Here is a 57,671-nt window from a genome sequence, read left to right as displayed (position 1 = left end):
GCACCCCTGGTCACCGCCGACGGCGGCACCTACGGAGACGTCCCGAGCGTCAAGTCGGACGACGCCTCGCTATGGGGCAACAACCTTGGCGGCTGACCAGACGACCACACCCCTCGTCGAGGCGGTGGGCGTCAGTAAGAGGTACGGCGAGACCGTCGCACTCGACCGTGCCGGAATCCGGATCATGCCCGGCCGGACCCACGCCCTGGTCGGTCGCAACGGGGCCGGGAAGTCGACCCTGGTCTCGATCCTCACCGGCCTGGCGCCCCCCGACGAGGGCGAGGTACGGTTCGGCGGCGAACCCGCCCCGCGCCTCACCGACCGTGACGCCTGGCGGCAGCGGGTGGCCTGCGTCTACCAGAAGTCCACGATCATCCCCGAGCTGACCGTGGCGGAGAACCTCTACCTGAACCGTCACGACCTGAACAGGTTCGGACTGGTCCGCTGGGACGCGCTGCGGCGCAAGGCGGCCACGCTGCTCGCCACCTGGTCGGTGGACGTCGACGTGCGCCTGCCGGCCGGCGAGCTGGACGTCGAGCAGCGGCAGTTCGTGGAGATCGCCCGCGCGCTCTCCTTCGGCGCCCGCTTCATCATCCTCGACGAACCGACCGCCCAGCTCGACGCCGCGGCCATCGCCCGGTTGTTCACCCGCATCCGCGCCCTGCAGGAACAGGGGGTGACCTTCCTGTTCATCAGCCACCACCTGCAGGAGATCTACGAGATCTGCGACACGGTCACGGTCTTCCGCGACGCCCGGCACATCCTGACCACCGCGGTGGCCGACCTGACGCACACCGACCTGGTGGCGGCGATGGCGGGAGAGGCGACCGGCCTGACCGCGGCGACGCCCAGGGCGGCCGTGCCCGCCGACGCCGGTGTCGCGCTCGACGTGCACGACCTGTCCTACGGCGACACCTACCGGGAGATCGACTTCCAGGTCCGGGCCGGCGAGATCGTCGGCCTGGCGGGCGCGGCAGGCAGCGGCCGGACCGAACTGGCCGAAACCGTCGCCGGGCTGCGCGCGGCCGATTCGGGCACGATCGAGATCGCCGGACGTCGCCCCCGTCCCGGCAGCGTGCCCGACGCGCTCGCCGCGGGCGTCGGCTTCGTCCCCCGCGACCGGCATCACCAAGGGTTCGTCGCGATGATGTCGATCGCAGACAACGCCACCATGACCGTCCCCGAACAGCTCGGCGAGGCCGGTCTGATCAGCGGCAGGCGGCGCGACCGGCTCGCCAGAGTCTTGATCGACAACTTGGCGATCAAGACTCCCGGCCCCGACCTGCCCGTGATGGGCCTGTCTGGTGGCAACCAGCAGAAGGTCGTGATGGCCAGGGCGCTCGCCTCCGACCCCCGGGTGCTCGTGCTGATCACCCCCACCGCGGGGGTGGACGTGAAGTCCAAGGAGTTCCTGCTCGGCAAGGTCGAGGAGACGGCCGAGAAAGGGAGCGGTGTGGTGATCGCCTCCGACGAACTCGACGACCTGCGGCTGTGCGACCGGCTACTGGTGATGTTCCAAGGCCGTCTCGTCGCGGAGATGGCCGCCGGATGGCACGACCACGACGTGGTGGCGGCCATGGAAGGAGTCCGGCTCGATGCCCTCGACGCCTGAGAAAACCCGTACGCCCGCGCCGGAGAGCGTCGCCCCCGAACGGGAACGGCCCCGGCTGCGGCTCGCCAGGTTGCGTGACCTCGCGCTGATCCCCGCGATCATCGTGATCGCCGTTGTCGGCCAGATCGTCCACCCGATCTTCCTTCAGGGCGACAACCTGATCAACATCCTGCAGACCATGTCGGAGATCTCGCTGCTGGTCATGGCGCAGACCCTCGTCCTGGTCGCCGGCAAGATGGACCTCTCGCTGGAGTCGACGTTCGGCCTCGCGCCGGGTGTGGCCGCCTGGCTGACCGTCGCGGTCGGCTCGGGCGCCGGGCTCGGCGTGCTGTCGGGCGCCTGGTCGATCCCGATCACCCTCGCCGTCGGAGTGCTGATCGGCGTGATCAACGCTTTGTTGATCGTGCGGTTCGGGCTGAACGGCTTCATCGTCACCCTTGGCATGCTGATCGTGCTGCGCGGCCTGCTCACCGGTATCTCCGGCGGCCAGACCTTCTTCAATCTGCCGCCGTCGATGCTCTACCTCGGCTCGGCCCTGTGGTTCGGTGTGCCCGCCTCGATCTGGCTGTGCCTGCTGTTGTTCGCCATCGGCATCGTGCTGCTCGGTTTCACCCGTTACGGCCGTGCCCTGTACGCCCTCGGCGGGAACGTGGACGCGGCCAAGGCGGCCGGTATCCGCACCGACCGGGTGCTGTGGACCGCCCTGGTGGGCGCCAGCCTGCTCGCCGCGCTCGGGGGCCTGCTGCTGTCGGGGCGCCTCGCCTCGGTGGCCGCCGCGCAGGGCGACGGCGCCATCTTCACCGTGTTCGCCGCGGCCGTGATCGGCGGCGTGAGCCTCAACGGCGGCAAGGGCACGATGTTCGGTGCCTTCACCGGCATCCTCCTGCTCTACATGATCCAGAACGTCCTCACCCTGGCCGGCGTGCCCGCCCAGTGGATCCAGGCTCTCAACGGAGCCATCATCCTCATCGCCCTCATCCTCTCCCGTCTCACGGGAGGCAAAGTCCAGGACTAGCTCGTCTCAGGTACCTCTTTCCCGTTCCTCCGCCATGGCGCCCTTCCGGGCGCCATACCCCCTGACCGATTGGAACGAAATGTCCGAGCACCCCCTGACACGCAGACGACTGATGCAGATCGGAACGGTCGGAGCAGGCTCCATGCTGTTACCGATACCGTGGACGGCGGCCGCCCAGGCCGCCTCGGCCCCGCCCCCGGCGGTGGTCGCCGCGAACGACATGGCGCTCTGGTACAACCAGAGCGCCGGCACCGACTGGCTCCGCGCACTCCCGATCGGCAACGGCCGCCTGGGTGCGATGGTGTTCGGCAACGTCGACGTCGAGCGTCTGCAGCTCAACGAGGACACCATCTGGGCCGGTGGCCCCTACGACCAGAGCAACACCAGAGGCGCGGCGGCGCTGGCGCAGATCAGGCAGCTGGTCTTCCAGAACCAGTGGAGCCAGGCGCAGACCCTGATCGACCAGAACATGCTCGGCAGCCCCGCGGGGCAGCTCGCCTACCAGCTCGCCGGCAACCTGCGGCTCACCTTCGGCAACACGAGCGGGGTCTCCGAGTACAACCGCTACCTGGACCTGACCACGGCCACCACCATGGTGTCGTACCTGAAGGACGGCATCCGCTACCAACGCGAGACGTTCGCGAGCGCGCCCGACCAGGTCATCGCCGTGCGCCTCACCGCCGACAGGCCCGGCTCGATCACGTTCTCCGCGACGTTCGACAGCCCTCAGCGCACGACGCGCACCAGCCCGGACGGCACGTCCGTGGGGCTCGACGGCGTCTCGGGCAACATGGAGGGCAAGACCGGCGCGGTCCGGTTCCTCGGGCTGGCCCGCGCCGTCGCCGAAGGCGGCACCGTCACCAGCAGCGGCGGCACGCTGCAGGTGACCGGGGCCAACAGCGTGACGGTGCTGATCTCCATCGGCACCAGCTACGTCAACTACCAGAACGTCGGCGGCGACTACCAGGGCATCGCGCGCGGGCACCTCAACGCGGCCGTCACCAGGTCCTACAGCGACCTGCGCAGCCGGCACGTCGCCGACTACCAGCGGCTGTTCTCGCGCACGACGCTCGACCTCGGCCGCACATCGGCGGCCGACCAGCCGACCGACGTGCGGATCTCGCAGCACGCGAACACCAACGACCCGCAGCTGTCGGCCCTGCTGTTCCAGTTCGGCCGATATCTGCTGATCTCATCCTCGCGTCCGGGCACCCAGCCGGCCAACCTGCAGGGCATCTGGAACGACTCGCTGAGCCCGTCGTGGGACTCGAAGTACACCATCAACGCCAACCTGCCGATGAACTACTGGCCGGCCGACAGCACGAACCTGTCGGAGTGCTACGAGCCGGTGTTCAAGATGATCAACGACCTCACGGTCACCGGCGCCCGCACGGCCCGGGTGCAGTACAACGCCGGCGGCTGGGTCACCCACCACAACACCGACGGCTGGCGGGCCACCTCGGTCGTGGACGGCGCGTTCTGGGGCATGTGGCAGACCGGCGGCGCATGGCTGGCCACCATGATCTGGGACCACTACAACTTCACCGGCGACGTCGACTTCCTGCGGGAGTACTACCCGGCCATGAAGGGCGCCGCCCAGTTCTTCCTCGACACCCTCGTGGAGGAGCCGGCCCTCAGGTATCTGGTCACCAACCCGTCGAACTCCCCGGAACTGGCCCACCACTCGGGCGTCAGCGTGTGCGCGGGCCCCACGATGGACAACCAGATCCTGCGGGACCTGTTCGACGGCTGTGCCAAGGCGAGCCAGGTGCTGGGCGTCGACGCCGACTTCCGTACGCGGGTCCTGGCGACCAGGGACCGGCTCCCTCCGATGAAGGTCGGCTCGCGCGGCAACATCCAGGAGTGGCTGTACGACTGGGTCGAGACCGAGCCCAACCACCGGCACGTCTCCCACCTGTACGGCCTGCACCCCAGCAACCAGATCACCAAGCGCGGCACCCCCTCCCTGTACACCGCCGCGCGGCGGACCCTCGAACTGCGCGGTGACGACGGGACCGGCTGGTCGCTCGCCTGGAAGATCAACTACTGGGCGCGGATGGAGGAGGGCAACCGGGCGCAGAACCTGATCCGCCTGCTGGTGACGCCGGCCAGGCTCGCGCCGAACATGTTCGACCTGCACCCGCCGTTCCAGATCGACGGCAACTTCGGCGCCACCTCCGGCATCGCCGAGATGCTGCTGCAGAGCCACAACGGCGAGCTGCACGTGCTGCCGGCACTGCCCTCGGCCTGGCCGAGCGGGAAGGTGCAGGGGCTTCGGGGACGCGGCGGCTACACCGTGGACATCACCTGGGCCTCCGGCCTGGCCGGCGAGATGCTCGTCAAGTTCGACCGCGCCGGCACGGTGAACGTGCGCAGCCAGTCGCTCACCGGGACCTACCAGGTGGTCGACACCACGACCAATGGCGCCGTCACCGTCACCAGCCCGGAGGCCGGCGTCATCAGGCTGACCGGCCAGGCCGGTCGCACCTACCGCGTGACGGCGTCCGGCACGCCGCAGCAGCCGACGGGCTATGTGCGGATCACCAACGGCACCACCGGCCTGGCACTGGACAGCGGCGGCAACGTCGCCTCCGGATCGAACCTCAAGCAGTGGAACGCCTCCGACGGCAGCACCAACCTGCAGTGGCAGCTGGTCGACCTCGGCGGCGGCTGGTACCGCATCGTCAACCGCACCAACGGCATGGTCATCGACAGCTGGGGCAACACCGCCAACGGCGCCAACGCCAGACAGGCCGCCTGGACCGGCAACAACAACCAGCAGTGGCGCCTCAACAGCGTGGGCAACGGCCGCCAGCAGATCATCAACCGCGGCACCAACACCGCCCTCGACGGCATGGGCAACAGCACCGCCGGCTCCACCGTCGCCATGTGGGCCCCCAACAACAGCACCAACAACCAGTGGACCATCACGAACGTGTGAGGTCGCCGACCTGATCACCGTGCGCTTCGCCGCGACCGTCCACCGGTCGCGGCGAAGCCCGCCCCGGTGCGCACCGAAGGGACGGCCGGAACGCCGCCGAGCCCGGAGGGTCGCGACGCGCCCCCGACCGGCCCGGCCGCCGTGACCGGCGCCTTTCCCTGAACTCCTCGTCTGCGGGCCCGGCAGGCAACGGGTAGATCTTTCTGCGTCCTGTGTCAAATGTAACCCTCGGACGGCTACAGTTCCCGCGTGCGTTTCATCCCTTTTGTCATGATTTCTGCCGCTCTCGCGACGATCACCGCCTCCCCGGCACGGGCGATCACGAATGGTTCGCCCGACCTGACCGTTCACCCGCAGGTGGGAGCGATCATCGGCGACATGCCCAACGATGACGGCACATGGTCCTACTGCACCGGCACGCTCATCTCGCCGACCGTCTTCCTCACCGCCGCCCACTGCGCGGAACCGGGGCAGAAGAGCGCCCAGGTCTCCTTCTCCAGCCGCTACCGGCCGGGAGACAAGATCTACACCGGTCGCTACGTCCTCGACTCACGCTACAAAGACGAGTCCGATCTTCATGACATGGCCGTCGTCGTCTTCGACGCGGCGATCCCCGGCATCACGCCCGCCAGGTTGCCCACCGAGGGACTGCTCGACCGCCTCAAGGCCGACAAGACCCTGAAGACGATGAGATTCACCCCGGTCGGGTACGGCGCCATGGCCTCGGTCAAGGTCAAGCACAGGACACGGCTGACCTACACCGACACCCGCTACCAGGCGTCCATCTCCTTCGAGGCCCTCACCCGCGACTGGCTCAAACTGTCACTGGACCCCTCCAAGGGCGACGGCAGCACCTGCTTCGGCGACTCCGGCGGCCCGAACTTCCTGGGGGGACCCACCTCGGACCTGCTCGTGGCCACGACCATCAGCGGGGAGGACGAGGCGTGCAAGAAGATCAACTACGACTATCGCCTGGACACCCCGGCGGCCCGGAGTTTCCTCAAGAGGTTCGTCACGCTCCCCTGAACGGGTGATCGCCCCGGCGCGAAAGCCGCTCCGAACGGACTTTCACCGCAGGACCGGACCCGTACCGCGCGGGACCGGAGCGGCCCCCGCCCGCACCCCGGCCCCGTGACATTCGCGGGCCGATGAGACCCGGTGAGACATCGCCGCCGTCCACCGCGACCCGCTCGGCAGGCAGTTCATGCCGCGACGTCCGATTGCTGAATTATTCATCTTGGCCGGCATGAAAGATGCACGCGCTTTTGATGATTGATGCTCTGGCCGCCCTTGGCCTGCGACCACATAATTGATTTACACCCGGAACAATTATGTCGACGCCAAGGAGAGTGAAAATTGTCGGCCAAGACCATGCTTCTCCTGTCGGCAGGCGTTCGTATTCGCCCACGATCCACGGACGGCTGCTGAGCGCCGACAGCGGCTCGCCCGGCCGCGTGCCATTGAGACGGTTGTGCTCGAAACAGCCACTCGGGTCATCGGTCGTCACGGGAACATGCGGGCTTAAATCGACGCCGAGAATAGCCTAATCCGTGCCAGGAGACAGGAGAAAGAAATCATGGACTCTCAGGTTAAGAAGCCACCACCACTGCTTCTTTTGTGCCTCGCCCAGTTCATGCTGACGCTCGACTTCGCGATCGTGAACGTCGCGCTGCCATGGATCAAGACCGACCTGTCCTTCACCTCCGGCGCCCTGCCCTGGGTCGTCGGAGCGTACGCGCTGTTCTACGGCGGCTTCCTGCTGCTCGGTGGGCGCGTGGGCGACATCATCGGCCGCAAGCGCATGTTCGTGTGGGGCCTCGCGATCTTCACGATCGCCTCCCTGGTGGGCGGTTTCGCGACCTCCTCCATCGTGCTCATCGCCGCCCGTGCCCTGCAGGGCTTCTCGGCCGCGGCGGTGGCTCCGGCCGTGCTGGCGATGATCGGTGCGGGCTTCCCCGAGGGGGAGGCGCGGGCCAAGGCCATGGGCGTGTTCGGCGCCGTGTCCTCGGTGGGCTTCGCCGGTGGCGTGCTCGCCGGCGGTGTGCTGACCGAGATCTTCGGCTGGCGTGCCGTCATGTTCATCAACGTCCCGGTCGGCATCGCGATGGTCGTGCGCGCCGCGATCCGCCTCGACGACGACAGCGTGTCGACGCGCTCCTCGCGCATCGACGTCCCCGGCGCCATCCTGGTGACCGCGAGCATGTGCGCGATCGCCTACGCCCTCACCATCGCCTCCGACGAGGGCTGGGGCAGCGCCGGTGTGCTGACCCCGCTGATCGCGGGAGCCGCGCTGCTCGTCGTGTTCCTCTTCGTGCAGACCCGCGTGTCCGCGCCGCTGGTGCCGCTCTCGATCTTCCGTAACCGCGGGGTGACGGGCGGCAACCTGGTCGCGTTCCTGTCGGGTGGCGTCATGTCCATCTCGACGTTCTTCATCACGCTCTACATGCAGCAGGTCCTGGGCTTCTCGGCCATCCTCACCGGGCTCGCGTTCTTCCCGCAGGCCCTCGTGGTCGTGCTGGCGTCGCTGCCGGTGGCGAAGACGACCGCGCGGATCGGAGCCCGTCCGGTGCTGGTCGTCGGCGCCCTCTTCCTGGTCGTCGGCTCGCTGGTGCTGGCGCTCGCGCCCGCCAACGGCTCGTTCCTGCTGAACGTGCTGCCCGGAGGCGTCCTGCTCGGCGTCGGTGTGACGGTCATGATGATCAGCACCGCGGTGGCGGCCACGTCCGGTGTGGCCGGTGCCCAGATGGGCCTCGCGTCGGGTCTCTACAACTCGAACCGCCAGCTCGGAGTCGGGCTGTGCCTCGGCGTCGCGGTGGCGGTGGCCTCGCTCGTCGGCGGGACGGGACAGGGCATCTCCGTCGACGGGATCCAGACGGCGTTCTGGCTCTCCACCGCGCTCTCCGTGGTGATCGTGATCATCTCCGCGACCGTTCTTCCGGCGGTGCGCAAGCCGGCTCCCGCCGCTCCCGCGGCTTCCGTCCCGGAGGCCAGGTCCGCCTCCGTAGCCGGCGCCTAGTCTTCGGCGGGTCTTCGGCGGATCTTCACAGGGAGAGGGCCGGTCCCGGCGCACGCCGGGACCGGCCCTCTCCCCATGTCCGCTCGGGCTCCCCGCGCGCCTCGCTCCTCGCGTCGGGGCGGAGCACGCTCGGCCCCGGCGGCACTCCCACTCCAGGCCCACTCCAGGCCCACTCCCCTGGCCGAAGCCGGGAGTCCGCGCCCGGCAGCTCCGATCGCGAACGCGCCGGTCGGTCTTTTCCGGTTTCAGACGGCCGCCTCAGCCGCCCAGGTACTCCCCCGCCGCGTCGAGGAGCCAGGCCGCGAGGTAGGCCGCGAAGGACGAGCGTACGAATATGTGGAACTCGTCGTCCCCGCGCGCGGCGAGGACGACCTGGGCTCGGGCGAGCATGGTCTGGGCGCAGCGCCCGGGGCCGAACACGCGAGGGTGCAGGTCGAGGGCGCAGCCGTGGGAGAGCAGGTCACGGGCCCTGGGACCGGCCACGAGCAGTACGGTCCGCTGGGCGGAGACGTCGGTGACGGCGGCGTGACCGGTTCCGGCCGCGGCTCGCAGCCGGGTCTCCAGACCCGTGTCGCCCGCGGGCCCGACGACGAGCCACTCGTCGGGACCGAGCCACAACACCAGGGTGTCGCTCCCGGCCGTACCGGACGGCGGCACATCGTGTCCGACGCTCGCGAAGGTGCCCGGCTCGACGGGGAGCGGGACGCCGAGGGCGGCGAGGGCGCCGGCGACGCCGGTCGCGGTGCCGCTCCCCGGCTCCACCCGCAGGTCGATCTGGGTGAGGAACGGCAGCTCCGCGATGCGGAGGTCCTGGCTCGACACCGGTTCCAGCCGGGCGAGCGGGCTCAACCGCCCGGTCGGTGGCTCAGCCATCGCGGCGCGCTCCCTCGGGGTCGTAGAGGACGTGGTGGGTGACGGTGACGGGCAGCAGCTCCCCTGCGACGGGCACGTACAGCCGCTCGCCGACGCGTTCGCGCCCGCCGCTGACGAGGGCGAGGGCGAAGGTCCTGCCGAGCGCGGCGCTGCGGTAGCTGGAGGTGACGTGGCCGAGCGTGGGGACCGGCGGCTCGGGCAGCCGGTCGAAGGCCACCAGGTGGGAGCCCTCGGGCAGCAGGAGGTCCGGGTCGAGCGGCAGCAGGCCGACCAGGTGCTTGCGGTCGGGCCTGGCGGTGTCGGCGCGGGAGAAGGAACGCTTCCCGAGGAAGTCGGCCTTCTTCTTGGACACCACCCACTCCATGCCGAGGTCGGCGGGGGTGACCGTGCCGTCGGTGTCCTGCCCCACGATGGGGTAGCCCTTCTCGGCCCGCAGCACGTGCATCGTCTCGGTCCCGTACGGGGTGACCGCCCCGGTGGCCTGGAGCGCCTCCCACAGGGCGAGCCCGTCCCAGGCGCTGACGTTGATCTCGTACGCCAGCTCACCGGAGAAGCTGATCCGGCACACCCGCGCGTCCATGCCCGCCACCCGGCCGTCACGCCACGTCATGAACGGGAAGCTCGCGTTGTCCACGGCGAGGTCGGGGGCGAGTGCTGCGAGCACCTCGCGGGAGCGCGGCCCGGCGAGCGCGACCGTCGCCCACTGCTCGGTGACCGAGGTGCAGTAGACCCGCAGCGACGGCCATTCCGTCTGCAGCCACTCCTCCATCCAGTCGAGGACGGCCGCGGCGTTGCCGGTGGTGGTCGTCACCAGGAAACGGTTCTCGGCCAGGCGGATCACCGTACCGTCGTCGAAGACCATCCCGTCGGGGCGGCACATCACGCCGTAGCGGATCGAGCCGACCTTGAGGGTGCTCATCAGGTTGGTGTAGAGCCGGTCGAGCAGCTGCGCGGCGTCCGGCCCCTGAATGTCGATCTTGCCGAGTGTGGAGGCGTCCATCGCTCCGGCCGCCTCCCGCACGGCCCGGCACTCGCGCAGGACGGCGGCCTCCATGTCCTCGCCCTCGCGTGGGTAGTACCAGGGCCGCTTCCACTGGCCGACGTTCTCGAACGGCGCTTCGTGGGCCACGTGCCACTCGTGCAGCGCGGTGACCCGGACGGGATCGTGCAGCGCTCCCCTGTCGCGCCCGGCGAGGGTCGCGAAGGAGACGGGCACGTAGGGCGCGCGGAAGGTGGTGGTGCCCAGCTCCGAGACGTCCACGCCAAGGAGGTGGGCGACGACACCGCTGGTGAGCACCCCTGAGGTCTTTCCCTGGTCGTGCGCGGTTCCCGCGGTGGTGTAACGCTTGACGTGCTCGACCGAACGGAGCCCGGCCCCGGTGGCGCGCATGATGTCGGCGACGGTGACGTCGCGCTGCAGGTCGACGAAGTGGGTCCGGTAGTCGTCGGCGGGGACGAGCCACACGTGCTCGGGAAGGGCTCCGCCCAGTGTCTCCTCGGCTGTCTCCCGGAGGTTCGAGACCGCCTCCGTGTCCCGCGCTCCCCCGGCCCCCGCGGCCTCCGTCGCCTCCCGGGCGGACGCGTGGGGGACGGTCGGGAGGGCACCGAAACCGGCCGCCTCGGCGGCCCGCGCTCCGGCGGCGGCGCCGTCCTCCAGGCAGGAGGCGAGGGTGCGGAGCCCTCGGGCGGCCCCGGCCACCTCGACGGCCTGACGGCAGGTTCCGGGGACGAAGGAGCCGAGCGCCTCGTCGTAGCGAAGTGTCCCCGACGCCTGGCTGAACAGGTGGACGGCGGGGTTCCATCCGCCCGAGACGAGCAACAGGTCGGCTTCGATCTCGCGTCCGCCGGAGGTGTCCGCCTCGGACGCGTTCGTCCCGGAAGCGGACGCCTCTGGGGCGACACCTCCGGGCGCGGCGGACCCGGACGCGGTGATCCCAGAGGTGACGGCCTCTGACGTGTTCGTCCCGGCAGCGGCTCCGGAAGGCGTGCCGGCCTCGGCGGGTCTTTTCGAGACGGTCACGGAGGTGACGCCGTGTTCGCCGTTCACACGGGTGACGACGTGACCGGTGAGCACCTCGGCACCTCCGAGGCCCCCGGCGAGGTCCCCCGCGTCCGTGCCGTCCACGTCGTCCGGACCGCTCAAATCATCCGGGCCGCCCCGCCCCGCCACCCCGCCGGGGCCGTTCCGGCTCGGGTCGGCGGCGGGGCGCGTGTCCACGACGGCGGCGATCTCGACGCCCGCGGCGGCCAGGTCGCGGGCCGCGGCGTAGGCGCTGTCCCCGGTGGTGAAGACCACCGCGCGGCGGCCGGGCAGGACCCCGTACCGGTTGACGTAGGCGCGCGCCGAACCGGCGAGCATCACACCCGGCAGGTCGTTGCCCGCGAAGGCGATCGAACGCTCGTGCGCGCCCGTGGCGAGCACGACGCGGCGGGCCCGGACGCGCCAGACGCGCGTCCGGGAGGAGGCGTTCTCCCCCCTGCGTTCCACGGCGACCAGGTAGTTGTCGTCGTAGTAGCCGAACACGCTGGTACGGGTGAGCACCCGCACCTCGGGACGGGCCTCCAGCTCGGCCAGCGCGGTGGCGGCCCAGGTCGCGCCCGGGAGGCCGTCGACGTTCTCACCGGTGTCGGGCAGGCTTCCACCCGGCGAGGGACGGTCGTCGGCGAGGATCACCCGGGCGCCCGAGGTGGCCGCCGCGGCCGCCGCCGCGAGGCCCGCCGGCCCCGCGCCGACCACCAGGACGTCGCAGTGCGCGTACACGCCGTCGTGGCGCGCCGGGTCGGGTTCGGCGGCGAGCCTGCCCCTGCCCGGCAGGCCGGTGGCCACCAGTCCCGCGTACAGCTCGACGACGGTGGCCTGGAGCATCGGCTCGGGGAAGGGGTGCTCGATCTGGACGACGGCGTTGGGCTCCTCGGTCCAGGCGGCGAAGATCCCGCGAGGGCGGCCGAGCGCGACGCTCGTCGCGACCGTACGGACGCCGTTGGCGAGCAACGCGGCGGCGAGCGTGTCGCCCCGGTACCCCTCGTAGTCGCGGCCGTCGAACCGGAACGGCAGTGTCTCCCCGCGATGGCCCGCCCGGCGGAACGGCTGCTCGCTCACCGGCTCACCGGCCCCGGCTCGCCCACCCGGTAGACGGCGTGGAACTCGTTGGTGGCGGTGTCGCGGACCGCGTTGAACCAGCGGCGGCATCCGGCCACGTGGTACCAGCGCTCCGCGAAGGGCCCCTTGGGGTTGTCGCGGAAGAACAGGTATCTCGCCCACTCCTCGTCGGAGAGCGCGGCGGGGTCGTCGGGGTAGACGACGTGGGCCTGCCCGCCGTAGTGGAACTCGGCCTCGTCCCGTGGCCCGCACCACGGACAGGGGATCAGCAGCATCGGTCGGGCTCCTTCAGTGGGCCACCGCGGCGGCGCCGTGCTCGTCCACGAGCGCGCCGGTGGTGAATCGTTCGAGTGTGAAGGCGGCGTTGAGGGGGTGCGGCTCGTCGTGGGCGATCGTGTGCGCGTAGCACCATCCGACGCCCGGGGTGGCCTTGAAGCCGCCGGTCCCCCATCCGCAGTTGACGTAGAGACGGTCGACGGGGGTGAGCCCGACGACGGGCGAGGCGTCGGGGGTGACGTCGACGATCCCTCCCCAGGTGCGCAGCACGTGGGCCCGCGCGAAGACGGGGAACAGCTCGAGCGCCGCCGCCATCTGCCGCTCGATGATGTGGAACGCGCCGCGCTGCCGGTAGGAGTTGTAGGCGTCGATGCCCGCCCCCATGACCAGCTCGCCCTTGTGCGCCTGGCTGACGTAGACGTGCACCGCGTTGGACATGACCACCGTGGGGTGTACGGGCTCCAGCAGCTCCGAGACCAGGGCCTGCAGCGGGTGGCTCTGCACCGGCAGCTCCACCCCCGCCATCCGGCCGACGACCGAGGAGTGTCCCGCCGCGCACATCGCGACCCTGCCCGCGGCGATGCGACCCCTGGTGGTGCGTACGGCCTCCGCGCGCCCGTCCACGACGTCGATGCCGGTGACCTCGCAGTGCTCGATCAGGTCGACGCCCATCGCGGCGGCGGCGCGGGCGAACCCCCACGCCACGTAGTCGTGCTTGGCGATTCCCGCGCGCGGCTGGTATGTGGCGCCGAGGACCGGGTAGCGGGTGCCGGGCGAGACGTCGACGATCGGGCAGACCTCCTTCACCTCCTCGGGGCCGAGCCATTCGGCGTCGACGCCGTTGAGGCGGTTGGCGTTGACCCGGCGGACGCCCTCCCTGACGTCCTGCAGGCTGTGCGCGAGATTGAGCACGCCGCGCTGGCTGAACAGGAGGGGATAGCCGAGGTCCTCCTCCAGCCCTTCCCACAGCTTCAGCGAGTGCTCGTAGATGCCCGCGCTCTCGTCCCACAAGTAGTTGGACCGGATGATGGTGGTGTTGCGGGCCATGTTGCCGCCGGCCAGCCAGCCCTTCTCCAGCACGGCCACGTTCGTGATCCCGTGGTTCCTGGCCAGGTAGTAGGCGGTGGCCAGGCCGTGGCCTCCGCCGCCGACGATCACCACGTCGTAGGAGGGCTTCGGCTCGGGAGCACTCCACAGCCGGTCGGGGTGCTCGGGGAGCTCCTCGGTGCTCATCGTTTTCCTTTCGGCGTGGAGTCCTCCGCCTTCATGCACGGCAAGGAAGTCGACGTCGTCCCTTCTCGGTCCCTCGGGCGAGCCCGCACGCGGGTGGGTTCGGGCCTCGCGGAGTTCACGGGCATCCCCTTCGTTCCCGGTGCCCGGTCAGCCACGCAGGCGCTCCATCGCCGGGTCGTAGAGCGGCTCCTCGGCGACGACGGCGGGCACCCGCTTGTCGAAGTAGCCGATGTGCAGCTCTCTCCCAGGCACGGACAGCTCGGCGGGCAGCCAGGCGTAGGCGATGTTCTTGCCGATCGTGTGGCCGTAGGCGGCGCTGGTGACGTATCCGGCGCGGGACGCGCCGTCGTAGACCGGCTCCTTGCCCATCACGACGGCGGCGGGGTCGTCGACGGTGAGGCAGGTCAGCCTGCGCCGGGGGGTCGTGCCGCGCTCGGCGAGGGCCGCGCGGCCGATGAAGTCGCCCCGGTCGGCCTTGCGCACGGCGAAGCCGAGGCCCGCCTCGTACGGGTCGTGCTCGTAGGTCATGTCGGTGCCGAAGGAGCGGTAGCCCTTCTCCAGCCGCAGGCTGTTGAAGGCGCCGCGGCCCGCCGCGATGATCCCGTGCTCCTGGCCCGCCTCCCAGAGGGTGTCCCACAGCTTCGCGCCCATGTCGGCCGTCGTGTAGAGCTCCCAGCCCAGCTCCCCGATGTAGGAGAGCCGCAGCGCGGTGACGGGCACGGCGCCGACGTACGCCCGCGCGGCACGGAAGTAGCGGAAACCGCCGGGGCCGAAGGCGGGCCCGGCGAGCGGGGCGACGACCTCGCGGGCCAGGGGACCCCAGACGCCGACGCAGCAGGTTCCCGGCGTGATGTCGGTGACGGTGACCGACCCGTCGGCGGGCAGGTGACGGCGCAGCCAGTCGAGGTCGAGGTTGCCGTTGGCGCCGACCTGGAACAGGTCGCGGCCCAGCCGGGCGACGGTGATGTCGCTGCGGATGCCGCCGTCGTGGTCGAGCAGCAGGCAGTACGTGACCGAGCCGACGGACTTGTCGACGTCGCCCGTGGAGATCCGCTGCAGAAAGGCGGCGGCACCGCGGCCCGCGACCTCGATCCGCTTGAGCGCGCTCATGTCGTAAAGGGCGACGGCCTCGCGTGAGACCTGGGCCTCCGCGCCGACGATCGGCGACCAGTGGCGGGCGGCCCACTCGTTGGGGCGGGGGATGTCACGGCCGTCGAGCAGTGGCGCGTTGGCTCCGTACCACTGGGGACGCTCCCAGCCGGCGGCCTCGAGGAAGTAGGCGTCCAGCTCGCGCTGGCGGGTGTGGAAGGGGCTGGTGCGCAGCGGGCGCAGGTTCTCCGCCGGTTGGAGCGGGTGGATGATGTCGTAGACCTCGACGAAGTTCTGGCAGTCGCGGGTGCGGACGTACTCGGGGGCCAGCTGGTGGGCCTCGAACCGGTTGACGTCGCACTCGTGCAGGTCGAAGGAGGAACAGTGACCGTCGGCCAGCCACTCGGCCATGGCACGGCCCACTCCCGCCGAGTGGGTGACCCACACGGCCTCGGCCACCCAGAAGCCCTCCACCTCGCGTGACCGTCCGAGCAGCGGCATGTTGTCGGTGGTGAAGGAGAACAGGCCGTTGATCCCCGCTTCGAGCTCGGCCTTCCCCGTGGCGGGCAGCAGCGCCTTCGTCTCGGCCCAGGCGGGGGCGAAGTCATCGCCGGTGAACGCCAGCACCGAGGGCATGACCTCTGCGTCGGCGATCGGGAGGATCTCCTCGGCGGTGATCGGCATCGGGCGGTGGCCGTAGTAGCCGACGCCGAGCCGGTCGAAGCGCTCCCGGTAGTACAGGTCGGCGTCCTGGTGACGCAGGATCGGCCGGACGGCCTCACCGGCCTGTCCGGCGAGCGCGGGGACGGGACCTGTCCAGGCGAACTGGTGGGCGAGGGGGGTGAGCGGCAGCGTCATGCCGACCATGCCCGCGACCTTGGGCCCCCAGATCCCGGCACAGCAGACCACGAGGTCCGCGGGGATCTCGCCCCGGTCGGTGACGACGGCCGCGACCCGGTCGTCCTCGACGCGGATGTCCAGCACCTCGTGCCGGTCGAGGACGCGAACACCGCGTTCCTGCGCGCGCGCGAGCTGAACCTCGACGGCGCGCACGGCTTTGGCCAGGCCGTCGGTGGGGACGAACAGCCCTCCGAGGATCCTGTCCCGGTCCAGCAGGGAGTGGCGCTCCACGCACTCCTCGGGGGTGAGCACGCTCGCCTCGATCCCCCAAGAGGTCGCCCAGCCGTGGCGCCGGTGCAGCTCGGCGAGCCGCTCTGGCGTGGTGGCCACCTCCAGGCCGCCCACCTGAAGGAAGCAGCCGAGGTCGACGAGCTTCTCGACGGTGTAGCGGGCGAGCTCCGCCATGGTCTTGGAGGGGTTGGTCTGGAAGACCAGGCCCGGCGCGTGGGAGGACGATCCCCCGGTGGCGGGCACGGCGCCCTGGTCGACGACGGTGATGTCGTTCCAGCCCCTGGCCGAGAGCTCGTCGGCGAGGGCCGCCCCGACGACCCCGGCTCCGATGATGACGACGCGTCGGCCCGCCATACCCACCTCCGTCGTTGCGCAGTCCGAAACGAAGTGCGCTTCCCGCAACAGATTGTCCTCCCGTCTCCAACACTGTCAAGGACGGGTGAACGATCGTCCGCGAGGGGGACGGCGGAGCGGTGCTCAGTCCTGGGCGGGCACCGGGTGGATGCCTCCGGCTACCGCTACCTCACCGTCGCGATGAAGAGCCCGTCATCCGGGGCGCGGGCGTGGGTCGCGCTCAACCGCCGGCAGCGCCGGGCGGGCGTGACCTCGCCGGTACCCGCCTGAGAACCGGCGCGGCGGGCGAGTGCCCGGGTTTGACGCCGTTTCCGGGACGAATGATGATCAATGCATGTTCACCCGCGCGGTCCTCGTCATGACAGGGGCATTGGTGCTGACGCTGGTGGGAGGCTGCGGCAACGTCCCGGCCCGCGAACATGTCCCCGCCTTCCCACCTGACGCCGCGGCAACGCGGCCGGCGGTCCCGCCCTCGCTGCCGCCGTCACCACCGCCGACCGCGTTGTCGCCGCCCCCCTCACCGGTGGGTGAACTCGCGAGATCGTCGTTGGCTCCCGCGCCGTCGCGACCGGACCTCGCCTCGTCCCTGGCGGTGGCGATGGCGACCGCCGCTCCCCTGGCCGCGAGCGGGCCGCCGCGCTTCTTCGTCTCCGCGTGGACGCCGATCGCCCGCTTCCCCGAGCGGTCGAAGACCGCGATCCTCACGCCGGTGCCGCCCTCCGTACATGACGCCGGGACCGGGAGGTTCATCGCGGCCGTCCCGCTGCCGCCGGGGGTCGAGTCCTCGTGGAAGCTCGCGGCGGCGGCGCCGGACAACCGGACCTTCCTGCTCTCCGGCACCGGCGGGCGAGAGGGCGATGTGCGGTTCTTTCGGGTGCGTCTCGACGAGGAAGGGCGGCCGGGCACACCCGAGCCGGTGCCGGAGTCCGGCCGGGGCGTGTCCGGGGGGCTGCCGGTGCTCGCCATGAGCCATGACGGGACCAGGTTCGCCTTCGCCGACATGGTGGCCGGGGGGACCATCGTCCGCGTGGTGGAGATCGCCACCGGGGCGCGACGCGACTGGTTCAGCGGGGACATGCGGGTGAGCGGCCTGTCCTGGGCCCCGGACGGCCGGCGAATCGCCGTGGCGGCGCCCAACCGGGGCCTGGGCGTCCTGGACCTCGCCGCCACCGGGTCGGACCTGGTCGCCGCCACCCGTCTCGTCAGGCCGATGAGAGGCCTACCGCCCGTGGAGTCGGTGGCCTACACCCCCGACGGTGGCTCTTTGGTCTACTCGGTCGGCCACGACATCGAGCGCGTTCCCGCCGACGGCGGGGATGCGGTGGTACTCGCCCGGCTGTCGCTTCCGAAGAGCACGTCACTCACCGTCCGGTTCGCGCTCGACGGGACCGGCCGGCACTTGCTCCATACGCACGACCGGCGACTCCACCGCGTCGACCTGCGCGACGGCTCCACCGACTCGGTGCCGATCGGGACAGGCGACCTGCCGCCCGGCGGCCAGACACCCGACGCCGCCTGGTAGGGGGCCGACTCATCGCCGTGAGGGTGGAGGCGACCTCAGGTGATGGTCGCGCGGGAGCGACGGGGATCGCCGGACGGGTTGTTCCTCGCCGCCAAGGGCGGCTACAACGTGGAGAGCCACAACCACAACGACGTCGGGCCGTTCATCGTCGCGCTGGACGCCCGGCCGGTGCTGGTCGACGTGGGGGTGGGCGAGTACACCGCGCGGTGGCCGCCCCGGCGGCAGCGTGGCCTGGCTGCCCTGGGGCATCGCCCTCGGCGCGGCAACGCTGGCCTACCGCCGACGCCGCCACCAGGGCTCGGACCCGGATCGGCCATCACCGGCGACAGACCGCTCAAGCGATGTGATCGGCATTTGTGGCCGCGCTCATCATGGATGGTGATGGTTCACCGCATAAGGTCGTTGTCGGTGACCCGGCGTTGACCGGCGTCCAACGTGTGGCGGGACGCCTTGGGCAGGCGGGCACGGAGGGTGGCGCAGCGGGCGAGAACCAGGTCACGATTCTTGGCGTCCTTCACCCATGCCGGAAGCCGACTGGCCAGGCTCGCGTTGCGGTTGGGTTCGCGCTCACGGATGAACGCGCGGACATATCGCTCCAGGAAATCCAGGTGCTCGGCGTCATAAGCCCACAGCACGTGATTTCCGCACGGTGTCTGCAGCCACAGATCGAGTCCGGCATAGCAGGTCGCGTCCGCCCGACTCTCGGGCCACCAGCGCGAGGGGAGGCTGGTCACCGTCCGGCAGTCGGTACATCTCACCGGCATCGACGACGGTGGCGGGCTACCTGAGCGTGAGCCGCAGCGGTGGATGTCACGACCACAGCCGGGACACCGTCCGCCGGCGTAGACCGTGATCCGGCCCGACCAGCCGCTTTCGGGCACCTTGTTGGCGTATCCACAGGACAGGCAGGTCACACGACCGCCACTGACCACGGCGCAGTCCGAACAGCGCAGGCAGCGCACCAAGACCCGGGTCGTGCGCAGGTACTGCCAGGGGTCTCCGCGATCGGAGAACCGGCGGGGGTCCGCGCTCATGTCCCTACGATGCCATGACGCGTCGCGGCAGACGAACCGGTTTGTCAGTGTCTGATCTTCGCGTTCGCCGTGTCGGCGGCGACGAGGACGTGCGGCCACAGCAGCGCAACACCGTGGAACGCTGCTTCCAGAAGATCAAAAGACTGATCTTGGCCGATGCTCGCCGCCGAGGCGTGGCCATCCTGCCGTTGGATGTCAACCGCAGTACCGGCTCCCACCAGGCCGAACCCCTCCCTGCGGAGGGCCGACCCCGGCCCAGGTCAGGCAGTGGACGGGCAGCTCAAGTCGCATCCCCGCGACGAGAGAAGGGCCCGCGGGGAGGCCGCGGGCCCTTCTCTTCAATCAGTGGTCAGCCCTTGTAACGAGGGGCCAGGCGGTCGCCCGGCAGGCAGAACTCGCCCGTGAAGAAGGTGCTCTCCGGGACGCAACGCCACATGCTGGGGTTGGTGTAGCTGGGGGCGAGGCGGTCGTCGATCGCCTGCTCCAGCGCGTAGCCGCCGGCCAGCAGCTTCGCCTCCGAGAAGGCGCCGCCGATCAGCGTCACACCGATGGGGTTGCGGCCCGACGAGCTCTGCTGCGCGCCATACCCGGCGGGGATGGTGAGCGCGGGGTAGCCGGCGCGGTCGGCGTAGCCGATCACGTTGCTGCCGCTCGGGACCAGGATCAGGTCATACCCGCTCAGGACGGTGTCCAGGACGGCCTTGTTGGCGGCCTTGCCGGCCTCCAGGTCGGCCGTGTACTTGGCGTTCGTCGCGGGGTCGGACAGGTCGATCGCCTGGGCGGCCAGCAGTTGACCCTGCTGGTACTTCAGACCCTCGACCGGGTTGGCGTTGTTGTAGTCGATGATGCTCCGCAGCGTCGTGCCGGGCTTGGCCGCGCCGAGGTAGGCGTTCAGGTCACGCTTGAACTCGGTGGCGACGACGCTGTCGGTCGCGGCCGGTGTGGCGATCGAGACCTGGGCGACGGTCGCGCCGAGGCCCTGGAGCCTGGTGATCGCCTCCTGGTAGGGGGCGCTCGTGCTGGACACCACGGCGATCTTCTTGCCCGCGAGGGCGTCGGCCTTGAGGTCCTTCGTGTAGTCGACCGGGCTCGCCGGGTCGGCGATCACGTTGAGGATCGTCGCGGCGTCGCCGACGCTGCGGGTGATCGGGCCGGGGGCGTCCTGCGACTTGGCCACAGGGAGCACACCGGTCGTGCTGACCAGGCCGACGGTCGGCTTGAGTCCCACCACACCGGCCGCGTCGGCCGGGGCGAGGAGCTGCGCCGAGTCGAGTGAGGTCTCCATGCCGATCGTGATCGCGGCCAGACCCGAGGCGGTGGCCGCCGCGGCGCCGGCCGACGAACCCGCCGGGGTCTTGTCGGTGTCGTTCGGGAGCAGGACCTGGCCGCCGAGCGAGGAGTAGCCCTTCGGCAGGTTGGCGTCGAAGACGCCGTTCAGCTCGGTGACGTTGGTCTTGCCGAGCACGATCGCGCCGGCGGCCTTCAGCTTCGCCACGAGGGCGGAGTCGTTGGCCGGCTTGAGACCCTGGAGGGCGATCGAGCCGCCCGTGGTCGACAGCGACTTGGCGTCGATGGTGTCGTTGACCAGCACCGGCAGGCCCCAGAGGGCGGGACGCGGCGGGCGCGTGTTGTTCGGGCCGGTGGGCTTGCCGGTGCGGTACTTCCACCGCTCCTGGTCGAGCTTGCGGGCCTCCTTGATCGCGTCGGTGTTGATCTCGCGGACGGCCTGGGTGGCCGGGCCCTCGGCGTTGGTCAGCGCGATGCGGTCGAGGTAGGCGCGGGTGAGCTCCTCGGCCGAGACCTCGTCCTTGTTCAGCTTCTGGATCAGGCTCTGCGCCGTCTCGGTCTCCAGCGAGAAACCGAGCGGCCGGGAGTCGTAGTGGGTCACCTTGAGGACGGCGTCGTAGTCGGGGTTGCAGGCGCCGCGCTCGGCGAACGGCGGAGCCGGGGTCGTCTTCGCGCAGCGGTACATGCTCGGGTTCACAAGGCTGGCCGGCCGGCGCAGCTTGGTGGCCTGCTCGATGACGTAGGCGACGCCGAGCAGGTTGAACTCGCTGTAGGCGTTGCCGTGGACCAGCACGTTCTGGGCGCGCCGATGGGTCGCGGTGTAGCCCATCGGGATCGTGATCGACGGGTAACCGGCCTGCGGGGCGCTCGGCGCGCTGCCCAGAATGGCGATCACCGGGTCGGCCGGCTGCGCCGGGTCCGAGTTGGTGTACGTCACCATGTCGTCGATGGCCTTGTGCCAGGCGGCCTTACGGATCGCGAGGTTCGTCCGGTACGCCTGCTCGTTGGCGCCACCCGGGGTCACGTCCGCCTGCGACGAGTTCAGGTGGTTGACGTTGCCGAACTTGAGCGCCTGGTGAGCTTCGGCCTGGTTGACCTGCACCTCTTCGACCAGCGATTTGATCGGCGCCTGCGGGCCGAGCCGCTCGTAGTAGAAGTCGATGCTCTTGTGCTGCTCATAGCCGCTGGGCAGCGCGGGCAGCGCGGGGATCGTCGCCTGCGGGCGGGGCACCAGGATGGCGCCGGCGGCGGTCAGGGCGTCGTACGCGATCTTGAGCGGACTGCCCTCGGTGAGGGCGCCGTTGTACCCGATCTTCTTGCCGCGCACGAAGCCGAGATCGATGGCCTTGGTGTAGTCGGGCAGCGTCGCGGGGAGCGGCGGGATGATGCCCTTGGCGATGTAGTCGTCGCCGAACATGGCCTTGTACCCAGCGTCGGCCACCGGGTCGGGCCCGGCGATCGAGGCCAGTGTGAGCGCGGCGTCGGAGACCGTGCGGACCATCGGGCCGGCGATGTCCTGCGAGGCCGAGATGGGCGCGATGCCGTAACCGGGCACGAGACCCACGGTCGGCCGCAGACCCACGAGCGACTGCGCGTTCGACGGCGAGATGATGGAACCGGAGGTCTCGGTCCCGATGCCCAGCGTCGACAGCGCCGCGGCCATGGCCGCGCCGGTGCCCGACGACGACCCGGAGGGGTTCTGGTCGGCGTCGATGCCGTTGATGACCTGGCCGCCGTAGTTGCCGAACCCGGAGGGCTGCGAGCCGAAGCTGTTGGCGTACTCCGACAGTCCCACCTTGCCGAGGATCACGACGCCGCGTTCCTTCAGCTTCTTGGTGATGCCGGCGTCGGAGGCCGGGAAGGACCGGCGCAGCGACCAGTTGTTCGCCGTCGTGGGCATGCCCTCGACGTCGATCAAATCCTTGAGCAGGATCGGCAGCCCCATGGCCGGACCGAGTGACTTGCCCTTCTTACGCAGGCGGTCGTACGCCTCGGCCTCCTTCAACGCGTTGGGGTTGAGGTCCGTGACGGCGTTCAGGCCGGGCCCGCGCTTGTTCAGCGCGGTGATCCGGTCGATGTACGCCTTGGTCAGGTCGACCGAGGTCAGCTTGCCGGCGGCCATGAGGGAGATGGCCTCGGCGCCGGTCAACGTCTCAAGATCGAGTTTGACCTTGGCGTTGGCCTGCTGGGGTTGCACGGCTACGAGGGTGAGGGTGAGGGAGAGGGAGAGGGAGATGAGGGAGGCGAGGACCTTGCGCACCATGTGCTCCTTGAGGAACCCGGTAATGCGCGTGACGCTATAGACCAGCCGTTACGGCGATATGTCGTACATATTCCCTAGGAGAAACGTGCCGTACTGACTGGTTTATTACGGTTGTCCGCTACCTGGAACCTTCCATTAGCTGCGGGGAGGATCGTGGTCGAGCAGATCTCCAGCCGGGTTGACTACACCAGCCCCTGGATGACCATCCGCGAGGACGAAGCCGGGACCGAACTCGCGGAGGAGGCCGGACTGCGGGCCAGGAGTATGCGCTTCCTCGCGCGACTGGACGACTCCCACGGTCTGAGCACCCAGTCGATGCGCGTCTTCGTCGCGACGGGGCTGACAGGGGGCGAGCCGACCCACGAGGTCACCGAACAGGACATGCGCCAGAAGTGGGTGTCACGCGCGAATTTCGAGCAGATGATCCTGCGCGTCAAGATCACCGACGCCTCGTCCGTCGCCTCCTAGCCCTTACGCCCCGTTCCGAAGATCAGGAACGGGGCGTTTTTGCTGGTGGGCACTACTGGGTTCGAACCAGTGACATCTCGCTTGTAAGGCGATCGCGCTCAGGAGGTGGGGAGCCAGGCCTTCACCTTGTCGGGGTTGTCGCCGACCCACTTCTCCGCGGCCTCCTCGGCCGTCATCTTGTCCTCGGAGATGTACTTGGCCACGAGGTTCTGGTCCTCGTTCGTCCAGGTGAAGTTCTTGATCAGGTCGTACGCCGGACTGCCGGAGTCGGCGAACTTCTTACTCACGATCTTGTCGAGGTCGTAGAGCGGGTAGTCGCAGGCCACCTTCTCGGCGTCGGCGTCGCAGCCCTCGGTGTACTCGGGCAGCTTGATCTTGACGAGCTTGACCTCCGACAGGAACCACTGCGGCTCGTAGAAGTAGCCGAGCATCGGGGTCTTCTGCTTCTCCGCCTGCCTGAACCCGGTGATGAGCGCCGCCTCGCTGCCCGCGTAGACGACCTTGTAGTCCAGCTTCAGGTTCTTCACCAGGGCGGCGTCGTTGGTCACGAAGGACGGGTCGCCGTCGAGCAACTGCCCCTTGCCCCCCGACTCGGAGGTCTTGAACAGGTCGGCGTACTTGTTGAGGTTCTTCCAGTCGGTGATGTCGGGGTACTTCTCGGCCATCCACGGCGGCACGTACCAGCCGATCACACCCTTGTTACCCGTCGACCCCGCCGAGACGGCGACCTTCTGGTCGTCGATGTACTTCTTCTTCAGGTCGTCGTGGGCCCAGTTCTCCACGATCGCGTCGACCTGGCCGGTGGCGAAGCCCTGCCAGGCGACCTCCTCCTTGAGGTCCTTCTTCGTGACCGAGCAGCCGAGATCCTTCTCCGCCACGTGGGCGATGACCGCCGCGGTCGCCTCGTACCCGACCCACGGGTTGATCGCGATGTTGACCGCGCCGCACGCCTTCCTGCCGTCCGCGCCCGAGGCGGCCGGAGCGGCTCCCGTGTCGCTCTCGCCGACCTTCGCCCCGCCGCACGCGGAGACGAGGAGGCCGGTCGCGACCAGGAGCGCCATCGCCCGCGGTCGCCCGATCCTCGAAACTGTCACCAGGTCCTCCTGATATTGGGTGTCGTGTGCCGTGTTCGTTCCGCCCGGCGGGTGTCCGGCCGCGCCCTGTCTCTCGGCTGTCTCTCGGCTGTCTCGTCTCTTCCCGCTCCTCACCGGACGCCGTGCGCCTCGGCGTCGGCCCGCCGTGCCGCCGCCCTGGTGATGCGCTCCAGCATGATCCCGAGTACGACGATCGCCACGCCCGCGGCGAGCCCCTTGCCCCGCAGCTGCAGCTGGGAGAAGCCCGCCACCACGTCGTAGCCGAGCGCGCCGGCGCCGACGAGGCCGCCGACGACGACCATGGAGAGCACGTAGATGAGCCCCTGGCCGGCGGCGAGGGTGAGCGCGGCGCGCGCCATCGGCAGCTGCACCTTGGTGATGAGCTGCCAGGTACTGGAACCCGCGGCCGTGGCGGCCTCCACCGCGCTCGGCGCCACGCCGCGGATGCCGTCCGCGGTGAGTTTGACCGCCACCGGCGCCGCGTAGACGACCGCGGCGATGATCGCGGTGATCCGGGTGGCGCCGAACAGGCCGAGGATCGGCACCAGGTAGACGAACGGCGGCATGGTCTGCCCCGCGTCGAGGACGGGCCGCACCAGCTGGTCGACGCGGTCGCTGCGTCCCATCCAGACGCCGAAAACCACCCCCAGGCCCATCACCAGGACGGTGGCCACCAGCGTGGAGGCGAGTGTCACCATGCTGTCCTGCCACAGGCCGAGCACGACGAGCAGGGCGACGCAGACCACGGTGACGAGCACGACCCTGACATTCGTCAGGATCGCGGCGAACGCGATCAGCACCGCGCCGACCAGCCACCACGGCGAGTCGGTGAGCAGCGCCTCGAACGGGTTGAGCAGGCCGTAGGAGACCGCGTTCCTGAACGCGCCGGTGTAGACGGCGAGGTTGTCCTGCGCCCACAGGGTGGCCGCGTCGACGCCCTGGCGGACGTACCGTCCGACGTTCGCCTCGCCGGGGAACTCCGCGGCCCACACGTAGACATGGGAGAGGTAGACCAGCACACCGGTGACCGCGAGGACCGCGCCGATCTCCGCGCGGCGGCGGCCCGCCCCACGGGAGAGTCCGGCCCGGTTCCTGGCCTCGACGCGGCGTCCCGCGGCGGAGGTGACCCGGTCGAGCACGATGGCCATCACGACGATCGCCAAACCCGCGTTGAAGGCGCCGCCGACGTCGAGGGTCTCCAGCGCCTTGACGACGGTCTTGCCCAGGCCGGGGGCGTCGATCAGCGCGGCGATGGTGACCATGCACAGCGCGGCCATGATGGTCTGGTTGACGCCGACGACGATGGTCCGCTTGGCCAGCGGGAGCCGTACCTTCCTCAGGGACTGCCAGGCGGTCGCGCCCAGGGAGGTGCTCGCCTCCAGCGTCGCGGGCCGCACCTCGCGGATGCCGTGCGCGGTGATGCGGATCGTGGGCGGGACGGCGTAGATGACGGTCGCCACGGTCGCGCTCGCCGGGCCGATGAGGAAGAACAGGGTGAGCGGCGCGAGGTAGACGAACGTCGGCATCGTCTGCATGAAGTCGAGCAGCGGGGTGACCAGGCGGTTGAACCGGTCGTTCACCCCGGCCCAGACACCGAGCGGGATGCCGATGAGCAGCGAGATCGCGACGGCGGCCAGGGTGAGGGCGAGGGTGTCCATGCTCTCCTCCCACAGCCCCAGCAGGCCGAAGGAGGCGAAGCCGATCGCGGCCAGCAGGGCCACCCGGAGATTGCCCCACAGCAGCGCGACCGCCGTGGCGATCGCGACCACGCCCAGCCAGCCGACGACCGGCAGCGGGCGCCCGAAGGACGGCTGGCTGATCAGCGCCTGGACGAAGGTGACGAACTCATCGAGGAAGAGCCGGATGTAGTTGATGAAGTACAGGAAGAACGGGTTCTCGTTCCTGCTGTTGTCGATGACCTCGCTCGCCTCGTTGACCCGTACGTGCAGCGGGGTCAACTCCGCGCCGCCGAGCTGGAAGGTGTCGCGGCCCTGGAGGAAGACCCAGAGCAGCACCCAGGCCGCGACGACGGCGGCGATCAGGTAGCGGCGGGGCCAGGCGGGCAGGAGCCGCAGGCCACCGGCCGGGGTGGCCCTGACGGCCATCAACCCTGCTCCCCTGACCTGCCCGGCCCGGCGACGGGCTCCGCGGACTCGGTGGAGGCTCTGTCCGGAGACGGCCCGGCTGCTCCGGCGGGTTCGGCGAAGGCTCTGTCCGGAGACGGCCCAGCGGCTCCGGTGAGTTCTGCGAGTGTGGCCGGTTTGGTGGTGGCCCCCTCGGGAGACGGCTCGGCGAGCACGCCGAGGACCTCCTCGGCGGTGACGACCCCCAGCAGCTCACCGCCTTCGACGACCTTGACCGGGCGCGTCGCGCGCAGGACCGTGTGCACGACGTCGCGTACGACGACGTCAGGGCCGACCTCCGGGCCGTCCAGCGGTTCGTCCGGCCGGGGCGGGCGCATGATCCAGCGGGTGGTGAGCACGTTCGAGCGGGGCACGTCGCTGACGAACTCGCGCACGTAGTCGTCCACCGGCGCCCCGACGACCTCGTCCGGGGTGCCCATCTGGACGAGCTCGCCGTCGCGCATGATGAGGATGCGGTCGCCGAGCTTGAGCGCCTCGCTCAGGTCGTGGGTGATGAAGATCATCGTCTTCCCGACCTCGCGGTGCAGGCGGATGACCTCGTTCTGCATGTCCCGCCTGATCAGCGGGTCGAGCGCGGAGAACGGCTCGTCGAAGAAGAGCACGTCCGGGTCCACCGCGAGGGCCCTGGCCAGCCCGACGCGCTGCTGCATGCCGCCCGACAGCTGGTCGGGGTAGGAGTCCTCCGAACCCGACAGGCCGACGAGCTCGACCATCTCCCTGGCCCGCTCGTAGCGGGCCTCCTTCCTCATGCCGCGGATCTCCAGCCCGTAGGCCACGTTGTCCAGCACCCGCCGGTGCGGCAGCAACCCGAAGTTCTGGAAGACCATCGCGAAGCGGTGGCGGCGCAGCTCGCGCAGCCGCCGGTCGCCCGCCTCGCGGATGTCCTCGCCGTCGAACAGCACCTGTCCCGCCGTCGGCTCGACGAGCCGGGTCAGGCAGCGGACGAGGGTGGACTTGCCGGAGCCGGACAGGCCCATCACGACGAAGACCTCCTGGGACCGCACGGTGAAGGAGACGTCGCGGACGGCGGTCACGCAGCCCGTCCTCGCCCTCAGCTCGCTTCGCGAGAGCTCCGCGAACGGGGTCCCGACGATCCGCTCCGGACGCGGGCCGAAGACCTTCCAGAGACCTCGCACGTCGAGGACGGCCCGGTCCTCGCGTCGCGCGGCGGCCTCCGGCCGCACCTGCTGGGTCGGTGACGTCATGGTCGTGACCACCTCACGGGTCGTCTGGGGACGAGGGTCGGTCCGTCAGCCGCGGAACCACCGCTGCGGGCGGGGGCGGACGTTCCGCCGCACGTGCTTGGTCTCCCGATACTCGGCCGGACCCGCCTGGCCCGGCTCGCGGCCTATCCCCGGCCGCCTGAAACCGCCCCGCTCCGCCTGAGGGGCGTAAGGGCGGTGGTCGTTGATCCGGACGGTCCCGCGCCGGAGCCGCCCGTTCACCTTCCACCAGGCCCGCAGCAGCACGAACGGCCGTCCTTCCGTTACCGCATGATCCGCTGCGCATAACGCAGTTGCGTATGACGCATCGGAATGCTTAACGAGGAACAGAATCGTCCTTTTTTGTTCACGCAGTCAAGGGTTTGCGGTCTTCATTCCCGTGCCAGCCCAATCGTGAGGAGACCTCGGCCGCGGCCGCCATCACCTGCTCGGCCACCTCCGGGAGGCGCTCGGGCGGCAGCCGGAAGGTCGGACCGGACACGCTCATCGAGGCGACGACCGCACCCTCGACGTTGAAGATCGGCGCCGCCACCGCGGTCAGGCCGATCTCCAGCTCGTCGACGGCGGTGGCGTAGCCACGCCTGCGGACGGTGTCGAGTTCCTCGCGCAGCAGCCCGGCGTCGGTGACGGTCAGGTCGGTGAACGGGCGCAGCGGCCCGGCGGCGAGCCGCTCGAACCGCTCTTCAGGGGCGTGGGCGAGCAGCACCTTGCCGTTGGACGTCGCGTGCAGCGCCACCCGCCGCCCCGCCCAGTTGTAGGCCTGCAGGGCCGAGGGCCCCGCCATCTGGTCGACGTACAGGGCCTCGTCCCGATCGAGGATCGCCACGTTGACGGTCTCGCCGACCGCCGCCGCGAGCCGCTCGCCGCTCGCACGGCTCTCCCGCACCACGTCGAGCCGCACGGTCGCGGCGCCCGCGAGCCGGACGATCCCCACCCCCAGCCGGTACTTCCCCCGGTCGGCGGTCTGCTCGACGAGCTCGTGCAGCTCCAGCGTCATGACGAGACGGAACGCCGTGGAACGGTGCACCCCCAGCTCCGCGGCGATATCGCTGACGCCGAGGTCACCGTGGCGGGCGAGCAGCCGCAGGACGGACAGCGCGCGGTCGACGGACTGCACCGCAGCGCCATCTCTCTCCAGCTCGTTGCTCATGACACAACTGTAAGCGGATCGCGCACAAGCACGGCCTACGGAAAGCCCTCCATCACCGTCCCGGGAGAAGGCCCCGACGACGGAGGTGGCCTCCGTCCATGCCGGAGACCGCGCGAGACGCGGCGGACGGACGGGCACGGTCAGCGGACGGGCACGGTCGGCGGGGGCAGCCGGCGCACGGCCGACGGGCGCACGGTCAGCGGGTGAACGACCGGCGGGCGCGGTCAGCGAGGGGAGCCGTCGCGGTGCCGGTAGAAGTCGGCGTGCTCGGCGGCGAGCGGGGTGTTGCCCAGGATCAGGTCGGCCGCCTTCTCCGCCACCATCATGACCGGCGCATAGATGTTGCCGTTGGTCACGTACGGCATCACCGAGGCGTCCACCACGCGCAACCCCTCCAGGCCGTGGACCCGCATCGACAGCGGATCCACCACCGACATGGCGTCGACGCCCATCCTGGCGGTGCAGGAGGGGTGCAGCGCGGTCTCGCCGTCCCTCGCCACCCAGTCGAGGATCTCCTCGTCGGTCTCGACCCCGGGGCCCGGCGACAGCTCACCGGCGTTGAACGCGTCCATCGCGGGCTGGTTCAGGATGTCGCGGGCGACCCTGACGGCCTCCACCCACTCGCGCCGGTCCTGCTCGGTGGACAGGTAGTTGAAGCGCAGCGCCGGGTGAACCCGGGGATCGGTGCTCTTGATCTTCACCGAGCCGCGCGAGTCGGAGTACATCGGCCCGATGTGCACCTGGTAGCCGTGCCCGCCGGCGGGCGCGGAGCCGTCGTAGCGGACCGCGATGGGCAGGAAGTGGAACATCAGGTTGGGGTAGTCGACGTCGTCGTTGCTCCGGGTGAAGCCGCCCGCCTCGAAGTGGTTGGTCGCGCCGGGGCCGCTGCGCAGGAAGAGCCACCGCGCGCCGATGAGCGGCCGGTTGCGCCACTTCATCGCGGGCTGCATCGACACCGGCTGCTTGCAGCCGTACTGAATGTAGACCTCCAGGTGGTCCTGGAGGTTCTCGCCGACGCCCGGCAGGTCGTGCACGACGTCGACGCCGAGGGCGTCCAGCTCGGCGGCGTTGCCCACCCCGGAGAGCTGGAGCAGCTGCGGGGAGTTGATCGCGCCGCCGCACAGGATCACCTCGCCCGCGTGGACCGTCCGGCCGTCGTACTCGACGCCGACCGCGCGCCCGCCCTCGAAGAGGATCCGGGTGACGTGCGCCCGCGTCCTGACCTCCAGGTTGGGGCGGTTCATCACGGGGTGCAGGTAGGCGCGGGCGGCCGACAGGCGGCGCCCCCTGCTGATGTTGCGGTCGAAGCGGGCGAAGCCCTCCTGGCGGTAGCCGTTGACGTCGTCGGTCAGCGGGTATCCGGCCTGCTGCACCGCCTCGAAGAAGGCGCCGAACAGCGGGTTGCGCACCGGCCCGCGCTCCAGCACCAGGGGGCCGCCCCTCCCCCGCCAGGAGTCGGCGGGGTCGGCGGCCAGGCAGTTCTCCATGCGCTTGAAGTAGGGCAGGCAGTGGGCGAAGTCCCAGGTCTTCATGCCCTCGTCGGCGCCCCAGCGCTCGTAGTCCATGGGGTTGCCGCGCTGGAAGATCATCCCGTTGATGCTGCTGGAGCCGCCGAGCACCTTGCCCCTGGCGTGGTAGATCCGGCGGCCGTTCATGTGCGGCTCGGGCTCGGAGGTGTACTTCCAGTCGTAGAAGCGGTTCCCGATGGGGAAGGGCAGCGCGGCGGGCATGTGGATGAAGACGTCCCACGGGTAGTCGGGGCGGCCCGCCTCCAGCACCAGCACCCGGTTGGCGGGGTCGGCCGACAGCCGGTTCGCGAGGGCGCTTCCCGCAGAACCGCCCCCGACGATGACGAAGTCGTACATGTCTGCCTCGCCTCGCTCAAGCTGGAGGTAATGTCCAAAATTGTAGCGAATGGCGCAATGGGCTGCACTATTCGCAACGGCGATTGTTCCCGCGATGGCATTCGTTGTCCCCAGCGCCTACAGTCCCTGGCTATGGGCAACGATCCCCTCGGCGGCCGTACCGCCGACAGCAGTGGCGGAGTCCAGTCCGTCGACCGGGCCATCACCATCCTGGAGATCCTCTCCGAGCGCCGCGAGGCCGGGGTGAGCGAGATAGCCCAGGAGATATCGGTCCACAAGTCGACGGCGTTCCGGCTGCTGGGGGCACTGGAGTCGCGCGGCCTGGTCGAGCAGGCCGAGGAGCGGGGAAAGTACCGCCTCAGTTTCGGGATCATCCGCCTCGCGGGCGGGGTCGCCTCCCGGCTCGACCTCACCCAGCAGAGCCGCCCCGTCTGCCGCCGCCTCGCCGAGGAGATCGGCGAGACGGTCAACATCGCCGTCCTGCGCTCCCACTACGCGATCAACCTCGACCAGGTACGCGGCCCGGCGGCGGTCACCACCCACAACTGGGTCGGCGAGCTCACCCCGCTGCACGCCACCTCCAGCGGCAAGATCCTGCTCGCCCACCTCGACGACCTGCACCGGGTCCAGCTGATCACCGCGGGCGGGCTGAAGACGTACACCCCGAACACGATCACCTCGGCCGACGCGCTGGAGAAACAGCTTCTCCAGGCCCGCGAGCGGGGTTACGCCGTCACCGTCGAGGAGTACGAGATCGGCCTGAACGCCGTCGCCGCGCCCATCCGCTCCCACGACGGCGAGATCGTCGCAGCCGTCAGCGCGTCCGGCCCGGCCTACCGCTTCGGTGAGGAGCGGCTGCACGAGCTGGCGCCGGTCGTGATCGCCGGAGCCCTGGACATCAGCCACCGCCTCGGCCACACCGACCGAACCTGAGCGCCACGGTCCTCGCCGCACCGACCCCGGCCTGGTGCGCGGCGACCGGCAGCCCCGCGCCGATCGCGAATCGTGCGCCGTAAGCGCCGCCCTGTGGATCGTGCGCCGTAAACGCCGTCCTCCGGCCCAAAAGCGTTCGCCTCGCGTTCCTTGGGCGGACTAGCGTTGTCCTCCATCACGCGCGGGAGGACGCGCCCTGCCCCGCGCCCACGAGCCGGCGAATTGGAGAAGCCACATGACCGCTCAGCTCGTAGCACTCTGCTTCGACGCGAACGACCCGCTCCGTCTCGCGCGCTTCTGGGCCGGAGTCCTGGGCTGGGAGATGGCCGACGACGCCCGCGACGACATCACCCTCCTGCCGAGCGATGACACCGGATTCCTGATCCGATGTCTGCCGACCCCGGAGAAGAAGACTCGCGAGAATCAGATGCACTTCGATCTGACGAGCACCTCCCTTGAGGACCAGCGGCGCACGGTGGCCAGATCGCTCGAACTCGGCGCGCGGCACATCGACATCGGGCAACGCCCCGAGGAGGGGCATGTGGTGCTCGCCGACCCCGAGGGCAACGAGTTCTGCGTCATCGGGCCGGGCAACAACTTTCTCGCCGACTGCGGATTCGTCGGAGCGCTCGCGTGCGACGGTTCGCAGGAGGTCGGATACTTCTGGAGCGAGGCGCTGGGCTGGCCGCTGGTCTGGGACCAGGACCAGGAGACCGCGATCCGCTCGCCACACGGCGGCCCGAAGATCACGTGGGGCGGCCCCCCGGTGGCGCCGAAGACCGGGAAGAACAGGCTGCACTTCGACCTCGCCCCACCCGCGCACGGTGATCATCAGGCGGAGGTCGAGCGTCTCGTCTCCCTTGGCGCGACCCTGATCGAGAGCGGTCCGCGCGGGACCGGCCGGGTGCTGATGGCCGACCCCGACGGCAACGAGTTCAGCGTGTCGCCCCCGCCGATCACGTGACCGGCCCCGGCGGATCGGCGCCGAGCCGGCCGGGAGACCCAGGTCACGTTCGTCCGATGTCACAGGGAGTCGGGCTGCCTCGTCTCAGGAGGTGTAGCCATCGACGACCACGAAAGGGCACACCATGGACGCGCGACTGAACTATTTCGCCGACCCGACCGCCGGCAAGATCCTCAAGCATTTCATGGCGGCGGGCAAGGCGCTCAAGGATTCACCGCTGCCGGCCGCCACACAGGAGCTGGTGGCGCTTCGCGTGAGCCAGATCAACGGCTGCGCCGTCTGCGTCGACATGCACACCAAGGACGCCGTCGCCGCCGGCGAGAGCTCGGTCCGGCTGAACCTGGTCGCCGCGTGGCGGGAGGCCACGGTCTTCACCGAGGCCGAACGTGCCGCGCTGGAGCTGGCGGAGGAGGGGACCCGGATCGCGGACGCGGCCGGCGGGGTCGGCGACGAGGTGTGGGCGTACGCCGCCAAGCACCACGACAGTGAGCAGCTCACCGCCCTGGTGCTCCTGATCTCCTTCATGAACACGGCGAACCGGCTGAACGTCATCAGCCGGCAGCCGGCCGGCGACTACGAGCCCGGCCGGTTCCACTGAGAGGGCGGGGATCAGGTGTGAGCGAGGTCGAGGAGTTCGAGGAGCTGCGGCCGCTGCTGTTCTCGATCGCCTACCGGATCCTGGGCAGTGTCGGCGAAGCCGAGGACGCGGTGCAGGAGACGTGGCTGCGCTTCGACGGCTCGGCGACCCGGCCAACGTCGGTCAAGGCCTTTCTGTCGGCCACGGTCACCCGGATCTCCATCGACGTACTGCGCTCGGCGCGGGTGCGGCGGGAGGAGTACGTCGGCCCGTGGTTCCCCGAGCCGCTGCTGAGCGATCCGTATCAGGATCCGGCGCGGGCGGCGGAGCTGGCCGACTCGGTGTCGATGGCGGCGTTGCTGCTGCTGGAGAGGCTCAGCCCGCTGGAGCGGGCGGTCTTCGTGCTGCGACAGGTGTTCGGCTTCGGGTTCGACGAGGTCGCCACGGCGGTCGGCCGCTCGGAGGCGGCGTGTCGGCAGTTGCTGGTGCGGGCACGACGCCACATGGAGGCCGGGCGTCCACGTTTCGAGACGGTCCGCGCGGAGCGGGAGGAGCTGGCGTCACGGTTCTTCGACGCCTTCCGCGAAGGTGACGTCGCCGGTCTGCGAGAGCTGCTCGCCGCCGACGTGTCGATGGTCGGCGACGGCGGCGGCAAGGCCCCTCAGCTGGCCAGGGCGGTCATCGGCGCCGAGTCCGTGGCCCGGCTGCTCGCCTCCCTCTCCCTCAAGCTGGTCCGCATCGACGTGACGTTCGAGCCGCACGAGGTCAACGGCGGGCCTGGCGCGATCTTCCACGACCGGGACGGCAAGGTGCTCTACGCCCTGGTGCTCGACGTGCTCGACGGGCGGATCCAGACGATCCGCACGGTGATAAACCCCGACAAACTCGGGCACGTGGGCCCGGTAGCGGATGCCTGGGCGATCACCCGCGAGATAAAACAGGCACGCCGCCCCGAGGAATGATCGCGCCGGGGGGCGGGGTCCTTCGGTCTGAAGGCCCCCGCCCCTCGGTTTGGGTGATCGGTGGCGGGCGGTGCGAACCATCCGCTACCAGCGATGCGGGCCGGCGCTCCGGCCTTCAGGCCGGGGAGCGCGTCAAGAGGCGTAGGTCTCGAACTCCGCGACCTGTGGCGTGGCGGTCGCCCCGGTGATCCTGAAGGTGATCTTGCTCAGCGAGGTGGCGGCGAAGGTGATGGTGCCCGCCCCGCTGCCGGACTTCAGGACGGCGCCGTTGGCGGCGTTGAGTACCTGCCAGGACCCGATGGCGCCCGTGGCGCCCGACGCCTCACGGATGACGATTCTGGAGACCGTCTTGGCGGAACTCCACTTGATCGAGATGTCACCGGTCGACCCGGACGGCGACCAGTAGGTGCTCAGATTGCCGTCGCGCACGTTGCCGTAGCTGGTCCCACCGCCCTTGCTGGAGCCATCGGAATCGGCCCCGATGCTGAGGTTGGTCCCGCCGGACGGAGGGGTCGACGGCGTGACGGTGGGGGTGGGGGTGGGAGTGGGGTTGTTGGTCGGCGGCGGCGTCTGTGGTGAGCAACTGCCGTTCGACACCTTGATTCCCTTGTTGGCGCCGGCCGTCTGACTGACGATGCTCGGCACGCAGCTCGCCCCGTCGAGGGTGTAGGAGTACGGGACGCTGACGGTGGTGTTGGACTGCGGGTTGGGACCCGCGGGGTTGTTGTCGCCGCTGCGGCTGGACCAGGTCACGTTGTCGAAGATGTTGCCCGCGACCTGCCAGTAGCCGGCCTCGCTGGTGTAGAAGGTGCCCAGGACGTCCTTGGAGTTCCTAAAGTAGTTGTTCTCCACCTTCGCGCGGGCCCCGGCCCGGGAGTTGATGCCGGACTCACGGAGGTTCACGTAGGAGTTGTTGTAGATGTGCGCCACGCCGCCACGCAGCAGAGGGGTGCGGGAGTCGATGTTCTCGTACAGGTTGTGGTGGAAGGTGATGAAGCCGTTTGAACGGTCGCTCTCACTGGAGCCGATGAGCCCGCCGCGGCCGGAGTTGCGCAGGGTGCTGTAGGACAGGGTGACGTACTGGGTGTCGTCCTTCATGTCGAAGAGGCCGTCGAAGCCCTCCGACTCCCCGCCTGAGGCCTCCAGGGTGACGTGATCGACCCAGACGTTGCGGACACCGCTCTCCATGCCGATGGCGTCACCGCCGTTGGACGTGGGCGAGCCCGACTTCTTCACGTTCCGGATGGTGACGTTCTGGATGATGATGTTGCGGGCCTCGCGGATGTGGATGCCCAGCTGGTCGAAGACGGCACCGTTGCCGACCCCGATGATCGTGACGTTGCTGATCTGCTTGAGCTCGATCACACCGGCGGCGGTGTTGCAGCTCCCGCCCGACACCTTGGTGGTGTTGCCGTGGTTGATGGTCCCCTCGACCTGGATGGTGATCGGGGTGCTGCTGCTGGCCCGGCCGCACAGGGCCGCGTGGATCGCGGTCCCCGTGGTGGCCCGCACCGTCTGCCCGCCCGCGCCGCCGGTGGTCCCGCCGTTGGCGGTCGCGTAACCGGTGGCGCTGCCGACCGCCGCCGACGCCTGGAACGTCGGCAGAACCACGCCGACCGCGGCCACAGTGGCCGCCGCGGCCAGCGCCGCCTCGAGTCGCAACGCGACTGCTCGTCTCATCTTCGTCTCACTTTCGTCGCTGGGGAGGGGGCCCGCGAATCCATGCAGGTCGAATCCGTGCAGGTCGATACGGAAAGCGCTTTCCCATCGCTTGCACGATAACGTCGGCCGTCAAAAGGCGTCAATGGCGACGGTGAAAGCTGCAACAAAGCTGCACACGCACCTGTGAGCTCCGCGTAACGCGCCACCTCCACCCACCGGCCGAGGACGACCATGAGCTTCCGGGGTCCGACCGGGGATCGCGGCCCCATCCCTCGAACGCCGAAGACCTCTGTCTTTCCGAGGTCGAATGATCCGCACTCCCCGACCGGTCGGGCGCGGTGGTTATGCGACCGGCATCGAGACGCGAATCCCCTGCCACATCCGGCCGCGCAGCGGGAAAGGCCCCGACGCGCACTCCAGAAGTTCGAACCTGACGTAAATCCCGGTTTCGTTCAAGAAAGAAACGGCGATGTTGGGATTGTTCGGGCAGGCATCGGCCCGGACGTCTCCACCAGGAAGGATTTCATCCCGGAAAGGGCCGCCCCTCTCCCTTTCGACTTCTGCGATTCGATGGCGGGATCACGACGAGAGACGGGACTTCCCGACGAGGCGTCGGCTCTTGGCAGGGGCGCCGCTATACCGCGATACCACCCCCAGGTCAACCCACCTCATGCGCGTTCCTCGCGAACCACGGCCATTGGATTGACAGAGATTCGAAAAAGCCGCCGCGTCTCGATTATCGGCGAGCTCACAACGCTTTTATGGTCGATGACAAACCCCTGGCCCGTCGGCCCGAATTTTACGTGCAATAAAAAGTGTCATTAATATTGAAAGTCCGGTCACGGCGGCACACACTCGGCGTTGAGAAGGCCCACCCCCCAGCTTTTGGAGCCTCAATGGACCGAGCCGTAACCGGAATGCACGGGCGCAGAAAAACGACGCTCCGGCGCCTCGTATCCGCCGTCGTCGCGACCCTCGCCGTGGCATTCCTCTGTGTGCCGTCCGCCAGCGCCGTCGCGCTGCCGACACCGAAGGATCTGACCGCCTTCCTCGACCTCGAATGCTTCAAGACCGACCCGTACCAGCCGCCCACCACCACGCTCACGCTGCGGCACCTCAACCCGGTGCTCGGCAACCTGCCCATCGAGACCGTCACCCTCGGCCAGCGTGAGCAGTTGTGCGTCCCGGTCGCCAAGAACAACCAGGCGCCGCCGTCGCCCGCGCTCGACTTCATCAGGTTCATCGACCTGGCCTGCTACAAGATCTCCGGCGTCACCGTGAACACGGGTCTCGTGCTCAGCCACCTCAACCCGCTGTTCCAGGGCCTGCCGCGCACGCAGATCTCCATGACCACCCCGCAGCAGCTGTGCGTACCGGTCATCAAGAACAACGCGGTCCCACCCGCGGAGATCCTGGCGTTCGTCCGCCACATCGACCTCAAGTGCTACGCCATCACCCCCAACACCTCGCTGAACCAGCAGCTGTCCCTGCGCCAGCTCAACCCCGTGCTGACCCCGATCATCCCCACACACGGCGCTCAGATCCTCAACGCCCGCCAGCTGTGCGTCCCGGTGCAGAAGGCCGGCGACAACATCCCGGGCGAAGTGCTCAACATCGTCCGGTGGATCGACCTGGAGAAGTTCGACCTCGCCACCCCCGCCCTGCCCACGGTCTCGCTGACCCTGCGGCACATCAACCCCGTCCTCGCCGGCCTCCCCGCCGAGAAGGCCGTGCTCAGCGGCGCCAGCCAGATCGCCCTGCCCGTCGCCAAGAACGGCAACTTCCCACCGGGCTGACCCCCTGACCCGCAATCCCTGACACGGAGCCCTTCCGCCTGCACCGGTGGAAGGGCTCCCCCGTTACCCGGCCCCCGATAAGGCGGGGCGCGCCGAAGCCGTTCATCGATCCCCCGGGGCGTCGGCGAACGTGGCGCCGATCTCTATCATCCGCTCGACCGCGTAGCCGGGATCGATCAACGCCTCGGGGGTGTGCAGGCCCGGCGCCACGGCTTCGCCGCGCAGGCCGAGCAGTCGTTCGACGCCAAGGGCGACGGCGAGCGCGGTCAGGTCGCGCTGTCCTTCCGGGTGGCGGAGGTGGCGTCTCCTCCTGAGCGGTGCACCCCGGTGATCCTCTCCTTCGAGATCGATCCCGACCACGCTGGAGGCGGGCTCACCTCGGCGCCTGTCCTCGGCGGACACCCCGGCCGCGAACGCGAAGCGGACGTTCGGCGCTCCCGTCGCGAGGGCGAGGCTCGGAACATCGAGGGTGGCCGTGATCTGGCCGGGCAGGACGGCGCCGTCGGCGCCGGAGACCTCCACCCGCGCGTCGGAGCCGTCGACCCAGCTGAAGACGCCGTCGCGGCGGACGAGACCCGCCGAGGTGGCGGCCGTCAGGCGTTCCATGTCCGCCGCCGCCGCGGGCCCGCCGATGTCCGGTTCGTCCAGTACGGCGCCGACCCGGATGGTGTCGATCCGGCCGAACTCCCCGGCGAGGTCCAGCGTCGCGAGGACGACGAGACCGGCGTACCAGTGGCTGGCCAGCAGGACCGGCGCTGCGCCGGCCCGCTGCCCGCCCGCGACGACCTCGGGGGCGATGTCCGTCAGGCCGCTGGAGAGGCTGACGTACGGCAGCCCTCGGTCCTGGGCGTAGCGCAGTCCGTTCAGGTGGCTGTCCCACAGTGCCGCGACGACCGCCGAGTGCTCATGGCCTGCGGGGAGGCCGAGGTCGTCGCGGCGCAGATCGACGGTCACCGCCGTCGCGTCGCCGAGGTCGTCGGCGACACGCCGCGCACGCTCCAGGTCGCGGCCCGCGATCGTGAGCGGCAGCGTCGGGTACCACCGGCGCAGGATGGCCGCGATCCTCGCGCCCGTTTGGCCGGACCCTCCCATGATCAGTATTGATTTCGCGTGCTCCATCGCGTTCTCCTCTCACGTCCTCATTAACCTACATTTTGTAACCTACACTTTGTAGCCTAGACTGGGCGGCAACGCAAGGGAGGACGATGGCCCCGGTATCGACCCGCCTGTCCAAGCAGGCCAGGCGGGAGCAGTTGCTCGACACCGCCCTGACGATCGTGCGCGACCAGGGCGCCGACGGCCTCACCCTGCTCACCCTCGCCGAAGCCGCCGGAGTGAGCAGGCCGATCGTCTACGATCACTTCGGCACCCGCCCCGGCCTGCTGCTCGCGCTCTACCAGCGGCTCGACGAACGCCACAGGACCGCGTCGGAGCAGGCGTTACGGGAGGCCGAGCCCACCCTCCGCGAGACGGCGCGCGTCCTGAGCGACGCGTACTTCGTGTGCTCCACCGACATGCCGGAGTGGAACGCCGTCTCCGCCGCACTGCGGGGAAACCCGCGGATGGAGGCGGTCGAGCGCGAGATGTTCGACAGCTTCACCGACCTGATGGCCTCGGCGTTGCTGCCGTACTCCGGCCTCACCCCGGAGGCCCTTCGGCTGCGCTGCGTCGGCGCGCTGGGCGCGGCCGAGGCGATCGCCGCGGAGCTGAACCGAGGGCGGACCACCGTCTCCGACGCGGTCGCCGCGCTCACCGACCTGATCGTCGGCGGCATCGACACCAGGACCGGCCGATCGGCGACCGACGGTTCATCGCGGTAGTCCACAGCGTGGGCAGGCGAGAGCCCCGCCGAACGGCACGTACGGAAGCGGATTCGCTTCCGCCCTACGGCCAGGCGGCCAACTGGAACCAAACCGACTTGCCGTACGGGTTGAGGGTCCAGCCCCAGTTGTGGGAGAGGTCCTGGACGATGGCGAGACCACGGCCCGAGACCTCCAGGTCGTCGGCCCTCCTCAGGCGCGGGATCGCGATGCAGGCGTCGTAGACGTCCACGGTCAGCAACTCCTTCTCCTTACCGACCGTGACACGGACAGGACTCATGGGAGAAACGTCCGACGAGCCGTAGGCCAGCGCGTTGGTGACGAGTTCCGAGGCGAGGAGTTCGGCGATTTCCGGAATTTCTCCGGTCGCCTTCCAGTCGGTCGCGACATCGCGCACGAACCGGCGGGCGGACGCGACACTCGCCGGTTCGCGTGGTATCCACTTCTCCCCCAGCGGAGAAAGTCCGGGATTCATCGCGTAGCGATATTCGGTCAGCGCCGCACTCGCCTTGATGGCCTCTTCCATGATTTTCTCTCTCCGTCTCGGATTTCGTATGTTCAGCCTGCCAAGACGTGGCTACTCTTGGTAGTCGAACGGTTACCAAGGCGGCGAGCTGGAGTTCGTCGGCCTTTTGTTGAACTCCGACAAGGAGGGCATCATCTCCAATCTCTATACGCCTCAGGCGACCTGGGGCAGAGAGCTGCGCCACCACCGCAAGGCCGCGGGCCTCACCCAGAGCCAGCTCGCCGAACGGATCCACTACAGCGAGTCCCTGATCAGCGGAATCGAGACGGGCCAGATCCCGTCCTGCCCGGATTTCGCCGAACGCTGCGACGAACTCCTCGAAACAGGCGGCCTCCTGTCCCGCCTCCTCGACTGGCGCAAAGGACAGATCTTCCCCTCCTGGTTTGGGGAGTGGAGAGACAAAGAGCAGGAGGCGACCGCGCTACGCGCCTATGAACCGCTCGTCTTTCCCGGCCTACTCCAGACCGAGGCGTACGCTCGGGTCCTGTTGCGCGGAGACGAGACGGCTGTGGAAGCTCGCCTGGGTCGTCAAAGCGTCCTCACCCGGGAGGACCCCCAGCCTCCAACACTCCGCTGCGTGGTGGACGAAGCAGTTCTCCACCGCCCGATCGGCGACCTCAAAGTGATGAAAGAGCAACTGGAGCACCTCATCTCGGCGGTCAGTCCACGACTGAGTGTTCAGGTGATTCCTCAGGGGATGCACTCGGGTTTGATGGGTGGGTTCGCAATTGCCACACTGAAAGGAGGGGACAACGTACTGTATGCGGAGACGGCAGTTCGCGGCATCACGACGAGCGACCCGGAAGACGTCACCATTGCCGTGGAGCGTTTCGAGGCTATCCGGAGCGAAGCGCTACCGATAAGCATGTCTATCGATCTCATCCAGAAAGCGGTGTCGGAAAAATGGACCTGAGCAACGCCACGTGGGTCAAATCAAGCCTCTCAGGAGACAACGGCGGAAACTGCGTCGAGGTCGCGAGGCTCGAAGACACCACCAACCACCCCCACCTGATCGCCCTGCGCGACTCCAAAGACCCCGACGGCCCCAAACTCCTCCTCACCCCCACCACATGGACCACCTTCCTCAACCACCTCAAAACCGACAAACTCACCATCGGCTGAGACCATGCATCAGCCAGCGTCCGCCTCGCGATGGCAGCTCTGGGGATCTCATCCAGAAAGCGATGTGGGAAAAATGGACCTGAGTGACGCCAAGTGGAAAAAGTCAAGCCTTACCGGCAGCAACGGTGGAAACTGCGTCGAGGTCGCGAGGCTCAAGGACACCACCAACCACCCCCACCTGATCGCCGTACGCGACTCCAAAAACCCAGACGGCCCCAAACTCCTCCTCACCCCCACCACATGGACCACCTTCCTCAACCACCTCAAAACCGACAAGCTCACCGTCGACTGAAGGGCCGCTCTCCATCGTCGGAACACCGACCGCCCGGAACAGGCAAGATGATCCCGTAAGGCTCGGAGAGCTGCTCGCCGGACGCCTCTCGCGGGCACCGGGGCAGGAAGAGGTGAAGCTGATGGCTGGGCGGCTGGTTGAGCTGGAAGTGGAAAACTTCCGTAGCTTGCGGAAGGTGTCGTTGCCGCTGGGACCGGTCAACGTGCTGGTGGGGCCCAACGGCGCGGGTAAGACGAACGTGCTGAGAGTGTTCGACTTCTTGGCCGACATCGTCAGGACCGATCTGGGACCCGCGCTGGAGGATCGGGGAGGCTTTGACGAGCTGGTGTTCCGGGGTGGCGACCTGCGGCCAGACCATATTCAGATCGGGTTGAAGGGGCACTGGTCCGTGCCCGAAACCTCCGGATGCCCGCTTGACATGTACCGCTTGAAGATCAACGGTAGCCCTCCGGCGCGCGAGGAGATCTTTCACCTCAGCCGTGCCGGCGGGTGGCGGAACCGGATCGAGGTGACTGCCGGACGAGCCACGAGTTCGCAGTACGGGGCCGACGAGGTGATCTCGGATGATGAATCCGAGTCACGCAGCGCGGTAATGGAGGTCGGAATCCAGCCGTTCAGCACCGGCCTGTCCACGCTGCCTCGCCTGTCGGAGGACTTCGGTGGGAGGGAGGTGGTGGCCTTGGCCGACTTCCTCACCACCTTCCGTGTCTTCGACGTCGACGTCCACCGTGCGCGCATGCCGTCGCGCGTTTCCCGGAGCGGATATGAGGCCATCGCGGACGATGCTTCCAATCTGGCGAGGTTCCTGCTGACTCTGCGCGATACCGACGCAGAGGCATGGGAGCGGCTTCAGACCGACGCCATAGAGGTGCTCCCCCAGCTCGAAGCACTCGATTTCGACTATCCGTCCGGGGGTGCTCGTTCCGTTGTCGTGGTCCTCAGAGAGCGCGGGCTACGCGAACCCACCTCACTCCTCGCCGCCTCCTACGGCACGATCCGCCTGCTGGGTCTTCTCGCGATGCTCTACGACCCCAGCCCGCCCGCGCTCACCTGCGTCGAAGAAATCGATCATGGCCTTCATCCGCAGGCGTTGGAGATCCTCGTCGAGCGAGTCCGGGAGGCGAGCGACAGAACACAGTTCATCATCGCCACACATTCACCGGCCCTCGCCGACCGCCTCAAGCCGGAAGAACTCATCGTTTGTGAATGGGCTGAGGACGGTTCCTCCATGATCCCGGCAGTCTCAACTCTCAGCAGGTCGTAATCGCTCGTACGAGCAACTGCGAGAAGACGCCACTCGTTGTTGCACCGATCACCTGTGTCCTACGTCAAAGTGAACCCTCAAGAAAGCGGTGTCGGAAAAATGGACCTGAGCAACGCCACGTGGGTCAAATCAAGCCTCTCAGGAGACAACGGCGGCGACTGCGTCGAGGTCGCGAGGCTCGAAGACAACGCCAACCAGCCCCACCTGATCGCCGTACGCGACTCCAAAGACCCCGACGGCCCCAAACTCCTCCTCACTCCCACCACATGGACCACCTTCCTCGATCACCTGAAAGCCGACCAGCTCACCATCGGCTGAGGTCATGTGTCAGGAGCCGTCCGGGGACGGGGAACGGCGGAGGAGTCTGATGACGACGCTCTTGGAGGTGGGGGTGTTGGAGGTCTCCGCGACCGAGTCCAGGGGCACCAGGACGTTGGTCTCGGGGAAGTAGGCGGCGCAGCAGCCTCGGGCGGTGGGGTAGGCGACGGCGCGGAAGGCCTCGGCCCTGCGTTCGCCGTCGGGCCACTCGCTGACCAGGTCCACCATGTCGCCGTCGGCCAGGCCCCGCTCGGCGAGGTCGTCGGCGTGGACGAAGACGACCCGGCGGCCGTTGCGGATGCCACGGTAGCGGTCGTCCATGCCGTAGATCGTGGTGTTGTACTGGTCGTGGCTGCGGACCGTCTGCAGCAGCAGCCGCCCCGGTGGGACCCGCAGCACCTCCAGGGGGTTGACGGTGAAGTTCGCCTTCCCCGTCGCGGTCGGGAAGCGGCGCTCGTCGCGGGGCGCGTTGGGCAGGACGAAGCCGTCCGGGAGGCGGGCGCGGGCGTTGAAGTCCTCGAATCCGGGGATCACCCGGGAGATGTGGTCGCGGATCACGTCGTAGTCGGCCGCGAACCGCTCCCAGGGCACCTGCGGGTCGGCGCCGAACAGTTCCTTCGCCAGGCGGCAGACGATGTCGACCTCGGAGATCAGGTCGCCGGAGGCGGGCGGCAGGTTGCCCCGCGAGGCGTGGACGAGGCCCATGGAGTCCTCGACCGTGACGAAGCGGCCCGCGCCGCCGTCGGGCGCGGCGTCGCGTTCGGTGCGTCCCAGGGTGGGCAGGATGAGCGCCTCCCGCCCGCACACCGCGTGGGAGCGGTTGAGCTTGGTCGACACCTGCACGGTGAGCCGGGCCCGGCGCATCGCCTCCTCGGTCACCGCCGTGTCGGGGGTCGCGGCCACGAAGTTGCCGCCCATCGCGACGAAGACCTTCGCCTGTTCCGACCGCAGGGCACGGATCGCCTCCACGGTGTCGAAGCCGTGTTCGCGGGGCGGCTCGAAGCCGAACTCGTCGCGCAGGGCGTCGAGGAACCACGCCGGAGGTCTCTCGTTGATGCCCATGGTGCGGTCGCCCTGGACGTTGGAGTGGCCCCGGACCGGGCACACGCCCGCTCCCGGGCGGCCCACGTTGCCGCGCAGCAGCAGGAAGTTGACGACCTCCCTGATGGTGGCGACGGAGTTCTTGTGCTGGGTGAGCCCCATCGCCCAGCAGACGATGACCGACTTCGCGCCGAGCACCTCCCGTACGGCGTCCTCGACGGCCGGGCGGTCCAGCCCGGTCGCCTCCTCGACCTCGGCCCAGTCCAGGGAGCGCAGGTCCTCGGCCCACTTGTCGAAGCCGTGGGTGTGGGTGTCGACGAAGTCGCGGTCGACCACGGTGCCGGGGGCGGCGTCCTCGGCTTCGAGCAGGAGCAGCGACATCGCCTGGAAGAGCGCGAGGTCGCCGTTGAGGCGGATCTGCAGGAACCGGTCGGCCAGCGTGGTGCCCTTGCCCACCAGCCCGGAGGCCCGCTGCGGGTTCTTGAAGCGGATCAGCCCGGCCTCGGGCAGCGGGTTGACCGCGATGATCCTGGCGCCGCCGCGCTTGGCCCGCTCCAGCGCCGACAGCATGCGCGGGTGGTTGGTGCCGGGGTTCTGGCCGACCACGAAGACGAGGTCGGCCCGGTGCAGGTCCTCCAGCGAGACCGTGCCCTTGCCGATGCCGAGGGTCTCGTTGAGCGCCGAGCCGCTGGACTCGTGGCACATGTTGGAGCAGTCGGGCAGGTTGTTGGTGCCGAACCTGCGCACCAGGAGCTGGTAGGCGAACGCGGCCTCGTTGGAGGTGCGGCCCGAGGTGTAGAAGAGCGCCTCGTCGGGGTTGTCGAGGGCGCGCAGCTCGCGGGCGATGATGGCGAACGCGTCGTCCCAGGTCACCGGCACGTAGTGGTCGGAGCCCTCGGGGCGGTGCATCGGCTCGGTGAGCCGTCCCTGCTGGCCGAGCCAGTAGTCGGTGTGCCTGGCCAGGTCGTCCACGGTGTGCCTGGCGAAGAAGTCGCGGGTGACCCTGCGGACGGTGGCCTCCTCGGCGACCGCCTTGGCGCCGTTCTCGCAGAACTCGGCGGGGCTGCGGTGCCCGCCCTCGGGCCAGGCGCAGCCGGGACAGTCGAAGCCGTCCTTCTGGTTGATCACGGCGAGGGTGCGCAGGGTGCGGCCGACGCCCATCTGGGCGTTCGCGGCCCGCAGTGACCGGGTCACCCCGGGGATGCCGGCGGCCCACTCCTTGGGCGGGCCGACCTCGATGGTGTCCTCGTTGACGTCGTCGCGCGGAGCCTTTTTGGCCATCCTCGCGCCTCCTTCCGGCCGGTCATCCCGTCAAAGCGCACTATAGGCGCTCGCCCGGCCCTTGGCCGGGCCGGGTCCCCAGCCTGTCGAGCACCCAGTCGTGGAAGGCCCCGATGTGGTGCTCGCTGGGCACCAGGACCCCGCCTTGAGCGTACGCCCGGGAGTTCATCGCGGGCTGGCACCTCTCGCAGGCCTCGAAGTCCTGCACGTTGACGCGGTGGAAGAGCTCGACGGACGGGCCCAGGTCCCTGCCCGAGTCCACGACGTCGCCCACGAAGAGCCAGTCGCACTCCACGATCGTCCGGTCGGCCGCCAGCGGGAACATCCGGTGCAGGATCACGTGGTCGGGCACGAGGTTGACGAAGACCTGCGGTTTGATGGTGATCGCGTAGTAGCGGCGGTCCTGGTCCTCGCCGATCCCCGGGATGCGGTCGACGCCCTCGGAGCCGTCGACGGTGAACCCCCGGATCTCCTCGCCGAACTCGGCGCCGTGCCCGACGAAGGACTGCGCCGCGTATCCGTCGGCGAACTCCGGCAGCACCTCGGTGAGCTCGGGGTGGATGGTGGCGCAGTGGTAGCACTCCATGAAGTTCTCGACGATGAGCTTCCAGTTCGCCTTCACGTCGTAGACGATCCTGCGGCCCACCCGGAGGTTGGCGATGTCGTAGTTCTCGATGGATCTCTCGTCGCCCAGCCGGTGCGTCGCCTCGGCGATCACGTCCGCCTCGAACGACGGCGGCTCGTCGGCCAGGCACACCCACACGTACCCGATCCACTCGCGCACGTGCACATTGATCAGTCCGTACTCCACCCGGTCGATGTCGGGCATCCTGGTGAGGTTCGGCGCGGCGATCAGCTTGCCGTCGAGGTCGTAGGTCCACGCGTGGTACGGGCACTGGAAGGACCGTTTGACCTCGCCGGACTCCTCGGTGCGTATCCGGGCGCCCCGGTGGCGGCACACGTTGAGGAAGGCCCGGATCGAGCCGTCTCTGGCCCGGGTGACGAGGACGCTCTCGCGGCCCACCTGGACGGTCCTGAAGGCTCCGGGTTTGCCGAGGTCGGACGCGCGGGCGACGCAGAACCACATCGTCTCGAAGACGCGGGCCTGCTCTGCGGCGAAGATGTTCTCGTCGGTGTAGTAGCCGCCCGGCAGGGTGGCGATCACGCTGGGGGGCAGGCTTCTCGCGGTCACGATCGCTCCTCTTCACGCGGTGCTCGCGTCTTCACGGTGCTCGCTTTTTCTGCATGGCCCTCGGGGCGGCACCCTCGCCTACGCGGTGCTCGCGTTCTCACGCGGCGCCCCGGCCTACGCGTTCTCGCGCGATCTTTTACGCGGTGCTCGTGCGGACGCCGGGCGGCAGGTTCGGCGGCTCGGAGGAGGGGATGACGTAGACGGTGTCGTCCTCGACCACCACCCGGTGGGTGCGCAGGGGCAGCTTGGCGGGAGGAGAGTTCGGCCGTCCCGTCCGCAGGTCGAAACTCGACGAGTGCAGGGGGCACTCGATCTCGCAGCCCTCCAGCCACCCGTCGGACAGGGAGGCGTCCTGGTGGGTGCAGGTGTCGTCCACGGCGTAGATCTCGCCGTCCTCGGTGTGGAAGACGGCGATCGGCGGGTCGACGTCGAGCCGGCGGGCCTCACCCGGTGGAAGAGCCGCGAGGGGACAGGCAGGGATCATCGCAACAAACCCCGGTTTCGTAAGGCGGAACAGGCAGCGCTATACGCAACAGCGTGACCTCAGGGAATCCCGATGTCAAGGGTCGTCCCAGGGCTTCGGCGGCCGGGTTCACCCTGGTGACCGGCACGTCACGTCACCGTCACACGAAGGGCTCACGCGTAGGCGTCGAGGCCGAGTTTGATCGCGACGATAAGGCCGCAGGTGGCGGTGCCGAGCCGGAGCGCGCGGCCGGGCAGGCGGCGGGCGAGCGGCGGCCCGAGCAGGCCGCCCAGGAAGAATCCCAGCGCGAGCGGCGCCACCGCCGACCACTGCACCGGGCCGAAGAGGGCGAAGCCGATCGTGGCCACCGCGTTCGCCAGCGAGGACACGACGGACTTGATCGCGTTGACCCTGACCGGCGCCTGGTCGAGCACGGCCGAGAGCACCGCGAACATGAGGATCCCGCCCGCGGCACCGAAGTAGCCGATGTAGACCGCGACGGCGAAGAGCGCGGCGCGCGCCGTCCATCCGTTCTCGTCCCCGAAGCCTCCCTCCGCTCTGGGCGGGCGGACCAGCAGCAGCGAGGCGACCGCGATCAGCCACGGTGCGATCGCCTCGAACGTGTCGGAAGGGGTCATCAGCAGCAGCGCCGACCCCACCGCCCCGCCGATCAGGGTCATCACGCCGAGCCGCAGGACCCTGCCGCCCTGCCCGGCGAGCTCGGGTCTCGAACCGAGCGCCGCACCCACGCCGTGGAAGGTGAGCGCCACCGTGTTCGTGACGTTCGCGGCCAGCGGCGGCAGGCCGAACGCGAGCAGCGCCGGGTAGGAGACGATCGACGCCAGGCTCACCACCGTGCCGACCACCCCGGCCAGCGTCCCGGCGCCCAACAGTCCCAGCATCTCGGCCATGTCCACGGGGTCACAGCCAATCACACGCCCACGCGCGACGTTCCCGGGCCCCCCAGCCCCACCTCCTTGTCGGTCGGTACGGGGTCCGCGGGGAGCAGGACGGTGAACACCGCCCCGGCTCCCGGGTGCCCGTCCGCGGTGACGGTCCCGCCGTGGCCGTCCACCACCTCGCGGACGAGGGCGAGGCCGAGACCCAGGCCCCCGCTGCGGGACCCGCCGACGAACCGGGTGAAGAGACGTTCGGCGTCGCGGGGGTCGAGGCCCGCGCCGTCGTCGCGGACGTCGAGCCGGACCGTCTCCGGGTCGCCGGAGAGGACCACCCAGATGTGGCCGCCCGCCCGGGTGTGGGTGAGCGCGTTGTCCAGGAGCGCGGAGATCACCCTGCGCAGCGCGGACTGCGCCCCGCGCACGACGTGGCCGCCCGGCCCCTGGCACCGTACCTCGATCGTCACGCCGCGCGCCTGGGCACGGGCCGTCTCGGCCAGGACGAGCTCCTCGGCCAGCGCGGCGAGGTCGACCGGACCGAAAGGCTTGCGCAGCTGCCCGAACTGGGCCGTCAGCAGCAGGTCCTCGACCACGTCGCCCAGCTGCCGGGTGCCGTTCACCAGCTGGTCGACCTCGGCCGCGGCGAGGAGCGGGTCGGTCTCCCGCCGCAACCCGCGGGCGACGATCTGAGCGCGGATGTGCAGGCGGGTGAGCGGGGTACGCAGCTCGTGGCTGACGTCCGCGGCAAATTGGCGCTGGCGGGCCAGGGCCTCGCCCAGCGGCGCGATAGCCCTTCGGGCGACGACCTGACCGATCATCAACGCGGCCAGCAGGCCGGTGAGCTCGGCGACGGCGAGTGTGCGCAGCAACCGGCGCCGCTCGGCGGCCTGGTAGCGAAGGTCCATCGCCGCCTGGACCGTCACGTCACCACGCCGCTGGGTGCGGATGAGATAGGACTGCCCGGCGAGCTCGACCTGGGCGACCTGGGGCTCGCCTCCGGCCGCGACCCGGTGCAGCGCGGTGCGCACCGGCAGCACCGTCGGTGCGCCGGGAGAGCTCAGCACGGCGCCGTCCCGCAGTTCGAACAGCCAGACGCAGGGCGGGGGCTGCGACAGGGGGGCGCGCTGGGCCGCGACGGTGAGGTCACGCCGCGCGGAGTCCTCCTGGTCGCTCACGATGACGCAGTACGCCAGCCATCCGACGAGCACCAGCATCACGGAGATCGCGCCCGCCACCTGCGCGGTGATCCGGCGGCGGGCCCGGGCCAGCAGGTGGCGCTCCGGCTCGTGGGGCGGACGCCTTCTCACAGCCCGCCCAGGCGGTATCCCACACCTCGCACGGTGCGTACGACGTCCGCCCCCAGCTTGGCGCGCAGATAGTAGACGTAAGTGTCCACGATCGACTCCGTCCGGGCGCCGTCGAAGACGCGATGGCGCAGCGAGGCGCGCGTGTGCACCTGCCGCGGCCGGGTCGCCAGCGCGCACAGCAGCCGGCACTCCTGCCCCGACAGCGTCACCTGCCCACCGGTCGGCAGCTCCACGACGTGGGACTCGGGGTCCAGCCAGCCCGCGCCGAGCGGCAGCAGCCTGGCGTGGTCGAGGTTCCTGCGATGCAGTGCCCGCACCCTCGCCAGCAGCTCCTCGATCTCGAACGGTTTGACCAGGTAGTCCTCGGCGCCCGCGTCGAGCCCGGTGACCCGGTCGGCGACCGTGCCGAAGGCGCTCAGCACGAGCACCGGCACGGTGACGGCCCGCCGTCGCAGCCGGGTCAGCAACTCGATGCCGTCGACCGCCGGCAGGCCCCGGTCGACGACCATCACGTCGTAGGGGCGGCTCAGGCCCAGGTGCAGGCCACGCTGTCCCTCCAAGGCCAGGTCGACCCTGTATCCCTGCTCGGTGAACAATCCGAACAGCATGGACCCGAGCTCGCGGTCGTCCTCGACGAGGAGCAACCGGCCAGCGGACGGGCTGGATATCGCCGATGTCGCAGCCACGAAGCAACCGTAGACATTCCTCCCACTGAATTACCAGTTTTCCCGAAATTGTTGAAACTTACATGACAATGTCCGCAGCGTGTTCAGATGATCACAAAGCGATATTTATCATGCATTTGGGGCATTCAACGCATCTGAGCTATTCGGACGGTCACGAGGAAAGAGATTTCTCGACCTGTTCCTCCGAGGAGCGCGGATCCCGGTCGGCGGGCACGGATCCGTGGGCGCGTTCGTGGCGCTCCGGCAGTGCCAGTTTGTACAGCGGCATGGCTCCCGCAGTGGTGACGATGGCCACCAGCACGAGAATGGCGAAGAGCTCCTCGGTGATCATGCCCTGTGCCAGGCCGATGTTGATGAAAATGAGGATCATCAGCCCTCGCGCGTTCATGAGCGCCCCCACCGCGTAGGACTCGCGCCAACCGAATCCCAGTGCCCTCATCGACAATGAGCAGCCGAAGTACTTCCCGCAGAAACCCGCGGCGAGGATCGCGGCGAACGCCAGGAGCATGGGACCGCCGGCGATGCCGTCGAGATGGGTGTTCAGCCCGGAGAAGGCGAAGAAGACCGGCAGCAGCAGCGTCGAGACGACGTCCATCATGCGGCCGTGCAGCGCCTGGCGGAACGCCGGGTCGCGGGGCATCGCCAGCCCGGCGATGAAACCGCCGAAGACCGCGTAGACCCCGATCCAGTCGGTGAGCCAGCCCGCGGTGAGAGGGACGATGACGACGACGTACATCGCGCCGGGGCCGATCCTTCCGGTCCGCGCGACGCCCTCGCCCAGGGGCCGCAGCAGCGGCGCGACCACCTTCAGCATCACCACCGCGAACAGCGCCGCCAGGGCGATGGTGCGCACCGCGTCGCCGGTCCCCGCGTTGAGGTGCATCGCCGACAGCACGGCGAGGATGCACCAGGCGAGGGCGTCGTCGATGGAGGCCGCCACCAGGGTGAGCCTTCCGAGGGGGGAGTTCTCCAGCCCTCGCTCGTACAGGATCCTGGCCAGCATGGGGAACGCGGTCAGCGAGAGCGCTCCCCCGACGAACAGGGCGAACTCCCACCGGCTGACGTCGGGGCGCGAGAGCATCTCCCACAGGAGCAGGCCGACGCAGGAGCCGAGAATGAGGGCGGGGACGATGCCGGCGAGCGCCAGCGTCGCCGCCCGGCGGCCCTGACCGGGCTCCTCCGCGCCGTGCCCGAGCCCGGCCCCCACCAGGAACATGTACAGCGTCAGCCCGATGGTGCTCAACACGTACAGGACCGGCCTGACCTCGGCGGGGAACACGGCCGCCTGCGCCTCGGGAAACAGCTGGCCGAACAGCGTCGGGCCGAGGAGGACACCGGCGACCATCTCGCCGAGGACGCGCGGCTGCATCATCATGAGCGCCAGCCGGCCGCATATCGCCGCGGCCAGCAGGATGACGACCAGCGCGGGCAGGACCTTGAGGATCAGTTCGAGGTTCGGGTCACCGGCGGCGACCTGTGCCAGGGTGGGCATACCGTTTCTCCGCTCGTGGTCCGGGTGATCATCTGCTCTCTGCGGCGGCCAGGCGGTCGGCCTCCGCGAAGTGGCGCTCACACAGCCGTTGCTCGCGCGCGTCCCAGACCATGTAGGTGCCGAGGACGAGTTGCACCAGGCTGCGCCAGACGTCCTCCCAGCGGTCGCGGAACCGCACGAACACCAGCGTCGCCCGATGGGCCGCCCCCCTTCGGGCGCCCCTCGGAACGAGCAGGCACGGTCCCCGGTTGGGCATCGAGCGGGTGTGGGAGGCGGAGGTGTCGAGGGCGTACGCGCGCAGGACCTCCCGCACCGCGACCCGCATGGTGATCGGCGCCAGCCGCCAGGCGGGGCAGGGACGGTTCGCGGCGATGCCGAACGGGATGTGGTTGAGCTCCCGGACCGCGGGCCGGTCCGGGCGAGCACGGCCCGAGACGGGACAGCCGGGGGCCGGGCGGTCCGGGGCGGGGCCGCTCCCGTCCGAGTGGCCCGGCCGGTCGCCCCGCCCCGAGCGGTCCGGCTGAACGCCTCGGCTCGGGCGGTCCGGTTCCGGAGGGGCCTGGCCTGAGCGGTCCAGGTGCGAGTAGTTCGCGTGCGAGCGGTCCGTGGCGAAACGGCCGGGGTCGAAACGATCGGGATCGGAGAAGCCCTCGCGGTGGAAGGCGGGATAGTCGAAGCACAGTACCGAGCCGGTCGGGATCGTCGTGCGCTCGTCGAGGGAGATGTCGCCGGTGGTGACACGGTGGGCGACGCCGAAGAGCGGGTAGCGCCGCAGCGTCTCGGAGATGACGCGGTCGAGGTGGCGATCGTCGCCCGCGAGCACCTCGGCCTGGATCTCCGGGTGCTGGGCGAGGACCATCAGCAGGTGGGCCGTCGCCTCCGACATCTGGACGACCGCGGTGTTGAAGAAGGTCCCCTGCAGATAGAGGGCCTGCTCCCTGGCAGACAGCCCCGCGGGGAGCCGGTCTCGCACCCGGGGCAGCAGGCCGGTGAGATACCGGGTCAGCCGGTCGCGCCGGTCCATGTGCCGCAGCCCGCAGCACTTGAGCGCGGTGACGACGTCGTCCGCGTTGGCCACGATCAGGTCGCGCGCCGTCGGCGGGCACGGCTCGCCGAAGACGAGTTCGTAGTAGAACTCCGCCCAGACCGGCATCATCAGGTCGCGCAGCCGGACCAGTCCACCCGCGTCCCGCAGCGTCCGGGCGACGCAGCGTCGGGTGAGCTCCTCGGCCGCCACGCGCGGCACGGAGAGGAAGCCGCGCGTGGCACGGGCGACCGCGTCGTAGCGCTCTCCCTCCTCGAGGTGTTCCTGGTGCAGCTCGGCGCCGGGCGAGAGCCAGTACCAGAACAGGTCCGACAGCGCGGCTCCCCTGCTGCGGCCGTTCGCGGCCGGGTGGGAGTAGATCTCCCTGAACCTCTCGACGCCGACCAGGTCCCCGGGGACGGTGATCCCCTCCTTCCCGTTGATCCGGGCGAAGACCCGCGTCCGCAACGCCACCACCTTGGCCGGGAGCCATCGGGGCAGGCTCAGCACGGCGACGGCACCGGCCGCGATCACCGCCGCCCTGACCGGCGCGGTCACCGGCATGACCGTCGCACCATGCCCGGATCGAGGTCGTGGACCGACGCGCAGCCGCACAGGGTGAGCGCGTGCTCCACCTCCGAGCGGAGGAGGTCGAGCACGCGGGTCACGCCGCGCTCGCCGTCCGCGGCCAGACCCCAGATCACCGGACGGCCGACCGCGACCGCGCCGGCGCCCAGCGCCATCGCCTTCAGCACGTCGGTGCCGCGCCGTACGCCTCCGTCCATCAGCACCGGGACGGCCCCGCCGACGGTGGCCACGATCTCGGGCAGCAGGTCGACGGCGGCCGGGATCGTGTCGAGCTGGCGGCCGCCGTGGTTGGACACCATCAGCCCCGAGACCCCGTGGTCGAGCGCGAGGCGCGCGTCGGCGGGGTGCGCGACCCCTTTGAGGACGATCGGGAGCGCCGTCATCTCCCTGAGCCGGTCGATGTGCTCCCAGGAGATCTCCGGCGACATGACGATCGGCCGTACCCGCCCGCCGTCGCGCAGGTTCTCGCAGGCCATCCCCTCCGGCAGGTCGTGGAAGCCGTGCTGCCGCTCCCGGTCCCGCAGGCCACGGGCCGGTGAGTCCACCGTGACGACCAGCGCCCGGCACCCGGCCGCCTCGGCGCGCCGCACGAGCGTCTCGGTGAAGGCCATGTCCGGCTGGACGTAGAGCTGGAACCACAGGGTGGCCTCAGGCGCCGCCGCGGCCACCTCTCCGACGGCGACGGTGGAGGCCATGCTCACGATCATGATCGTCCCGGCGCGGGCCGCCGCCCGCGCGGTGGCCCGCTCGCCCTCGGGGTCGGCGAGCCGGTGGAACGCGGTCGGCGCCACCAGCACGGGCATCGCCGCCCGGCCGCCGGGCAGGGTGACGTCGGTCCCGGGCCTCCCCGCGCCGCGCAGCACCCGAGGCACCAGGGAGAGCCTGTCGAACGCGGCCTCGTTCGCCCGTACGGTGACCTCGTCCCCCGCGCCGCCCGCGAAGTAGTCGTAGTGCTCGGGGGCGAGGCGCGCACGGGCCGCGGCCTCGAACTCGCGCGGGGTCCACGGGGCCGCCGGGTCCGCCGGGTCCGTCGGGGTCGTCGGGGTCGTCGGGGTCACAGTCGACCGTGTGCTCCCGTCCGCCAGGGGCGGGAGGCGCTCATCCGCCACGTCCGGCGCCCTCGCGTCCGCCGCGTGCGGGACCACGTCCGGCACGTGCGGGAAGGGATCATCCGCCACGTCCCTCCTCCCCACGCCCATCAGGTGCATCAGGTGCGGGACCACGTCCGGCGTCCTCACGTTCGTCACGCCGGTACCGAGGCGGTCTGGCGGGCGAAGAACGCGCGGAGCGGTTCGACATGGACCTCCCTGGAGGTCCACTCGTTCTCCAGGTTCTCGGTGACGTGGTGGACGGCCGGCGGCGCGCCGGCCCGATGGTGGCGCACGACCGGGTGCAGATAGTGCCCCTCGGCGGCGCGCTCGGCGTCGTTCTGCCGGATCCGGCCCACCGCGATGTCGAACGGATCGACCTTGTCGTGCTCGGGCCCGTACTCCAAGGTGATCGTGAAGTGGCCGCCGTCGCCGATCGGCGGACCCTCCAGGTCGACCGGCAGCTCCTCCATGTAGCGCGCCCCGCCCTGGCCGTCGAGGACGATGACGTCGCCCAGCAGCCCGAACTGCTGCCACAGCGCCGAACTGCGGTTGACCCGTTCGAGCACCGCCTCCGCGAGCGCCTCCGGCTCGGCCGGGAGCTCACGGCCGGGCCACGGGGCATCGTGGTACCTGTTCTCCAGGACGCGGTGCAGTGCCCGGGTGCCGTACCGGAAGCCGTGGATGAACCCGCTGGTGCCGCGCTTGAAGTCGCGGGACTGCGTCAGGGTCCCCGCGAAGTAGAGGTCGGGCACGTTGACCGACTCGTAGGAGGGGGTGAGCGCGGGAAACCTGTCGTTGATCATCAGGTCCGGGCGGCACTCGTCGGAGAAGATCGAGGCGTCGATCCGGAAGCCGGTGCAGACGATGACCCTGTCGTACGGGATGTCCTTGGTGACCTCGTCGGCGCGGACGAAACTCACCGTCACCAGGTACGAGCCGTCGGCCTGGCGCTCGATCCGCTTGACGTCACCGTCCAGCAGCGCGTTCTGGGACTTGAGCTGGTAGGTGTCGAGGAAGTTGTTGTTGACCGCGCGCAGGTTCCCGACGAAATGGGTGCGCCACGCCATCCGGACGGAGTTCGGCCCGGAGACGTGGATCACCGCGGCCGTCTCGACCAGGCTGTCGGCCGTCTCGAACGCCGAGTTGCCCTTGCCGATGACGAGCACCCGCTGGTTTATGTATTCGGACGGGTCGGTGGAGACGGTGCCGTAGGGTTCGGCCGTCTCGATGCCCGGTATCGGCGGGATGTTGGACCGGCTGACCCCGGTCGCGACGACCAGCCGTCTGGCCTCGTAGGTCCGGCCGCGCTCGTCGGTCACCAGGAAGTGGCCGTTGCCGGAGGCGCGGGTGACCTGGGTGACGCGGGCGTCGTAGGTGACGCGCAGGTCGCAGGCGGCGGCGAAGTCGGCGAGATAGCGGACCATGTCGTCGGCGTGCGGGAAGTAGCGGTCGCTGTAGCGGGTGAACAGCAGGCCGGGGTCGTCCGACAGCAGCGAGTTCCAGTCCATCCGGAGGTTGAGCTCGGGATCGTCGGAACCGGTGTACTTCTTGTTGATCGAGATGAGCTGGCGGTGGCGCGGGAAGGTCTGGAAGAACGTGCCCGGCGTGGGGCCCGCCTCCAGGATCAGATAGTTCCGTCCCGCCTTGGCGAGAAGGTATCCCAGCTGCAGCCCCGCGGGTCCTGCACCGATCACCACGTAGTCCAGGGCATTGTCCGGCACGTACAACCTCCGTCACAGCGATCTGGTCGAACGGACGCCATCAGTGTTGGCGGGCAATTCTCAGAGAAGGATCAGAGAGCCCGCCGGTCGAGCAGGTCCAGCAGCGCGCGCTTGTCGGGCTTGCCGCTCGCGGCGACCGGGACGGAGGACAGCGTCGTGATCGTCCAGGGGACGCTGTTCTCGCCGAGTTCGTCGCCCACCAGCGCGGCCAGCGCGTCGCAGTCGGGGACCCGGCCCTCGGCCGGCACGATGAACGCGTGGACCGCCTCTCCCGTCACCTCGTCCGGGGCCCCGGCCACGTACGCCTCGGCGACGTCGGGGTGGCCGGCCAGCACCCGCTCGATGGGCCCCGCGTACACCACCATCGCGTTGACCAGGATCACGTCGCGGGTGCGGCCGACGAGGTGCAGGAAACCCCTCTCGTCCAGATTGCCGAGGTCCCGGGTGCGCACCCAGCCGTCCCGCAGGGTGTCTTCGGTCTCCTTCGGATCCTCCCAGTAACCCGACATCAGGTACGGGGTGCGCACGTAGATCTCACCGGTGCGCCCCGCGGCCACCTCACGGTCTTCCTCGTCGCGCACGCTGATCTCGACACCCGAGTACGGTCGGCCGACCGAGGGCAGGGCGTGGGCAGGGAACGCGGCGACGTCAGCGGGAGTGAGCACCGAGATCAGGCCCACCTCGGTCTGCCCGTACCCCTGGTAGACCACGGGCCCGAGCCGGTCCAGCGCCTCCGCCAGCCGCCCGGGGCCGATCGGTGATCCGGCCACCATCAGCGCGCGCAGGGAGCCGACGTCGACCGGCTCGTCCCTGAGCAGGTCGAGCATCTGGTACAGCCGGGGCACGGTGATGATGGAGCCGGTGATCCGGTGGCGTTCGATCGCGTACGGGAACAGGGGTTTGCCGTCGTCCTCGGGGATCACCGCGGTGCCCCCGCCCAGCAGGCACAATCCCAGGAAGTCCAGGACCACCATGCTGGAAATGGTGCCGAACAGCAGGTAGCGCTCGAAGGCTCCCGCGAGCTCGTTCGTGAGCGGGGACCACACGCGGGGCTGCCACGACCAGTGCTCGCCGAGCGCGCGGTAGGTGATCGCGCAGCCTTTGGGGCGGCCGGTGCTGCCGCTGGTGAAGCTCAGGGCGGCCACGTCGTCCGGACGCGCCGCGGCGACGAGGGGCCGCTTCTCGTCGGCGCCGGTGTCGGCGAGCAGGTCGATCGCCGCAAGGGGAGAGCGCCCGCCCGGCGCGGGGCACGGCCCGAGCGAGAGCAACGTGATGGAGCCCGCGGCCCCGAGCAGATCCGGCGTCACGGTGGACCGGTCGACGAGGAGGGCGTCGACTCCCATCCCGAGCACATGGGCGAGCTGGGCCGCCGGGTAACCGGGCCGGACTCCCACCACCCGGCAGCCCAGGGTGTAGGCGGCGATGTGGGCGGCGAACGCCTCGGGGGTGACGCCCGTGCTGACGGCGACGGCCTTGCCTGGCCCCAGCCCGGCATCGAGCATCGCCCCCGCCAGCCGCCGGATGATCTCCAGCAGCTCACCTCGCGAGACGATCCTGTCCCCCTGCTCGAAGGCCGGGGCGCCGGGCGAGTTCCGCAGCGCTTCGAGAAGGGGGTACGGGAACGGCGGCTCGGCGGGAACACTCATGCTCGGCTCCTCTGGTCTCACGCGGGTCACCGCGGCGTCTTCTCGATTCCGGATCTCTCCGGGATCTTCGCCGGGGTTCTTCCGGGGGCGTTTCCCGGACCCTCGTGGGTCCCTGCGGTGGCTTTCCGCCCCCTGAGGCGGCATGCCGTCGTACGGTCGGCATGCCGCCCATCACGAAGCTAGACAGCGCAGATCAGAGAATCATCAGAGCCCTCGCCCGCCGGTCTCCGGTCTCCGGTCTCCGGTCTCCGGTCTCCGGTCTCCGGTCTCCGGTCTCCGGTCTCCGGTCTCCGGTCTCCGGTCTCCGGTCTCCGGTC

The 57,671-nt window shown here is 69.7% G+C and carries 48 protein-coding genes (1 of these 48 cut by a window edge); 20 read left to right on the top strand and 28 right to left on the bottom strand.

Annotated features, from left to right (window positions below; all coding sequences use genetic code 11):
• From ACFY3V_RS34920 to ACFY3V_RS34895, 6 genes are all read left to right on the top strand, one after another.
• Positions 1 to 96, top strand: the end of a protein-coding gene (locus ACFY3V_RS34920) for a sugar ABC transporter substrate-binding protein (protein ID WP_362907283.1). The gene continues 978 nt to the left of window position 1, outside the view; 96 of the gene's 1,074 nt are visible here — the last part of the coding sequence; its start codon lies beyond the left edge, outside the window; the stop codon is at positions 94 to 96.
• A complete protein-coding gene (locus ACFY3V_RS34915; protein WP_362907281.1) occupies positions 86 to 1,612 on the top strand; it encodes a sugar ABC transporter ATP-binding protein in 1,527 nt (508 codons plus the stop codon). The genes ACFY3V_RS34920 and ACFY3V_RS34915 overlap by 11 nt, the downstream gene beginning before the upstream one ends.
• Entirely contained in the window at positions 1,596 to 2,627 is a 1,032-nt protein-coding gene (locus ACFY3V_RS34910; RefSeq protein WP_362907279.1) for an ABC transporter permease, read from the top strand. The genes ACFY3V_RS34915 and ACFY3V_RS34910 overlap by 17 nt, the downstream gene beginning before the upstream one ends.
• Before the next feature lie 142 nt (positions 2,628 to 2,769).
• A complete protein-coding gene (locus ACFY3V_RS34905; RefSeq protein WP_389779427.1) occupies positions 2,770 to 5,568 on the top strand; it encodes a glycoside hydrolase N-terminal domain-containing protein in 2,799 nt (932 codons plus the stop codon).
• A gap of 270 nt (positions 5,569 to 5,838) precedes the next feature.
• Positions 5,839 to 6,594 carry a trypsin-like serine protease gene (locus ACFY3V_RS34900; RefSeq protein WP_362907657.1) on the top strand — a complete coding sequence of 252 codons (756 nt, stop codon included), beginning with the start codon at positions 5,839 to 5,841 and terminating at the stop codon, positions 6,592 to 6,594.
• A 550-nt stretch (positions 6,595 to 7,144) separates the two neighbouring features.
• The gene (locus tag ACFY3V_RS34895) at positions 7,145 to 8,584 is read left to right on the top strand and encodes an MFS transporter (RefSeq protein ID WP_362907649.1); all 1,440 of its coding nucleotides are present in this window, start codon (positions 7,145 to 7,147) and stop codon (positions 8,582 to 8,584) included.
• Positions 8,585 to 8,842: 258 nt separating this feature from the next.
• On the opposite strand, the gene ACFY3V_RS34890 is transcribed toward ACFY3V_RS34895, so the two are convergent.
• The 5 genes from ACFY3V_RS34890 to ACFY3V_RS34870 all read right to left on the bottom strand — a co-directional run bounded on the left by ACFY3V_RS34890 (position 8,843) and on the right by ACFY3V_RS34870 (position 16,640).
• On the bottom strand, positions 8,843 to 9,457 hold the full coding sequence (locus ACFY3V_RS34890) for a sarcosine oxidase subunit gamma family protein (protein WP_362906319.1): 615 nt from the start codon (positions 9,455 to 9,457) through the stop codon (positions 8,843 to 8,845).
• Positions 9,450 to 12,557, bottom strand: a complete 3,108-nt coding sequence (locus tag ACFY3V_RS34885; protein WP_389779423.1) for a 2Fe-2S iron-sulfur cluster-binding protein — start codon at positions 12,555 to 12,557, stop codon at positions 9,450 to 9,452. The genes ACFY3V_RS34890 and ACFY3V_RS34885 overlap by 8 nt, the downstream gene beginning before the upstream one ends.
• Positions 12,554 to 12,832: a sarcosine oxidase subunit delta gene (locus ACFY3V_RS34880; protein ID WP_350946323.1), complete on the bottom strand. Its 279-nt coding sequence runs from the start codon at positions 12,830 to 12,832 to the stop codon at positions 12,554 to 12,556. The genes ACFY3V_RS34885 and ACFY3V_RS34880 overlap by 4 nt, the downstream gene beginning before the upstream one ends.
• Before the next feature lie 13 nt (positions 12,833 to 12,845).
• Positions 12,846 to 14,066 carry a sarcosine oxidase subunit beta family protein gene (locus tag ACFY3V_RS34875; protein ID WP_362906323.1) on the bottom strand — a complete coding sequence of 407 codons (1,221 nt, stop codon included), beginning with the start codon at positions 14,064 to 14,066 and terminating at the stop codon, positions 12,846 to 12,848.
• 147 nt (positions 14,067 to 14,213) lie between these two features.
• Complete coding sequence (locus ACFY3V_RS34870) at positions 14,214 to 16,640, bottom strand: FAD-dependent oxidoreductase (RefSeq protein WP_389779420.1); 2,427 nt, start codon at positions 16,638 to 16,640, stop codon at positions 14,214 to 14,216.
• 334 nt (positions 16,641 to 16,974) lie between these two features.
• On the opposite strand from ACFY3V_RS34870, the gene ACFY3V_RS34865 reads away from it, so the two are divergent.
• Together ACFY3V_RS34865 and ACFY3V_RS34860 are read left to right on the top strand one after the other, a co-directional pair.
• Complete coding sequence (locus ACFY3V_RS34865; RefSeq protein WP_389779418.1) at positions 16,975 to 18,162, top strand: WD40 repeat domain-containing protein; 1,188 nt, start codon at positions 16,975 to 16,977, stop codon at positions 18,160 to 18,162.
• A 39-nt stretch (positions 18,163 to 18,201) separates the two neighbouring features.
• A complete protein-coding gene (locus tag ACFY3V_RS34860) occupies positions 18,202 to 18,585 on the top strand; it encodes a hypothetical protein (RefSeq protein ID WP_389779416.1) in 384 nt (127 codons plus the stop codon).
• Here ACFY3V_RS34860 and ACFY3V_RS34855 read toward each other — a convergent pair.
• The 3 genes from ACFY3V_RS34855 to ACFY3V_RS34845 form a co-directional block, all read right to left on the bottom strand.
• Positions 18,549 to 19,196, bottom strand: a complete 648-nt coding sequence (locus ACFY3V_RS34855) for a hypothetical protein (RefSeq protein WP_389779414.1) — start codon at positions 19,194 to 19,196, stop codon at positions 18,549 to 18,551. The genes ACFY3V_RS34860 and ACFY3V_RS34855 overlap by 37 nt on opposite strands.
• Before the next feature lie 44 nt (positions 19,197 to 19,240).
• Positions 19,241 to 19,414 carry a hypothetical protein gene (locus ACFY3V_RS34850; RefSeq protein ID WP_389779412.1) on the bottom strand — a complete coding sequence of 58 codons (174 nt, stop codon included), beginning with the start codon at positions 19,412 to 19,414 and terminating at the stop codon, positions 19,241 to 19,243.
• A 131-nt stretch (positions 19,415 to 19,545) separates the two neighbouring features.
• Positions 19,546 to 22,746, bottom strand: coding sequence for an amidase family protein (locus tag ACFY3V_RS34845; RefSeq protein WP_389779410.1), 3,201 nt, complete (start codon positions 22,744 to 22,746; stop codon positions 19,546 to 19,548).
• A 153-nt stretch (positions 22,747 to 22,899) separates the two neighbouring features.
• Here ACFY3V_RS34845 and ACFY3V_RS34840 point away from each other — a divergent pair, with 153 nt between their 5' ends.
• The gene (locus ACFY3V_RS34840) at positions 22,900 to 23,214 is read left to right on the top strand and encodes a hypothetical protein (RefSeq protein ID WP_362921598.1); all 315 of its coding nucleotides are present in this window, start codon (positions 22,900 to 22,902) and stop codon (positions 23,212 to 23,214) included.
• A gap of 98 nt (positions 23,215 to 23,312) precedes the next feature.
• Here ACFY3V_RS34840 and ACFY3V_RS34835 read toward each other — a convergent pair whose 3' ends face one another.
• The 6 genes from ACFY3V_RS34835 to betA form a co-directional block, all read right to left on the bottom strand.
• Positions 23,313 to 24,308 carry an ABC transporter substrate-binding protein gene (locus ACFY3V_RS34835; RefSeq protein ID WP_389779408.1) on the bottom strand — a complete coding sequence of 332 codons (996 nt, stop codon included), beginning with the start codon at positions 24,306 to 24,308 and terminating at the stop codon, positions 23,313 to 23,315.
• Between the two features lie 110 nt (positions 24,309 to 24,418).
• Positions 24,419 to 26,413 carry an ABC transporter permease subunit gene (locus ACFY3V_RS34830; protein WP_389779406.1) on the bottom strand — a complete coding sequence of 665 codons (1,995 nt, stop codon included), beginning with the start codon at positions 26,411 to 26,413 and terminating at the stop codon, positions 24,419 to 24,421.
• Positions 26,413 to 27,657 (bottom strand): glycine betaine/L-proline ABC transporter ATP-binding protein, encoded by a 1,245-nt coding sequence (locus ACFY3V_RS34825; RefSeq protein ID WP_362906341.1) that lies wholly within the window; start codon positions 27,655 to 27,657, stop codon positions 26,413 to 26,415. Before ACFY3V_RS34825 ends, ACFY3V_RS34830 begins: the two co-directional genes overlap by 1 nt.
• A gap of 45 nt (positions 27,658 to 27,702) precedes the next feature.
• Positions 27,703 to 27,921, bottom strand: a complete 219-nt coding sequence (locus ACFY3V_RS34820) for an aldehyde dehydrogenase family protein (protein ID WP_389779403.1) — start codon at positions 27,919 to 27,921, stop codon at positions 27,703 to 27,705.
• A 100-nt stretch (positions 27,922 to 28,021) separates the two neighbouring features.
• Complete coding sequence (locus tag ACFY3V_RS34815) at positions 28,022 to 28,825, bottom strand: IclR family transcriptional regulator (protein ID WP_362906343.1); 804 nt, start codon at positions 28,823 to 28,825, stop codon at positions 28,022 to 28,024.
• A gap of 224 nt (positions 28,826 to 29,049) precedes the next feature.
• Positions 29,050 to 30,690, bottom strand: a complete 1,641-nt coding sequence (gene betA, locus ACFY3V_RS34810) for a choline dehydrogenase (protein WP_350946337.1) — start codon at positions 30,688 to 30,690, stop codon at positions 29,050 to 29,052.
• A 132-nt stretch (positions 30,691 to 30,822) separates the two neighbouring features.
• Here betA and ACFY3V_RS34805 point away from each other — a divergent pair, with 132 nt between their 5' ends.
• The 4 genes from ACFY3V_RS34805 to ACFY3V_RS34790 all read left to right on the top strand — a co-directional run bounded on the left by ACFY3V_RS34805 (position 30,823) and on the right by ACFY3V_RS34790 (position 34,126).
• Entirely contained in the window at positions 30,823 to 31,623 is an 801-nt protein-coding gene (locus ACFY3V_RS34805; RefSeq protein WP_362906347.1) for an IclR family transcriptional regulator, read from the top strand.
• 235 nt (positions 31,624 to 31,858) lie between these two features.
• Complete coding sequence (locus tag ACFY3V_RS34800; protein ID WP_362906349.1) at positions 31,859 to 32,587, top strand: VOC family protein; 729 nt, start codon at positions 31,859 to 31,861, stop codon at positions 32,585 to 32,587.
• Positions 32,588 to 32,711: 124 nt separating this feature from the next.
• Positions 32,712 to 33,185, top strand: a complete 474-nt coding sequence (locus ACFY3V_RS34795) for a carboxymuconolactone decarboxylase family protein (RefSeq protein ID WP_362906351.1) — start codon at positions 32,712 to 32,714, stop codon at positions 33,183 to 33,185.
• A gap of 17 nt (positions 33,186 to 33,202) precedes the next feature.
• Entirely contained in the window at positions 33,203 to 34,126 is a 924-nt protein-coding gene (locus tag ACFY3V_RS34790; protein WP_362906353.1) for an RNA polymerase sigma-70 factor, read from the top strand.
• Positions 34,127 to 34,258: 132 nt separating this feature from the next.
• Here the strand turns inward: ACFY3V_RS34790 and ACFY3V_RS34785 are convergent, their stop codons facing one another.
• Positions 34,259 to 35,806 carry a polysaccharide lyase family 1 protein gene (locus ACFY3V_RS34785; RefSeq protein WP_389779399.1) on the bottom strand — a complete coding sequence of 516 codons (1,548 nt, stop codon included), beginning with the start codon at positions 35,804 to 35,806 and terminating at the stop codon, positions 34,259 to 34,261.
• Between the two features lie 878 nt (positions 35,807 to 36,684).
• On the opposite strand from ACFY3V_RS34785, the gene ACFY3V_RS34780 reads away from it, so the two are divergent.
• Positions 36,685 to 37,584 carry a hypothetical protein gene (locus ACFY3V_RS34780; protein ID WP_389779397.1) on the top strand — a complete coding sequence of 300 codons (900 nt, stop codon included), beginning with the start codon at positions 36,685 to 36,687 and terminating at the stop codon, positions 37,582 to 37,584.
• Positions 37,585 to 37,686: 102 nt separating this feature from the next.
• Here the strand turns inward: ACFY3V_RS34780 and ACFY3V_RS34775 are convergent, their stop codons facing one another.
• Positions 37,687 to 38,703: a hypothetical protein gene (locus ACFY3V_RS34775; RefSeq protein ID WP_389779395.1), complete on the bottom strand. Its 1,017-nt coding sequence runs from the start codon at positions 38,701 to 38,703 to the stop codon at positions 37,687 to 37,689.
• Positions 38,704 to 38,789: 86 nt separating this feature from the next.
• Here ACFY3V_RS34775 and ACFY3V_RS34770 point away from each other — a divergent pair, with 86 nt between their 5' ends.
• Positions 38,790 to 39,404, top strand: coding sequence for a TetR/AcrR family transcriptional regulator (locus ACFY3V_RS34770; protein WP_389779393.1), 615 nt, complete (start codon positions 38,790 to 38,792; stop codon positions 39,402 to 39,404).
• A gap of 64 nt (positions 39,405 to 39,468) precedes the next feature.
• On the opposite strand, the gene ACFY3V_RS34765 is transcribed toward ACFY3V_RS34770, so the two are convergent.
• Entirely contained in the window at positions 39,469 to 39,930 is a 462-nt protein-coding gene (locus ACFY3V_RS34765; protein WP_389779391.1) for an ATP-binding protein, read from the bottom strand.
• 109 nt (positions 39,931 to 40,039) lie between these two features.
• Between ACFY3V_RS34765 and ACFY3V_RS34760 the strand changes: the two genes are divergently transcribed.
• The 5 genes from ACFY3V_RS34760 to ACFY3V_RS34740 all read left to right on the top strand — a co-directional run bounded on the left by ACFY3V_RS34760 (position 40,040) and on the right by ACFY3V_RS34740 (position 42,926).
• Positions 40,040 to 40,843, top strand: coding sequence for a helix-turn-helix domain-containing protein (locus tag ACFY3V_RS34760; protein ID WP_389779389.1), 804 nt, complete (start codon positions 40,040 to 40,042; stop codon positions 40,841 to 40,843).
• Positions 40,834 to 41,052: a DUF397 domain-containing protein gene (locus ACFY3V_RS34755; RefSeq protein ID WP_389779387.1), complete on the top strand. Its 219-nt coding sequence runs from the start codon at positions 40,834 to 40,836 to the stop codon at positions 41,050 to 41,052. Before ACFY3V_RS34760 ends, ACFY3V_RS34755 begins: the two co-directional genes overlap by 10 nt.
• Positions 41,053 to 41,125: 73 nt before the next feature.
• Positions 41,126 to 41,344, top strand: coding sequence for a DUF397 domain-containing protein (locus tag ACFY3V_RS34750; RefSeq protein WP_389779385.1), 219 nt, complete (start codon positions 41,126 to 41,128; stop codon positions 41,342 to 41,344).
• 121 nt (positions 41,345 to 41,465) lie between these two features.
• Positions 41,466 to 42,608, top strand: coding sequence for an AAA family ATPase (locus ACFY3V_RS34745; RefSeq protein WP_389779383.1), 1,143 nt, complete (start codon positions 41,466 to 41,468; stop codon positions 42,606 to 42,608).
• A 99-nt stretch (positions 42,609 to 42,707) separates the two neighbouring features.
• Positions 42,708 to 42,926, top strand: a complete 219-nt coding sequence (locus ACFY3V_RS34740) for a DUF397 domain-containing protein (RefSeq protein ID WP_389779381.1) — start codon at positions 42,708 to 42,710, stop codon at positions 42,924 to 42,926.
• A 9-nt stretch (positions 42,927 to 42,935) separates the two neighbouring features.
• On the opposite strand, the gene ACFY3V_RS34735 is transcribed toward ACFY3V_RS34740, so the two are convergent.
• The 11 genes from ACFY3V_RS34735 to ACFY3V_RS34685 form a co-directional block, all read right to left on the bottom strand.
• On the bottom strand, positions 42,936 to 45,248 hold the full coding sequence (locus ACFY3V_RS34735; protein ID WP_389779379.1) for an FdhF/YdeP family oxidoreductase: 2,313 nt from the start codon (positions 45,246 to 45,248) through the stop codon (positions 42,936 to 42,938).
• Positions 45,249 to 45,288: 40 nt separating this feature from the next.
• Positions 45,289 to 46,440, bottom strand: coding sequence for an aromatic ring-hydroxylating dioxygenase subunit alpha (locus ACFY3V_RS34730; protein ID WP_350946350.1), 1,152 nt, complete (start codon positions 46,438 to 46,440; stop codon positions 45,289 to 45,291).
• Between the two features lie 136 nt (positions 46,441 to 46,576).
• Entirely contained in the window at positions 46,577 to 46,924 is a 348-nt protein-coding gene (locus tag ACFY3V_RS34725) for a bifunctional 3-phenylpropionate/cinnamic acid dioxygenase ferredoxin subunit (protein WP_362906380.1), read from the bottom strand.
• Positions 46,925 to 47,076: 152 nt separating this feature from the next.
• On the bottom strand, positions 47,077 to 47,814 hold the full coding sequence (locus ACFY3V_RS34720) for a sulfite exporter TauE/SafE family protein (RefSeq protein ID WP_362906382.1): 738 nt from the start codon (positions 47,812 to 47,814) through the stop codon (positions 47,077 to 47,079).
• Between the two features lie 20 nt (positions 47,815 to 47,834).
• Entirely contained in the window at positions 47,835 to 49,106 is a 1,272-nt protein-coding gene (locus ACFY3V_RS34715; protein WP_362906384.1) for a HAMP domain-containing sensor histidine kinase, read from the bottom strand.
• Positions 49,103 to 49,792, bottom strand: a complete 690-nt coding sequence (locus ACFY3V_RS34710) for a response regulator transcription factor (RefSeq protein ID WP_350946354.1) — start codon at positions 49,790 to 49,792, stop codon at positions 49,103 to 49,105. The genes ACFY3V_RS34715 and ACFY3V_RS34710 overlap by 4 nt, the downstream gene beginning before the upstream one ends.
• A gap of 151 nt (positions 49,793 to 49,943) precedes the next feature.
• Entirely contained in the window at positions 49,944 to 51,284 is a 1,341-nt protein-coding gene (locus ACFY3V_RS34705) for a cation:proton antiporter (protein WP_362906387.1), read from the bottom strand.
• A 28-nt stretch (positions 51,285 to 51,312) separates the two neighbouring features.
• Complete coding sequence (locus ACFY3V_RS34700) at positions 51,313 to 52,872, bottom strand: cytochrome P450 (RefSeq protein WP_389779375.1); 1,560 nt, start codon at positions 52,870 to 52,872, stop codon at positions 51,313 to 51,315.
• On the bottom strand, positions 52,863 to 54,143 hold the full coding sequence (locus ACFY3V_RS34695) for an alpha-hydroxy acid oxidase (protein ID WP_389779373.1): 1,281 nt from the start codon (positions 54,141 to 54,143) through the stop codon (positions 52,863 to 52,865). The genes ACFY3V_RS34700 and ACFY3V_RS34695 overlap by 10 nt, the downstream gene beginning before the upstream one ends.
• On the bottom strand, positions 54,140 to 55,708 hold the full coding sequence (locus ACFY3V_RS34690; protein ID WP_362921640.1) for an NAD(P)-binding domain-containing protein: 1,569 nt from the start codon (positions 55,706 to 55,708) through the stop codon (positions 54,140 to 54,142). The genes ACFY3V_RS34695 and ACFY3V_RS34690 overlap by 4 nt, the downstream gene beginning before the upstream one ends.
• A gap of 71 nt (positions 55,709 to 55,779) precedes the next feature.
• Positions 55,780 to 57,354 carry a class I adenylate-forming enzyme family protein gene (locus tag ACFY3V_RS34685; RefSeq protein WP_389779370.1) on the bottom strand — a complete coding sequence of 525 codons (1,575 nt, stop codon included), beginning with the start codon at positions 57,352 to 57,354 and terminating at the stop codon, positions 55,780 to 55,782.
• Positions 57,355 to 57,671 lie beyond the last annotated feature (317 nt).

It is taken from the genome of Streptosporangium sp. NPDC000095, from assembly GCF_042899335.1.
Lineage (GTDB): Bacteria > Actinomycetota > Actinomycetes > Streptosporangiales > Streptosporangiaceae > Streptosporangium.
The sequence above is the reverse complement of the archived record's forward strand: the minus strand, read 5'-3'. Positions and strand labels throughout refer to the sequence as shown.

Coding starts and splice junctions, on each gene's coding strand:
- ACFY3V_RS34720 (WP_362906382.1), bottom strand. CDS start 47,814: ATGGCCGAGATGCTGGGACTGTTGGGCGCCGGGACGCTGGCCGGGGTG.
- ACFY3V_RS34765 (WP_389779391.1), bottom strand. CDS start 39,930: ATGGAAGAGGCCATCAAGGCGAGTGCGGCGCTGACCGAATATCGCTAC.
- ACFY3V_RS34830 (WP_389779406.1), bottom strand. CDS start 26,413: ATGGCCGTCAGGGCCACCCCGGCCGGTGGCCTGCGGCTCCTGCCCGCC.
- ACFY3V_RS34910 (WP_362907279.1), top strand. CDS start 1,596: ATGCCCTCGACGCCTGAGAAAACCCGTACGCCCGCGCCGGAGAGCGTC.
- ACFY3V_RS34880 (WP_350946323.1), bottom strand. CDS start 12,832: ATGCTGCTGATCCCCTGTCCGTGGTGCGGGCCACGGGACGAGGCCGAG.
- ACFY3V_RS34780 (WP_389779397.1), top strand. CDS start 36,685: ATGGACCGAGCCGTAACCGGAATGCACGGGCGCAGAAAAACGACGCTC.
- ACFY3V_RS34805 (WP_362906347.1), top strand. CDS start 30,823: ATGGGCAACGATCCCCTCGGCGGCCGTACCGCCGACAGCAGTGGCGGA.
- ACFY3V_RS34735 (WP_389779379.1), bottom strand. CDS start 45,248: ATGGCCAAAAAGGCTCCGCGCGACGACGTCAACGAGGACACCATCGAG.
- ACFY3V_RS34725 (WP_362906380.1), bottom strand. CDS start 46,924: ATGATCCCTGCCTGTCCCCTCGCGGCTCTTCCACCGGGTGAGGCCCGC.
- ACFY3V_RS34845 (WP_389779410.1), bottom strand. CDS start 22,746: ATGGTGCGCAAGGTCCTCGCCTCCCTCATCTCCCTCTCCCTCTCCCTC.
- ACFY3V_RS34895 (WP_362907649.1), top strand. CDS start 7,145: ATGGACTCTCAGGTTAAGAAGCCACCACCACTGCTTCTTTTGTGCCTC.
- ACFY3V_RS34755 (WP_389779387.1), top strand. CDS start 40,834: ATGGACCTGAGCAACGCCACGTGGGTCAAATCAAGCCTCTCAGGAGAC.
- ACFY3V_RS34775 (WP_389779395.1), bottom strand. CDS start 38,703: ATGGAGCACGCGAAATCAATACTGATCATGGGAGGGTCCGGCCAAACG.
- ACFY3V_RS34705 (WP_362906387.1), bottom strand. CDS start 51,284: ATGCCCACCCTGGCACAGGTCGCCGCCGGTGACCCGAACCTCGAACTG.
- ACFY3V_RS34795 (WP_362906351.1), top strand. CDS start 32,712: ATGGACGCGCGACTGAACTATTTCGCCGACCCGACCGCCGGCAAGATC.
- ACFY3V_RS34770 (WP_389779393.1), top strand. CDS start 38,790: ATGGCCCCGGTATCGACCCGCCTGTCCAAGCAGGCCAGGCGGGAGCAG.
- ACFY3V_RS34870 (WP_389779420.1), bottom strand. CDS start 16,640: ATGGCGGGCCGACGCGTCGTCATCATCGGAGCCGGGGTCGTCGGGGCG.
- ACFY3V_RS34740 (WP_389779381.1), top strand. CDS start 42,708: ATGGACCTGAGCAACGCCACGTGGGTCAAATCAAGCCTCTCAGGAGAC.
- ACFY3V_RS34700 (WP_389779375.1), bottom strand. CDS start 52,872: ATGCCGGTGACCGCGCCGGTCAGGGCGGCGGTGATCGCGGCCGGTGCC.
- ACFY3V_RS34875 (WP_362906323.1), bottom strand. CDS start 14,066: ATGAGCACCGAGGAGCTCCCCGAGCACCCCGACCGGCTGTGGAGTGCT.
- ACFY3V_RS34745 (WP_389779383.1), top strand. CDS start 41,466: ATGGCTGGGCGGCTGGTTGAGCTGGAAGTGGAAAACTTCCGTAGCTTG.
- ACFY3V_RS34815 (WP_362906343.1), bottom strand. CDS start 28,825: ATGAGCAACGAGCTGGAGAGAGATGGCGCTGCGGTGCAGTCCGTCGAC.
- ACFY3V_RS34900 (WP_362907657.1), top strand. CDS start 5,839: ATGATTTCTGCCGCTCTCGCGACGATCACCGCCTCCCCGGCACGGGCG.
- ACFY3V_RS34750 (WP_389779385.1), top strand. CDS start 41,126: ATGGACCTGAGTGACGCCAAGTGGAAAAAGTCAAGCCTTACCGGCAGC.
- ACFY3V_RS34785 (WP_389779399.1), bottom strand. CDS start 35,806: ATGAGACGAGCAGTCGCGTTGCGACTCGAGGCGGCGCTGGCCGCGGCG.
- ACFY3V_RS34825 (WP_362906341.1), bottom strand. CDS start 27,657: ATGACGTCACCGACCCAGCAGGTGCGGCCGGAGGCCGCCGCGCGACGC.
- betA (WP_350946337.1), bottom strand. CDS start 30,690: ATGTACGACTTCGTCATCGTCGGGGGCGGTTCTGCGGGAAGCGCCCTC.
- ACFY3V_RS34855 (WP_389779414.1), bottom strand. CDS start 19,196: ATGAGCGCGGACCCCCGCCGGTTCTCCGATCGCGGAGACCCCTGGCAG.
- ACFY3V_RS34800 (WP_362906349.1), top strand. CDS start 31,859: ATGACCGCTCAGCTCGTAGCACTCTGCTTCGACGCGAACGACCCGCTC.
- ACFY3V_RS34905 (WP_389779427.1), top strand. CDS start 2,770: ATGCTGTTACCGATACCGTGGACGGCGGCCGCCCAGGCCGCCTCGGCC.
- ACFY3V_RS34865 (WP_389779418.1), top strand. CDS start 16,975: ATGTTCACCCGCGCGGTCCTCGTCATGACAGGGGCATTGGTGCTGACG.
- ACFY3V_RS34890 (WP_362906319.1), bottom strand. CDS start 9,457: ATGGCTGAGCCACCGACCGGGCGGTTGAGCCCGCTCGCCCGGCTGGAA.
- ACFY3V_RS34685 (WP_389779370.1), bottom strand. CDS start 57,354: ATGAGTGTTCCCGCCGAGCCGCCGTTCCCGTACCCCCTTCTCGAAGCG.